The following is a 56,312-nucleotide window of genomic DNA, read 5'->3' on the forward strand; positions in this document are numbered from 1 at the left end:
TTTTGAAAAACATGAAAACTGACGACTTTTTTGGAAGGTATGAATAATTCAGGCTTTAAATCATTAACTAAAGCCGATTCCATATTAAAAATATTCAAATCCGTTTGTTGCAAGTATGACTGCAGTTTTTCAAATGTATAGTTATATCCTTGCGTAGCCAGGGGATCCCACCGATTTCTTTTCTGCCGGCGCGCCGTGTAAAATTCTCCCGGGTAAACATCCCCGATGATTGCGATGGTTGGTTCCTTAGCCCTCACCGCAAGTTGGGGTGTTGCATAGTCCGAGTCGCCATTTTGTAAAACCGTGGTCTTTTGATGCACCAGCTGCGACAAGACGACCTCCCGATCATAACTACTCGTCGCTCCCAAAACCACATACAGATAACGCCGATCAAACGCAATCGCGGAGTCACCATTTTGGCCCCAAAAATAGCCTCCCAGTAATTGTCCCTTTTTTACTAACATCGTTGAGGCATAGAAATATTTTTCATGCTGGACAACGTCCGTCTGATGTAGCAAATCCAAATCCTCTGACGGTAAGTTACTCAACAAAATTCCTAGGGTGATTAAGTCTTGCCCACTGTAAGTTTGTTTAACCGTTTGGCGAACCCGTCCCGTTTGGTTGGCGAGGGCTCCCTTTAAGCTTTCGTAGCCAGGTAACGAGCGGTACCAACTGCTCATCTTCCTAGCGGTCTGTTCTCGAACCATTTGACAAATGGCTAGCGCGACGATGGGTTCCGAAGTGGCTAACATTAAATTGAGTAATTGTCGCGCATTGACCTTTTCATTAACTGAAAATAGGGAAGTTCGCTTGTCGTGTTTCAATAATTCATCCGTTACAATCAGCGTTGTCGTCGGTAAAATTTTTTGATCGCTCATTAGCCTCAAAAAAATTAGGAGTGTGGCAACGTTGCCTAATCCAGCATCCATGACCGTCTGTTCATCACCGATACTCTGACAAATTCTATGCTGCTCTAAATCATACTTTTGCGCTAAAGACACGACCGCTTCACCTACTTTCCTAATAAATCATGTTGAATGGCATAATTATAGATTTTAAAATTAACCTTCTCATCTTCCCTCAATAACGGCTGTAATTGTTGCCAATATCGATTGAGTTGAGTCGTTTCTAACGCCAGTTCAATAACTCGCCGTCTTCGGACATGCCGATTTAAACTCTGCAATCGTTGAATTTCTTCATCGAAATAATTCTCTAATAAAGTTAGCGACTTACTGCAGGTATAAAATTCTTGCTTTTTTTGTGGTAAATATCGATCCAACACTGCATCTACTTGTTGACTTAATTCACGTGATATTTGAAGGCCATTACTCTGACGATAAAAATAACGACTTAAAATGTAGCAACTAACTTTGACGTTGATTGTGTGGTGTAACCGATGCATCTTAGCATTAAAATCATTTATCCTTTCAACTTCTAATCGCGTTGGTGTTGGCAATTTTCCCCGTCTGAGCAATCTTGTTAAAGTTAAAATGCTATATTGATTTCCCGCCTTGGCACTGCTTAATAAATAAACGGCCGTATTTTCCGGTTCTACATCAGCTTCCAACCAGAAGTCCAACAATAATTTGGAAACATTATCGGCTTGCAAACATTGAGACCATAATGCTGATTGCTTGTCTTTAGAGATTCCCGGAAATACAGGCTGCATGGACTTTTGTTGCTTCTGTTCAGCAGAAATTATCACAGCTTGGTGTGATCGTAACCACTTATTTTTTGAGAAATCAGGATTATGACTATAGCGAACCAGCTCTTCGATTTCTGTGCTATTCGCCCGTTCAAGACTTGCGAACATAAACGGCTGTAAGAACTGTCTCACGTGCTGGCTAACTAAATCTAATCGACTAACTGGCTGGCGTAAGAAATATTCAATAACCGCACTAGACTCAATAACGACCCCCAATGCATCATGCTTTAATCTTCCGTCATGACTACTATGAAAAAAGTCACTAAATTCAATCTGATCATTAAATTGTTCACTTCGTTCATTCATTCCAACAATTTGGAAATGCGTTGCCAAAATGGCGAAATATACGGCGTATACGCGCTGGAAAAATACCGGAAAGTCTTTACCACCAGATATGGTGTACTGTTTTAGATCCTCTAATAACGGTCGAAAATTAATTAGTTGAAAGTAGTCTTTAATTATCGGGTAATCCCGTAAAAACGGATAAATAAAGAATTGTGTATTGGCCACTAAATCTCGGGTAAGGTACAGCTCAGAAACATCGAAATTGATCAGTTTACGAATATCTGCGTGTTCACCTAAAAATGCATAATCCGTAAATTGCATAATTCTACCGGTTCGACCCTTTAAGACTATTATCTGGCGCTTAAATTCTACTGGTAGGTCAGTGTAGCCGTATTGTTGACAACTCTCATGAACATCGGGAAGTGAGTGATGACTCTGCCAATACTTAACCAGCTGTTTTGTACTCGGTAATGCCCGATCCGTTCGTGTTTTTAAAATGATAGCATCTGTAGGCGTTACATTTAATGCTGCTTGTAATTGAGTTGCCTGTCGCCAATAATTAATTGAATTTGTCTGAACATTTTGAATCCGTTGGTCTATTGGTTGCGAATAAACAATGGACACCTGATTTTCCCTCAGTAACTCTTCTAGAGCTTTAAATGGCTTTAATTCATCCGTCCACGTAGACAAGACAATACCTTGAACAATCTGATTATCCCGCCATTGTAACAACTGATCCATCATTAATCTAAATTCAATTTCATCTCGAATAGTGCCACAAACAATGGCCCATACCTCTTTTCCCACCATCAACATGCTCCTTAGTTTTGACCTATTCCTCAGGAACCTCATCTCGAAAGACCGCCAACTCCTCGGGCGTTCCTAAGACGTGCACGGCGTCGGTCGGAATCGTCTTGACCGTGATGGTCCCACGATGTTCTTGAATGAAGTAACGGTAAAACGGGGCCACGTAGGTCTCCCCGTAATCCCGGCGGACGTCCGCGGCGTGGTGGTGATACACCCCCGCAAAATCCACGAACCGGTCGAAATAGTAAAACCCGACCGACGCCAAATCCGAGATTCGTTGTTTCTCAACCACGTCGACCACGTGGTCCTGGTCATCGAGTTTAACGAACGACCAATGCTCGCCGGGCGCCTTGAACGTGGTCAAATGACCGTCACATGCTGCCAAATCCGCGCGTAAGATGTGGCCCGGTTCCACGTAGGTGTCGATGTTATAGATGGCCACCCCTTCGTGGGGATTTAAGACCGGCATGGCCGCCATCACGGTAGCCGCCTGTCCCGACGTCACGGCATCGATTGGGACGATTTCGTAGTTCTCAATTTCTGCCGCGGCAATCAACCGTTTCAATTGATCGCGGTCGTAGGCGCCTTGCCGGACCACGAACACAAACTTTTCATTTTTAAAATCGCGTAACGAGTTCATGGCCCACTCAAAGAGCGTGCGTCCCCGCACCACGATCTCGTGCTTGGGTTGGGTGTAGCCCACCTGCCGAAACCGCGACCCGCGGCCCGCCATTGTAATCACAACTTGCATGGTTATCCCTCCGTTATCTTCGCCATAAACGGCGCAAACTTGGTGACACCGACCGCCAACATGGCCTTTTGCCGTTGTGGCTTATCCTGATGCAACGGAATCATACTCAAGAAAAGCAGTGATTCGATCAATTGCACCTGACGGTAGGTCGCCGCGTCGCCTAAGTGCTCGCGTAACCGCTGCTCGAACAACTCGCCGACCTGCCGTTCATTTCCCGTCACGTCGAGTTCGTAATCGATATGCCCCGCCGTATCCGCACTGACCTTGAACATGTCGGAAATGATGCAATCGTACTTCCCCGAGAAACTGTGCATCATCTTGGCGTAATCGTACTTGGCGTCCCCGTAAATGTCGAAGCGCCCGAATTTCCCTCGGGGATCGATCAGCCGCATCACGTGTTGGGCGTTGTCGTACAACACGTTACTCATGCAAAAGTCCCCGTGGATCACGCTAAAGTGGTCGCCCGTCAGGACCCCGGATTGAGCCAACACGGCTGGTAGCGCTGTCAAAATTTCCGTGATGCTGGGGTAAATTTGCCCGTTGATCACTAGGGGCTGCTCGGCGATTTGGGCAAAGAATTCTTGTTCGTTGACTAGCCGGTTCAAACGATCGACCGTTTTATTCAGGTACATTTCCGCGACGGTCTCCTGATATTCGTCCGGGGCCACTTGTACCTGGTACTGTCCCATTTCGGACCGCAAGAAGAACAATTCATCGACGATTTCGCGCCAGAATCCCAGTTCCAGGTTCCCGTAGAGAAACAAATTATGCAGACTTTCATAGGAGAAATATTCCATCTCCACGAACGGTGCGTTGTAGTTTAGCGAATAATCAAAGATTCGGGGCGCTAAGTACGCCAAATTTTTGGGTAACTTCAGGTACCACTGGATCTCTCCCAAGAACTTATCAACGTCGGTACTTTCTTTCCGTAAGATTCCCCGTTGCGAGTCGATGGTGGTGTGGTTAAAGAAACGCGCTTCCACGGCTTGTTTGGCTTCCACGTACTTATCACTATGCCCGAAGTCTAACCAGTGCTGCGCGGTCAGGGGCGTTAGCGGATAGACCTGGTTATACCGACACAGGTTGGTGTAAAAGTCCTGGTCGGCTTGCCAATGAGCGCTTAACCAGTCCCCCGCTTGGAGGGTGAAAACACCGACCGCGGCCTGCAAATCAGAGGTGGGTTGGGTCGGCACCACCTTATCGTTAAAAGTCAGTTGTTGCTGGTCATCGACCGCCACGGTGGTCCACCGGCCAGCATCTCCCACGGGATGGGTCCAAATCACGTCGGGCTGGGTAATATCGTCGACGGTGACCACGGTGTCCCCAAAGACCAGCGTTATCGTTCCCAGGGGTCCCTGATCCTGCAGCTGCGTCAAGACTTGGGCTACCGATTCGCTCAACGTCAACCCGTCGGCGACCACTAAGGGCTGAATCGCCAGTTCCCGGTATTGCACGTAGTCGGTAATCGTGGTATCGGTCGCGTTGACCGCGATGAACAGCCGGTCGTAGGCGTCGAGGTATTGGGCCACGGTACGATCGAGGATGCGTTCCCCGTCGGTCACAGGAATCATCGCCGGGTAGATGGCCCCGAAGTTTTGCTGCATGTCTTCGGCAACTTTGGCGGCCGAGAGCATTACTAAGGTTTTCAATGCACGTCACGCTCCTTATCTACCAGGGCTTCGAGTTCTGCCGGGGTGTGGTTGAGAAATTCACTGGGGCGAAACGCCCGGTCATCGATGTAGTAGCCGCCCCGGCCAGCCCAGGGCTTGCCAAACATGATTTCGTCGTACGGCACATCGTAGCGGTCCAACCATTTGGCCGTGACGGGGGCCGTGTACTTGTTGATCTGGCCCAAGTTACCGTTGTAGGTCCGCATCTGGCGCGAGGTGAATAAGACGATCCGAAACCCAGCCGTTTGGTAGGTTCGTAATTGCTCAATGACGCTGGGTTTCGGGGCCACGTCAAGGTAACTTTGTTCGGGTGTCTTGAGGTCACATAAGGTGCCGTCAATGTCGACAATTAAACTGGTCGTTTGATCCATAATGGCATTCCCCCCATTGGTCTGCGTGGCTCACTTAGTCGAGTGCGGTCGCGATTGGTTGCGCCGTACGAGCCGTTTGCTGGTCGAAATAATCTAGCAGTTCCTGCCACTTCGCAAACACGGCATCTTCGGAATAGCGCTGCGCGTTGGCATAAGCGGCTTGCCGGTACTCATCAAGCTGTTTCGGGTCGGCAAGCAATTGCCGCATGGCTGTCGCCAGTTGATCGACCTGTCCGTCTTGGGTCAGTACCCCGCTGACGCCGTCTTGAATGATGTCGCTAGGCCCATATTTGACGTCGTTGGCAATCATCGGTACCCCGTGGGCCTGAGCTTCTAGTAGGGTCAAGGAGAAGCCTTCCGCCCGACTCGGCAGGACACCCAAGACGGCCCGGTTATAAACGGCATTAATGTCGTCGGTGTAGCCCTTGAACAAGACGCTGTCTTCAAGGTGTAAGTCCGCGACCTGTTGATGCAACGCCTTAGCCGCGTCCCCGTTAGCGTACCCCCACAGTTCGAGCTTCGCCGCCGGAAAATCTTGGTGGATCCGGGCAAAGGCTTCGATCGAATGGTTCTGCTGCTTTTCGGGTGCCAACCGGGCCACGTGCACGATCAGGTCCTTTTGACGTTGAGCTTCCGTGACCTGCGGCGCCGCTAACGTCTGGTCACTGACGTAGCCCACCGGAATCGTGAAGGCCGGGATGTTGGTTCCAAACCGTGCCGCCACATCGCGTGATTGTTCCGGCGTGGCCGAGATCACCGCGTCCCATTGCCGCCAGTTATCCAACGCATTTTGGTAGTTGTTGTTCAACGGCGAGTGCAACATGTCGTTGGCGTCACTCACGTGATTGTTATGCAGGTGCAAGACCCGGTAGACCGGCGTGTGCATGTGGAACAGGCCCCAGTCACACTCCACGGTCCGGTCACAAATCATCACGTTAGTTTCCCCGTTGGCGTTAAGCTCGTCATAGAAGAACCGCGTCAATTCGTTCATCCCCCGGAAGGTCCAACTGCCCTGCTTGTAGTTCAGGACCCGCCAGCTGATGCTTTCCTGACCGGCACGGTTCAAGAGGTGGCTCTTCTCCACGTGGACCTGCCCGTCGGGACCGAAGTACTGTTCGAGGGCAATTTTACCGTCCCAGTCGAAGTTTTGTTCTAGGCATTTAAAGCCTCGGACGTCCCACCAGGTCATCTTTAAGGTGCGGCCGTTGACGTCGAAATATTGGATGTTACTGATTTCGTCCGACTGTGCGTCGCGTAAGTAGATGATCATCAGGAGTTTGCCTTGCACGAAGACCTGACACTGCTTATCTTTGCGCGTTTGCGTACTGTTCAGGGGCAACGCCAAGGACTGTAAGGTCACCTTGCGGGTGGGCACCTCGGCACTCCCGCAGAAGAATTCAAACAAGTTCACGAAGTTTTGCCGGTCGATTTGGGCCTGGGCCAACACGTCGGTCAGGTTCATGGCAAACATCCGGGTGACGATTTTGGCGGGGACGCCGTGCTTTTGGAACAACCGCAACCGCATGATTTCGGCGTGTTCGATCCCCGACTTAGAAAATTGTAGATTATCGTTTAAGAAATAGTACATCGCAGTTCCTCCTTTACGCCAGCACGCGTTGCCAGCGGTTCCAAACTTTCCGGTGCGTCCAGGTCGTGTGGGCCTCTTGATAGGCGGCCACACTCAACTTCGTCAGTTTTTCCGAATCCTGGAACAGCCCCGCAATCTTCTCGGCCATCGCTAACGGGTTACCCGGAGCAATCAGGTAACCGTTTTGATCGGAAGTCACCAGTTCCTTGACCCCGTAGTTGAACGGATAACTGACCACCGGAATCCCGTGAGCCAGGGCCTCCAGCATCGCCAGCGGTTCGGCGTCAGCTAGTGACATGTTGGCCATCACCTGATACTGGTCATACTTTTGGGCGAGTTGGGGGTCGTAGTCTTTAAAGGTCACTTGGCCGGTCAATTGCAACTCGGCAACCAGGTCCGTCATCTGTTGCACGTATTCTGGCTGGCCGTACCCGTACAGGTCAAACGTGGCGTCAGGGACCCGGTCTTTAACCAACGCGAACATCCGTAACAGTTGATCGATCTGCTTGTCCGGTGCGATCCGCCCGACGTAAAGTAAGCTGTGGGGCTGCCGGAGCGGCTGGGCGACCGGTTGGGCCTCGGCCCCCGTTTTGGCCAGCGGCGTCGTGGTCACCGGTGGAATCGCCGTGACCTTGATACCCGGAAACCGCGCCGTGAGGTGTTCGGCCTGTTTGGCACTAGCCGTCACGAAGCCATCAAATTGTTGGTAGTGGTCAAAGGCGGGCTGTAAGAACCCGTCTAGTTCCGCGTGTAACGGGTCATCCGGATTGCGGACGTGGTTAATGGGTAGATAGAGAATCTTCCGCGCCGCATTGGTTAAGCCTAGCAACGGTTTGACCGCCGTCCCCGGACGATCCCCGATAAAGGTGGTCTGGCCTTGATCCTGCCGGGCTAACTCCTCCAAGAAGAAGGCAAACAAATCGTCGGCGTTCTGGAAGAACCGGTCGCCCTTGCCCTGATAGTCCTTCAAGATGATCCGTGACGTGAGCGGATTGCCTGCCGTATCGGGCACCAGGTACTCGTCCATCACGATGCGACCCTGCGGCGTGTAGTAACGTTGCATCATCAATTTTCCATTTTGGCCGAAGTACTGGGTCGCCGATTTAAAGCCCCGCCAATCCCATAAATCCGTTTCGATAGCGTTCCCCTGGACATCGAGAAATTCCTGGTAGAAGACCCGGCCAATGGTTCCCGGAATGAATCCCACGTGACTGGTCAACACGTCGCCGTCAGTCACCTTGCTGACGTTGGCGCCCACCGTGATTTCGGATTCTACGGGCAGATGCAGGTCGGTCGTGTGAATGACCCGGGGCGTCACCGTCGTGGCTTCCTGGAAGAAGTCATACATGTTGACCACCGCCGAATCGGTCAACTCGAAATCGGTGAGCGTGCGGTGCAGGAGCCGGTCATAGATTTTGGTCACGATTTGGGCCGGTTGGTGGTAATGATTGAAGAGTTTCACCCGGTTCATGGCCGTATGTTCCACACTCGAATTTTTTTGTAAGATGTATTCGTTAATAAAATAGTACACAGCACTCACTCCATTTCTCGTTTAGTTTTCCCACGGGTATTTCCCGTTCTTGTCACGCTTGGTGTGCTTCATCATATAGGCGGTCCGTTCGTCCATGCGCTTACGGGTCTTTTTTTTGTTCCGGGCTCGCATCACTAAGACCAGCACGCCCAGGATCACGAACAGCAGCATCCGAATGAAGAATTGGATGCGTTTATAGGCAATGGCGGCGGCTAAAATCGTCATCTAATCCCCCCTTGATTGGCGTAGTCGTAGTAGTTGATCAACCCGGATAAAAAGTGTTCGCAGTCGTCGATTCTGGTCCGGAAGTTATCGTGGCGGGCAAAGAACCCCCCGATAAATTTTTCGGGATAGTAGAAGTACATCGCCAACTCCGGTTGGAAGCTACCGGTCAACAGTTCGTAACCGGCCCGGTAGCGCCAAGCCTGCCGTAACCGACCGAGGTCGTACGATTCCAACAAATCCTCATTACCGGTACGCTTAATCACGTCGGTCATCTTGACCGCCGCGTTCAGCAATTCAAGTAACGTCGGGTACGCCGTGTCCCGCTGCTCGATGAAGGTCAGGTGGTCGTAAACGTTTTGCAGGCCCATCTGCATGTAGTCCCGGTTAGCCGGAAAGATCTGTAAGGCTTCATTAATGGCGTAGGACAACCAGTGATCGTGATACTTGCCGTAGTTGTGGGCCACCATGAAATCAAGCGTTTGTTGGATCAAGTGGGCCACGGCCTCGTCTTGGGTGATTTGGTACAACCGGGCTAACGCAAAGGTAATCTCGCCTTCATAGTAAATGATGCGGAAGGCTTCCTTGACGGTCAGGTCGGGATTCAAGACGTGATTGAAGCGCCCCGACGGTTGTAAGAACCGGGTCACGCCGTGGTAGGCTTCCAAAAGAACGGGAAGAAATTCCTCATCGTGGGCAACCTCCTGGTACTTACAGAGTGCGAGGATCAGCATGGCTTGCGCGCCCAGCTTTAATTCCGGCGTCTTATTCTTACGTTGTTCGACTACGAAGCGGGCCCCGTCCGTGGTCGTGGTCAACTGGTCGATGCCCCACTGAATCGCCTGCTTGACTGCCGGCAAGTCCGCCGTTTGCCCCGTAAACGCGATGGCTTCCAACAGGGCGTAAACGGACGAAAAGTGCCGCACGGTGTTATAGCTGCTAAGAATGCGCTGCTGGGCGGGATAGTAGCCATAAATGAACTTACCATCGGCTTTGATCTGGCGCTGAAGGAACCGTTCTCCCGCATCAATGGTAGTTCGCAGCGTTCCGTTGAGATCGGTGAGCTGGCGAATTCCCCGACTCGGCGCCGCTTGGTCTAATTCGCAAATTCGGTCCCCATCAAAGAATATTCCCGCCGTTAAAAAGGTCCAGACATAGGGCACCTGCGTCAACTCCGGCGCCGTTTGCCCGTTCCGCCGAGTCAGATACCGTTGAACGGCCGTGAAGTCGATCCAACTAGCCGACGCATTTTTTCCAATCTTATGCTGTGGGTCGGGCTTAAAGAAGGCGTGGCCGTTAATTTCCATTTCCAGGAGCGCCGTGTGGAAGTCAGCATCAAAACTGACCCCCTGCCGCCAATAATTCATGCGCGGCATCGCTTTCAATTTCTCCTGTAACTGCGCTAACGTGATTCGTTGAATCGACTGGACAACGTCAATTCGTACCCAACTCGTCAACGGGGTGGCCGCCAATGCGTCAGCAATCTGGGCCCAGGCCTGATTAAAGCTGGACCCCTGAACGAATTGCACGGTTGCCCGGTGACGTTTATCAGAAACAGATAAGGCTAACCGTACCGTTCCCGTTGCCACGTCCTGAACGTCTCCGAGATTTACCACGTGCGTTTTCAATTCTTTGATTGCTGACTTTTTCATTGGATCACCCTCCTGAATGGTTTTTAAAGATCTTATGTATGATACGTCATAGTTCGACCTATGACGTATCCGTTGTTAATTTGATTGTACTAACCTAACTTGAATATCGAAACTAATTAGCCTCAGTTTTATTCGTCATCTTGCTTACGCCGTTTACCGAAGAACCACCAGGAACCACCCCCAGCGGCAATCAGAGCCGCCAGTGCGCCCCAAAGCGTTTTCGCATGATTCGTTTCCTTAGCTGGGTCCGTCTGGTTGGTGTTACCCGTGGCATCATCCGCCGTCCCACTCGTCGTTGCACCAGCCGCAGCTTGTTTGTCTGCTGGCGTTTTCGAACTATCGGCCGAATCACTCACGGCTTGATCCGCTGCCGCAGTCGTCGTGAGGTCAACCACCGGTGCTGTCGTCGTTGCCGCGTCAGTTGTCCCTGCCGGTGCAGCTAATGCAGTTGGCGTTGCTGACGCTGTGGTCGTTTGACCAGCAGATGCTGTTGTTCCGTAGCTAACCGGGGCAACGGTGGCATTAGCACCGCCCGTAGACGCGCTAGTCGTGTTACCACCATTGTTAGTGCCCCCACTGGTGTTGGAGCCGGAATCGGTGTTAGTGCCAGAGCCAGTATTAGTGCCAGAGCCAGTTCCATTTCCGGAATCGACTCCCAGATCACCACCGCCGCCAGAGTCAATATCAGAATCACTGTCGGAATCCAGATCACTGTCAGAATCTCCGCCAGAACCGCCAGAACCAGAGTCGCTGTCCGAATCCGAGTCACTATCGGCATCAGAGTCGCTGTCCGAATCACTGTCGGAGTCCGAGTCACTGTCCGAATCGGAATCACTATCCGCATCAGAGTCGCTATCAGAGTCTGAATCGCTATCTGCATCCGAATCGCTGTCGGAGTCCGAATCACTATCCGAGTCGGAGTCGCTGTCTGCGTCAGAATCACTATCAGAGTCCGAATCACTATCCGAATCGGAGTCGCTATCAGAATCTGAGTCGCTATCTGTATCGGAATCACTGTCAGAGTCTGAGTCACTGTCCGAATCGGAATCACTATCGGAGTCTGAATCGCTATCGGAGTCAGAATCACTGTCGGAATCCGAGTCGCTATCGGCGTCAGAGTCACTGTCCGAATCGGAATCACTATCGGAGTCTGAATCGCTATCTGCATCCGAATCGCTGTCGGAATCTGAATCACTATCGGAGTCCGAATCGCTATCGGAGTCCGAATCACTGTCCGAGTCTGAATCACTATCTGCATCGGAATCGCTGTCAGAATCTGAGTCACTGTCCGCGTCAGAATCGCTGTCGGAGTCCGAATCGCTATCCGCGTCAGAATCACTATCCGAGTCGGAGTCACTGTCGGAATCCGAATCGCTGTCCGCGTCAGAATCACTATCCGAATCGGAGTCACTGTCGGAATCGGCATCACTATCGGAGTCAGAGTCGCTATCTGCATCAGAATCGCTATCCGCATCGGAATCGCTGTCAGAATCAGAATCGCTGTCAGAATCAGAATCGCTGTCAGAATCCGAGTCGCTATCGGAATCAGAATCACTGTCGGAATCGGCATCACTATCCGAATCGCTGTCGGCATCTGAGTCGCTGTCCGAATCGCTATCCGCATCGGAATCACTATCCGAATCAGAATCGCTATCTGCATCAGAATCACTGTCCGAATCAGAATCGCTGTCTGAATCTGAGTCACTATCTGCATCCGAGTCGCTGTCCGAATCAGAATCACTATCGGAGTCTGAATCGCTATCAGCGTCAGAGTCACTATCCGAATCCGAGTCACTATCCGAATCGGAGTCGCTATCTGCATCCGAGTCACTGTCAGAGTCCGAATCGCTGTCCGAATCAGAATCACTATCCGAATCAGAATCACTATCCGAATCGGAATCGCTATCCGAGTCCGAATCACTGTCCGAATCGGAGTCACTATCGGAATCCGAGTCGCTGTCCGCATCCGAGTCACTGTCTGAATCAGAGTCGCTATCCGCGTCTGAATCGCTGTCTGCGTCTGAATCACTATCCGAGTCTGAATCGCTATCCGAATCAGAATCGCTATCTGAATCGGAATCACTGTCCGCATCCGAGTCACTATCCGAGTCGGAGTCACTATCGGAATCCGAATCGCTGTCCGCATCCGAATCACTGTCGGAATCTGAGTCACTATCGGAATCCGAGTCGCTGTCCGCATCCGAATCACTGTCGGAATCTGAGTCACTATCGGAATCCGAGTCACTGTCCGAATCGGAGTCACTATCGGAATCCGAGTCACTGTCGGAGTCGCTGTCTGCGTCAGAGTCACTATCCGCGTCTGAATCGCTGTCTGCGTCTGAATCACTATCAGAATCAGAGTCGCTATCTGAATCAGAATCGCTATCGGAGTCTGAATCACTGTCCACATCCGAGTCACTATCGGAATCCGAGTCGCTGTCCGCATCCGAATCACTGTCTGAGTCGGAATCGCTGTCGGAGTCCGAATCACTATCTGAGTCGGAGTCACTGTCCGCATCTGAATCGCTGTCGGAATCCGAGTCACTGTCCGAATCGGCATCACTATCGGAGTCTGAATCACTATCTGAGTCGGAATCACTATCAGAATCTGAGTCACTATCAGAATCTGAGTCACTGTCTGAGTCGGAGTCGCTGTCCGCGTCCGAATCGCTATCTGCATCGGAATCGCTATCTGCATCGGAATCACTGTCGGAATCTGAGTCGCTATCCGAATCAGAATCGCTGTCGGAGTCCGAATCACTATCAGAATCTGAGTCACTATCCGCATCAGAATCACTGTCAGAGTCCGAATCACTGTCAGAGTCCGAATCACTGTCTGAATCGGTATCACTGTCTGCATCAGAATCGCTGTCGGAATCGGCATCACTATCGGAGTCTGAATCACTATCTGCATCGGAATCGCTATCCGAGTCCGAATCACTATCCGAATCAGAGTCGCTATCTGCATCAGAGTCGCTATCTGCATCAGAGTCACTGTCGGAGTCCGAGTCACTATCGGAATCTGAGTCGCCGTCGGAATCAGAATCGCTGTCAGAGTCCGAATCACTATCGGAGTCTGAATCGCTATCGGCGTCAGAGTCACTATCCGCATCAGAATCACTGTCAGAGTCGGAGTCGCTATCCGAATCGGCATCGCTGTCGGAGTCTGAGTCGCTGTCGGAATCGGCATCACTGTCGGAGTCTGAGTCGCTGTCGGAGTCCGAGTCACCATCGGAATCAGAATCACTGTCAGAGTCGGAGTCACTATCGGAATCAGAATCACTGTCGGAATCTGAATCGCTATCCGCATCGGAGTCACTATCCGAGTCCGAGTCACTGTCCGAATCGGCATCACTATCGGAGTCCGAATCGCTGTCGGAATCAGAATCACTATCCGAATCAGAATCGCTGTCAGAATCAGAATCACTATCCGAGTCTGAGTCACTGTCAGAATCAGAATCACTATCGGAGTCTGAATCACTATCTGCATCGGAATCGCTATCCGAGTCCGAGTCGCTATCTGCATCGGAATCGCTATCCGAATCTGAGTCACTGTCAGAATCAGAGTCGCTATCTGCATCAGAATCGCTGTCGGAGTCCGAATCACTATCCGAATCAGAGTCGCTATCCGAATCAGAATCACTGTCGGAATCTGAATCGCTGTCAGAGTCCGAATCACTGTCGGAATCAGAGTCGCTATCTGCATCAGAGTCACTGTCCGAATCAGAGTCGCTATCTGCATCAGAATCACTGTCGGAATCTGAATCGCTATCCGAATCTGAGTCACTGTCAGAATCAGAGTCGCTGTCGGAGTCCGAGTCACTATCCGAGTCAGAATCACTATCAGAGTCGGAGTCGCTATCTGAATCGGAATCGCTGTCGGAATCTGAGTCGCTATCGGAGTCAGAGTCACTATCGGAATCAGAATCACTGTCGGAGTCTGAGTCGCTATCCGAATCAGAATCGCTGTCTGAGTCGGAATCACTGTCAGAATCCGAGTCGCTATCTGCATCAGAATCACTGTCGGCATCAGAGTCGCTATCCGCGTCAGAGTCGCTGTCGGAGTCCGAATCACTATCCGCATCAGAATCGCTGTCCGAATCGGCATCACTATCGGAGTCTGAATCACTGTCTGCATCGGAATCGCTATCCGAGTCCGAATCACTGTCCGAATCGGCATCACTATCAGAGTCCGAGTCGCTGTCTGAATCAGAGTCGCTATCTGCGTCGGAATCACTGTCAGAATCTGAGTCACTGTCGGAGTCCGAATCGCTGTCTGCGTCTGAATCACTATCCGAGTCTGAATCGCTATCAGAATCACTGTCGGAGTCGGAGTCGCTGTCTGCGTCAGAGTCACTATCCGAGTCGGAGTCGCTATCCGAATCAGAATCACTGTCGGAGTCTGAATCACTATCTGCGTCTGAATCGCTGTCTGCGTCTGAATCACTATCGGAGTCGGAGTCACTGTCCGAATCTGAATCGCTGTCGGAATCCGAGTCACTGTCCGAATCTGAATCACTATCGGAGTCTGAATCACTATCTGAGTCGGCATCACTATCCGAATCACTGTCGGAATCGGAGTCACTATCTGCATCTGAGTCGCTGTCCGCATCAGAATCACTGTCGGAGTCTGAGTCGCTATCTGCGTCTGAATCGCTATCCGAATCAGAATCACTATCCGCGTCAGAGTCACTGTCTGAGTCGGAGTCGCTGTCCGCGTCCGAATCGCTATCTGAATCGGAATCTGAATCGCTATCCGAATCAGAATCGCTGTCGGAGTCCGAATCACTATCCGAATCTGAGTCACTATCCGCATCCGAGTCACTGTCTGAGTCGGAATCGCTGTCGGAATCGGCATCACTATCCGAATCTGAGTCACTATCTGCATCCGAGTCACTATCGGAATCAGAATCGCTGTCAGAATCCGAATCACTATCAGAGTCTGAATCACTGTCCGTGTCGGAGTCACTATCCGAATCTGAATCACTGTCAGAGTCGCTGTCCGCGTCCGAATCACTATCGGAGTCTGAATAGCTATCTGCATCTGAGTCGCTATCCGAGTCGGAGTCGCTGTCGGAGTCCGAATCACTATCCGAATCAGAATCACTATCCGCGTCGGAGTCGCTGTCGGAATCGGAGTCGCTATCCGCGTCTGAATCGCTGTCCGAATCACTATCGGAATCGGCATCACTATCTGAATCGGCATCACTATCCGAATCAGAGGCGCTATCCGCGTCAGAATCACTGTCGGAGTCGGAGTCGCTGTCGGAATCTGAATCACTGTCTGCGTCAGAATCACTATCCGAGTCGGAGTCGCTGTCGGAATCGGCGTCACTGTCGGAGTCCGAATCGCTATCTGAGTCCGAGTCGCTATCTGCATCGGAATCCGAGTCGCTATCTGCATCTGAGTCGCTGTCAGAATCCGAATCACTATCGGAGTCTGAATCGCTGTCTGAATCTGAGTCGCTATCAGAGTCAGAATCACTATCCGAATCCGAGTCGCTATCCGAATCTGAATCGCTATCTGCATCCGAGTCGCTATCGGAGTCCGAATCGCTATCCGAATCAGCATCACTATCAGATTCGGATAGATCTTCCGCAGCTACCGCTAAGTCTGCATATGAATGAGCATCGTTGGCGGCACTTGAGGCTTTGTCTTTAGCCTCAGCTGCCGAGGACGCAGCCTGTGAAGCCTCTTTAGCATAACTAGATGCCGCGGAGTTATCACCAGCAGCTTCAGCGGAACTAGCCGTTTCATAAGCCGTCGAAGCAGCTGCCGCAGCTGAGGAAGCTGCATCCGCCGCCGAACTGGCCACCGCGGCAGCCGAGACTGCCTGATCCGCGTAGGAACTCGCCGTTGAGTTCTTGTCAGCGTATTGGTTCGCCACGTTTCCGTAAGAACTAGCCACGCTAGCATAAACCCCGGCCTCATTGGCTGCCGAAGCGGCTAACGAAGCGGAAGATGAGGCCGCTTCACCCGCAGAAGAGTTCACGGTCAGTTGTCCGGCCCCTAATGTGATACTGGAAGTCCCGGATTTAACCACTAAATAGTAGTATCCGCTATCACTGGTTTTAGCACTATCCAACGTTAACGTTGAGCTCGTCGCACCCGCAATCGCCGTCCCACCGGAAGTGGCATTAGTCTTGGAATAATACCATTGGTAGGTGAAGTCTGACGTATCGTTGATGCCCCCAACCGGCTCCATCGTCACCGTCTCACCCGCATTAACGGTCTGATCTTGTAACCCAGTGCCGACCATCACGTCCTTAGTGGCCGAGAAGGTTGACCCATCCGCGTTGGTGATTGTTGCTGTCAACGTGACCTTACCAAATGCAGTGTCGGAGGTCGGCATCAGCAACCCATCTTCGTTCACCGTTGCGATGGATTCGTCACTCACGGACCAAGTCACCGTTCCCGTAGCGTTACCAGGGTTAGTGGTGGCCGTGTAAACGCCCAATGAGGAATTTAACAGGTAATCTGCCCCGGAAATTTCGATCCCCGTTGCAGCGATGTCCTTGTCATAGACGTTAACCTGAGCCAAATTACTGTAGAAGTTTGTCGTCCATACGGGCAGTGGCTGAGGAGACAAACTGTAAGCGCCCCGGAATTGGGAGACTAAGCTTCCCGTGAAGTCGCTCTTGGTGGTTACCGTCAGCGTGTTAGAAAGATCCGCCAGGTTCAAGACGCTCGTGTTGCTCTTCTTGGAATAAGACTCGATAATCCCTTTTTCCTGAGCCGTATCCATGTCGTACCAAACGCCTTCATACTGCACATACCAGAACGATTTAGTTGTTGCACTCACTGTCATTAAACCGGTTCTGGAACCAGCCGTTAACGTAAACGTGCTCCCCGAAGTAGTCGAGGTAACCGGCGTTGGCTGTTGCGTCATTCCCCCGGTAATCACCCAGCCGAACAAGGTACCGGCATCCCCATTAGGGATGAATTTACCACCATCCAGATTGTTTGAGTAAGCCTGGGCTTCGATGGCCGCCGAACTTGCTAATTCGGCAGCGGCCGTCGCTTCTACCGCATAGGAACTCGCATCTGCGACCGACTCATTGGCCGCCGAAACGTAGGAACTCGCTTCATTGAAGTTACCCGCCGCCACGGCTGAAGACGCCATGGTCATATAGTTATTGGCTGCCGCAGCCGCTTCCGTTCCTAACATCGCCGCAGATTGCGCGTCTTCCGCGTAGGCACTGGTTAAGGCCGTGTAGGAGGCCCCTAAGGCGGTATTCACCGTATTCGTGGCCGCTAAAGAGTTAGCCACTTGTGCGGCCGAGTACCCCATCGAGTTGGCAAGCGAATTTGCGACACTCGCGGCACTGGCCATGGACGCGGCATAGGAGAACTGCGTATCGACCACCGTTTGGGTCGTCATCGCCGCTGCACTAGACGCTGCGCTTAGATTATCTTTAGTCAAAATCAGGTAAGTGTTCGCATCATCCGCCGCGCTGGATGCCGAGGCAAAATCTTTCCCCGTAAACGTCGCAGCTAGCGATGCAGCTGAGCTGGCCGCATCCGCCAAGGAACTAGCGGTGCTGGCCGCTGAGTTGGCCTGATTCAGATACTCCAGGGCCGCCGAATTCATGCCCGGTGCCGAAGAGTAGGCGTTATTGGCATTGTTGGCGTGTGATCCCGCCGCCACGGCCGCACTAGCCGCCGCGCTGGCTGAAGCCGACGCGGCCGCCGCATAACTGGAGGCCAGATAGTCCGCCGTGCCCTCTTGGCCCTCACCTTGGGCCGCCTTTTCCAGGGCGGTATCCACTAAGCCCAACGTTTTAGTTGCCGCCGTACTGGTCAGAACATTGTAGGAACTAGCTGCCGTTGCCGAACTCGCCGCCATAGCCGCGTAAGAGCTAGCCGCTTCATAGTTGCGGCTCGCTTCATTTTCGGCCGCTAAGCTTTGGGCCTGACTGGCCGCCGTCGCTGCTGATTCGGCTAACGTGGCGTAGGAGTTAGTTTCCTGGGCACTGCTGACGGCCTGATTGGCCACGGAACTCGCTGTGATTCCGCTCATGTCCGCGATTTCATACATGTTATCGACCGCGGAACTGGCCGCTGCCGCCGCTGCTGCCGCTGCCGAGGCGTATTCACCGGCTAAGTTCGCCGAACTGGTCGACTGGGTCGTGTAATCCCCCTTGGCATCCGTGACCACTACCGTCACTACGTTAGACGCCGAGGAGAAGGACGAACCTAGAATCAAGGTCTTGGTTCCATTGGCGACCGTTTGATAATAGTAGGTTCCGGCGGTGTTCATCGTGGCCGTATAAGTGCTCCCCGTCCCGTCAACTGCGGTCCAGTTCTGACCATCCGAAGACACGTACCAGGTGTAGGTCACTTTGGACGTTGAGTACCCCCCGCTGGTTTTCAAGCTAGTGGTCAACCCAATCGTTTCCCCCACGTTCAGCGTATCGTTTGCGATGGCCAACGTCGTGGTCACGTTTTTATCCGTATCCGTCTGCTGGTTGGTTACGTTGGTTTCAAACGACTGGGCAAATGCCGCCGCACTGGAGGCCTGTTGCATGGCTTCTTGAGCCGTGTTGGCCGCCGAAGACGCTACCCGGTAAAGGGAGTTGGCTTCCTTAGTGGTGGTCGCTACCGCCGCAGCGGCGGCCGCACTACTAGCCATCGTAGACGCCGTCTGGGCATCGACCGCGTAACTGGCCGCCGTAGACGCGTACAGAACGGATTGATCCCCGCTGTACTGGGTGGCATCGTTAGCGTAACTAGCAGCTAACGTTGCGCTACTGGAAGCTAACTGGGCACTACTGCTGGCCAAATTCGCGGCGTTGACGACCGCCATTCCAATGGCAGCGTTTGCAGCGGATTGTGCGGTACTATCCGCGTCGCTAGCAACTTGGTAGTTGGTCGTAGCTTGGCTCGCTAAATCACGGGCCGTGACCAGCGCCTCACTAGCGGCTAAATAGTCACCGCTAGTTGCCGCACTATTGGCCGCGTTGTAAGCGGATTGCGCCGCACTGGCGAGACTGTTCGCCGTAATAGCCACACTGGACGCCACCATTGCGGCGCTGTTAGCTTGCGAATACGCCGATAAGGCCGCCGAATTGGTCTTGTCGTACTGCGTGGCTTCGTACGCAGCACTGGCCGCGGCCGAGGCCGTGCTAGCGGCTTCGTTAGCTGCACTGGCGGCCGAGAACGTGGCACTGTTGGTGCTACTGATTAAGTCCTTGATATTTTGCGCAGCCGCTAATTCGGCCGCACTAGCCGCACTGGACGCATCGCTAGCATAACTTACGGCGACTAAGGCGTAAGATTCCGCGGCCAACGAAGCGGTCGCATATTTCGTCGCCATATCTGCGGCGCTAGACGATACCGAAGTCGCATTAAGATACATGGACGCTAAACTATTGTAATGCAACGCCAAATCGGCGGCCGTCGAAGTGGCCGCATAGGCACTCTGAGCCGCACTATTGGCCGTCTGCGTGGCCGTCACATTTACCAGTTCGGCGTAACTACTAGCCGCCGTCGCGGACGACGAAGCCCCCGACGCGGCACTGGACACCGTATTAGCGATCGAATCGAAATTCGATTCATCGGTAGCAGCTGAACTAGTCGAATCAGTGATTGCTGGCGTTGCGACTTTCGTGGTGACACTCTTCTTGGTGGTTACCGTGCGACTAACGGCCGAGGTCACGTTCGTGGTCAACGTCACGTCCGTCACCGTTTGCGCCGCTAAACTAGCGGCCGCCGATTGAATAGCCGCCGTGTTATCGGTGGTCTGATTAGCCGCCGTCGCTGCCGCACTGGCCGCGGTCGTTACGGCTGCCGTGGTAGTCGCACTCGTGGCGTTGGCCGTTGATTCAGTCGCCGCGGCACTGGTCGTCGTCACCGAACTGGCCGCGGTGCTTTCGGCCGTTTGATTCTCGGTGGTATTAGTCGTCGTTTCTTCATTAGTAGTCGTTTCACTAGTGGTCGTAGCTTGTGAATCGGTCGCCGAGGCGGCTGACGAATCAGTGGTCGTGGTCTCACTAGTTAGGGTCGTTTGCGACCCGGAGGTATGTTTCATACTCTCCGAATCAACGTTTGCTGAGTCATCTGCCGAGCTGGTCGTATCCGCATGCCCGGTCAACTGTGGGGCGCTTAAAAGTGAGAATGACGTGATGGCGGTGAAAACCCAAACCTTCCCTGCCTTAAACATCTTATATCTCAACTTAGGATCGCCGTTCACAGCTTTATTCCGCATGGATTTCACTTAGGACGTCCTCCTTTAGCCTGTGTCTGCACTGGGGTATAAGTCTGAATAATTATTTTCAGTAAGTAGATAAGCGATTCACCAACAACACAACCTGCCGTTAGTCCGGATTAATCAATCGATAATCGCTTATTTATTGAGTTATACTAGCACACATGTACTATGTATACCATTAAATGAAGAACACTATTTGACCATAATTGTACAAATTAAATCTTTAGTTTGTCAGGTTTACGCCGAATAATTCCGGAAAATTAAATTTTTAATTGAAGTCTTAATTTTCAAAAATATCGTCTAAAAGTCTACCTAACTAACCAGTTGTAAGCTTTTAAAACGTTGCAGGTAAGCACTTGCAATCTGTCTTTTCATTCTTTATTTTCAAAATTAACGTTTTGAAAGCAGTCCGGTACACGCGTCTTAGGATTAAAATTTCAATCATTTCGTTTCTATCCACATTGGTGTTTTTGTGCAAATAGGGCTTTTTTATCTGTAAAATTCATTTTTATTTTTAAAATTCTCTGTGCAAAAAATAAAATAATTGATTCAAAAATTGCGTCAAGCGGTTGAACCCCCCCGGTTACCCCAGCGACGGCACCGTTCCCGCGTCAACTTTTCCGCTCAAAAAAACACCCATTCTAACAGGTCGCTAGAATGGGTGTTAAGGGATTCATTTTAAATTAAATTAACTTCTCTTGGCGGATGACCCGGGCCATATCCGGAGGTAACGGCGCGTAGCAGGTGATCCACCGTTCCAAAAACGGCTGGTAGAAGCGCACCCGCGCACAATGTAGGGCCTGGCGGTGAATCCACGGATTCGTGGGTTCACCGTACAACCAATCTCCCAGTAACGGGTGGCCAATCGCCTGGCAGTGCACCCGGATCTGATGTGTCCGCCCCGTGTGCAACTTCAGGGCCAACAACGTGGCCGTTTGAGACCGGGAACGTACCCACAATTCCGTGGTGGCGGCGCGACCGTCTGGACGGACCTGCCGCTTGATAAACGATTCACCAGCCCGACCGATGGGCAAATCGATCATCCGGTGATCCACTGGTACTCGTCCCTGGGCGACCGCGATGTAGCGTTTATCCAGCTGACCCAACTTCAACTGCTTATCCAAGATGGAGTGCGCAAAATGGTGCTTGGCAAATAAGACGGCGCCACTGGTCTCCCGGTCCAACCGCGTCACGATGTGCGTCACGTAACTGGGCGCGTGAATGGCCATCAGGTGCCCCTTGACCCGGTTGGCTAACGTGTCATCCGGATAAAGGTGTGACGGGACCGACGCCATCTCGGCGGGTTTGTTGACCACCAAGAAATGCTCATCTTCGTAAAGAATCTCCAATGGTCCGTGAGACACCGCCACGTGGTCGTTGGGTGCTTCCGGGGGCAATTGTAGCCCGACCCGTTGACCGGGCCGCGCCATGGCGATCACGCGGACCTCTTGACCGTCCAGCGTTACGATGCCGCCGTGAAATTTCACCCGTTTCAGGTAGGTCCGGGTAACCCCGTGGGCCATCAAGACGGTCCGGACGTGCACGGGACTGGTTCCGCCCACCGTCCACGCGAACGCCGTCATGGGCGCTCCCGGCCGATAAACGACGTCTCGACCCGTTGCCAGAAGTGCGTGTGCCGGTATTCCGCAAAGGAAATCCGCTGCTGGGCAATTCGGTAGGTGATGGCCTTAACCGGCCGCCCCTCGATGCTGAGTTGGTCACACATCAAGACGTTGCCCGCCGATTCCGTGGGTTCGATGCGAATCCATTCGTCGTCGGGGATAATCAAGGGCGAGCCTAACGTTCGAAAGACTAAATTGTTAATCGACGCAATTTCCGCCATTTGAATCGCGTTGAACCGCGGGTTGATGACCGCACCACCCACGGACTTGTTATAGGCCGTTGACCCGGTTGGCGTGGAGATACACAGGCCATCCCCCCGAAAACTTTCGAAGAATTCACCCTTGATGTAGACGTCCGCCACCATGGTCCCCGACACCTTTTTGATGGTCGATTCGTTCAACGCGAGTGCCTGGTCGGACTGGGTCCCGTCCGCGTAGTCGACCTGAATGGTCAGTAACGGATAGCTGACACTCTGCCCGTTGTCCTGTACCAAGCTTTGAATCAAGTCGTTGACCTCGTAGTCGCGCCAATCCGTGTAAAACCCCAGGTGTCCGGTGTGAATTCCCACGAACCGAATCTTGTCTAACCGGTCGGTGTAGTGGTGAAACGCCGATAATAGCGTACCATCCCCGCCGACCGTAACCACAATGTCGGGATTTAAACTGTCGATTTCGACGCCCCCCGCGGTCAATCCGCGATGTAACGCCGCGGCCACCTTACGCGAAGACTGGCCGTTATTACTATAGATAGAAACCTTCATTATTAGTCGTCCTTATCGTGAGTTGGTGTCGCGGGGTCCGAATTGCCCTGCGGTGTATAATGTTGCGCCTCTTGAATTTCTTCGCGAATCTCGGACATTTCCGTGTCGAGCTTAAAGGCCGCCTCGGCCGCGCGTTGCAGGCGCTGACTGAGATCCTCCGGAAACGCGCCCTGGTACTTATAGTTTAATGAATGCTCGATGGTCGCCCAAAAGTTCATGGCCAGCGTGCGGACCTGAATCTCCGCTAAAATCTTTTTTTCACCCGTGACCAATTGTACCGGGTACTCCACCACGATATGGTAGGACCGGTAGCCACTAGGTTTTTCGTTATGGATGTAGTCGCGCTCTTCCAAAATCGTTAAGTCCGTTCGTTGACGTAACAAATCCACGACTTGGTAGATATCTTCGACAAATTGGCACATGATACGTAGTCCCGCAATGTCTTGCATATCCTGCTCGAGTCGTTCTTCGGTCACGTGGCGCCGCGTCATTTTTTCCTTGATGCTGGCAACCGGCTTCACCCGACCGGTCACAAATTCGATGGGTGAGCGCTGATTCTGGTTTTCAAATTGCTTACGCATCCCGCGTAGCTTCACCTTCAACTCACTAACCGCTTGTTGATAAGGTAATAAAAATTGATCCCAATTCTCGATCATCGCAACTTCCCCCAACCTTAATTCCACATTTCACTTCTCGATTTTACCATATTTCGGCCCCAACCGACTCTAATTACCCACTTTCCCCGGAAAACTTGTGAATTATTTTTCAAATTCCAGAATTGACTTTTATAAGGCGTTTAGCTTTACCTCGATTCAAAAATGTTGCATGATTAGGTTGCGCCAAAACGTAACGGCCCTTAACGACCGCAAACAAACGTTCTGATTGCGTTTTTTTCATTTTTTGCTAATGTAGTGATATTGTGACTTTTAAATTTGGTGCCTCAACGCGCCAATTGAGGACAGATTATAGGAGGAAGCAATGTGTTAGAAGTCTATTTGTTCGTCAACCCATTTGGCGCGCGGTGTATGCGATCCGAGCGTAACATTATGAAGTTGGCCGACCACCTCGATAGCAAGGTTTCGTTTCAATTTGTGCCGTTACTCAATCAACAAATTGTCGAACAGGCCCTCGCTTCAGTTCACCCCACGTTAGCCCAACGAAATACCTGTTTTAAAACTTATTATCAAGCCATTTTAGCCTATAAGGCAGCACTGTTTCAGGGAAAACGTAAGGGGCGGAACTTCTTACTGGATATGCAAACCGCCATCGTGAATCAGCACCACACTTTTTCAACCGCGTTAACCCTCGATCTCGCGAAAGCATCGCACCTCGATTTGGACATGTTCCAAGAAGACTGGGCGTCCGACCTCGCGAAACAAGCGTTCCAGACTGATCAGAAGTTAGCCGCGGAGATGAAGATTCAACAAGCCTCATCCGCCGTGATCTTCAACTGCGACGTTTCGCAATACGGCCTGTTACTCAACGACGTGACTTACGAAGCTCTGTGTGACGTTTGCGAGAATCAGGGTGTGGCCACCAAGGCCTCCCTCATGCAAGAACTCAACTACACCGAACCAGCCGCTGCCGCGGGTGCCGCCCACCGGCCCCACCTGCACGTTCTTTAACGGTAGCTGACTCGGTTTACCCCCAAGACCTCCCCCAAGGACGGTCTTTTTTTCTGCCCAGCTGACCCTACCGGTGAGCCCCCACAATATGGTATGATGAACCCACTAATTACTGAAGGGGCGACACTATGTCTATTGCCATCGTTACCGACTCCGCGGCCTACCTGACCCCGGCGCAGCTCAAGCGTTACGCCATCACGGCGCTTCCAATCACGGTCATCTTGGGAGCGCACCAGTACCCCGAATCCGACCTGAGCGCCACGACCTTTTACGACTACCTTAAAAGCGACCAGCCGTTACCTACCACCGCTCAGGTTTCCTTAGGCCAGATTGAAACGGCCTACGATGACCTAGTCTCTCAGGGAGTCACGCAGATCATCTCGATTCACCTGTCCAGTGGTATCACCTCGTTCATGGATAACCTGCGGGCCTTTTGTCAGACCTACACCAAGGCCGAGGTCTACCCCATCGACTCGCTACTGGCCAGTGCCGGCGAGGCCAACCTGTGCCTGCTAGCGGGCCGCTTGATTGAGGCCGGTTACGACGCGCCGGCCATCGCCCACGCCCTGCTTACGTTGCGGGACACCCAACAGGTCTACTTCGCCGTCGATAGTTTACGACATCTCGCACGTACAGGACGGTTGAGCAACCGGTCGGCCATGGTCGGGAGTCTGTTAAACATTAAACCCCTGCTGACCTTTGACGATGCCGGCAAAATCGTCGCCATTGGTAAGGAACGGACCATGCGCCGCGCCTTTCAATACATGGAAAACCACCTGGCCGCCGATCTCAAACAGGTCGACTATCCCTTATTGGCGACGATCATCGACGCCAACAACCCGGAACTGGCCCAGCAGTGGGAGACCCATTTGGCGGCTCAGTTCCCTCAGGTCCGCTTCAATCGTAGTCAACTGGGTCCGGCCATCAGCGTCCACACCGGTGAGAAGACCATGGGCCTCTTCTGGCAACAGGACTGGCAAGAATTTTAACTTAGCGCTAACAAAAACGCGACTCCTGCGGGAATCGCGTTTTTTTAATGGTTTCAATTAGTTTTATTTAAGCTGCCGGGCTAAGTCGCCGAATTCCTTTAACCGGTCGGCAAAGGTTTGAAAGGCCGTTTCCAGGTAATCTGGTTGGGTCATATCCACACCAGCGTGCCGCATCACGTCCAACGGTAAGGACGAACTGCCGGCCTTCAGGTAACCCAGGTAGGCGTCGCGCTTGGCCGGGTCCCCACTCAAGATCCGTTGGGATAACGTGGTGGCCGCCGCAAAGCCGGTGGCGTACTGGTAAACGTAATAGTCGTAATAGAAGTGCGGAATCCGGGCCCATTCGTCGGCAATCTGGGGATCCGAGATCACCGCGTCGCCATAGTAGCGCTGATTGAGCTTGCCGTAAAAGTCGCTCATGAAGTCGGCAGTCAACGACTTTCCCGCCGCGGCTTGTTGGTGGATGTAGTCTTCAAATTCGGCAAATTGGGTCTGCCGGTAGACCGTCCCCTTGAACCCGTCCAGGTAATGGTTCAGAACGTAGGCGCGAACCTTGGGATCCGTTTGGGTCTTCAACAGGTAATCGGTCAACAGATTTTCGTTGGTCGTCGACGCAATTTCGGCCACGAAGATCGAGTAGTCCCCGTACTGATAGGGCTGATTGTGCCGCGTGTAGTGGCTATGAATACTGTGCCCCATTTCGTGGACTAGCGTGAACAACCCTTCCAGGCTATCTTGCCAGTTCAATAAAATGTACGGCTTAGTATCGTACATCCCACCGGAATAGGCCCCGGAACGCTTGCCCCGGTTTTCCACCACATCGATGGCGCGGCCATCAAACATCCGTTGCACGTTAGCCACGTAATCGGGCCCCAATACGGCCAGGGCCTTTAATGCCTCCGCCTTGGCCTGGTCGTAAGTGTACTTCAGACTCGGCTCCCCGGTGATCGGCGTGTACAGATCGTACATGTGTAACTCGGGCAGTCCCAATAAGTCCTTGCGCAACGCCACGTATTGGTGTAGAAGGTCCAAGTGATCATTGACGGTACTGACCAGCGTCTCATAGACCACGGCCGGAATCTGGTTGGCACTCATCGCGGCTTCTCTGGCGCTCCCGTAATGCCGCACCTGAGCCGTGAAATTATGCGTTTTGACCTCACTAGCTAACGTGGAGGCAAAGGTGTGCCGGAATTGCTGATAAACGCTGTAGAGGGCCTTAAACGCCTGCTCACGAACTTTTGGCGTCGTCGACTCTAGTAAGACGCCGTACAGGCCCTGCGAAAGCTTCACGTCGTTGCCGTCTTCATCTTGCACCACGGGGAATTGCAGATCGGCGTTGTCGAGCACGCCGTAGGTCTTCTCCGACGCCTCGAAGATGTCGCTGGCTCCGGCCAACAACCGTTCTTCGGGGACCGACAAGGTGTGGGCGCGCTGTTGGCCCAACACGTCAAAGAAGTGTTGGAATTCGGCTAATTTCGGTTCGGCCGCGATCAGCGCCTGCAGTTGGTCGGCGGAAAGGGCCAGGACCTCGGGCTCAAACCACGCGGTCGCCGTGGCCACCGTAGCCACCAAGGCACTGGTTTGGTCGGCAAAGTCTTGATACTGGGCATTCCCGGTATCCTGATCATTCTTGAGGGACGCATACACGTAGGCCCGTTCGAGTTGCCGGTTCAGCGCAAAAACGGCCGTAGTGACCCGGTATAACTCGGCCCCACTGGTCGCTAAATGCCCTTTCAACTGGGCGACCGTTTGCGCCTGCTGTTTGATCTTGGCAATGGCTTGAGTAAACGCCGTGTCATCGGCATAGATGGGCGTCAGGTCCCACGTCAAGGCCTCGGGCACCGCTGAGCGTTCTGGAATTTGTCGCATAAATGATTGCCTCCTTAAAAGTTCTCTAGGCCTAGTTTAGCACTTTCACTGCCAAACCCTGACGGCAAGCTCTCGGGGGCTCACGCTAAAAGTTGGGCCGATCGCCAGCGGGGCCGGTGCACGATACGCCAGCCTCCCGGCACGACGCTTAGATACCCCTGTTGCACCAGTTCGGCCACTAATTGGGCTTGAAGGTGTTCGATCAGGTGCGGAAAACTTACCCGTACGGTCCGTTGGTGGCCGTTTACCAGGTCAAAGCAGTCCTGCGCTAAGGGGGCCAGGCGCGCCGGGGTCACCGGACCCGTTAATCCAAAGAGCGCTGTACCGAAAACGATGCGCCAGAGTAACAGTCCTCGCCCCAGCACCGGTGGCGTACTACCGGTCGTGCCAAACGCCGTGGGAAAGCCCAGCAAATGATGGCCCCGCAGGTACAAGAACTCCTGAATGCGCCGTAAATTGGGGGTCGCGCGGGCAAGTTCTTGCGCCCAATGATAGCGCACTCGGTTCAGCGAGATTCGAGGATACGGATCCACTTGCGCCGGTCCCGCCATTAGCGTCGCCAGATTCGCCACCACGGTCATCTGACCCCCAAAATGCCCCGCCGCGTCCTGGTAGAGGTGGTGGGTCACCCGTAACCGGTGCCGGCGCACGTCCCAAAACAATAGGCAGAGTTCCCAGTGGGGCAGCCATCCCATGAACCGTTCGATCAACGCCCAATTCAGCCGTTGCCGCGCGTAGCGGTTCCCCAGCAGCCAAAACGGGTAGCACCCCACTTGGTGATAACCGGCCGTCCGCTCGCTGACCCCGTCCAGGGCCAAGGGACTGCACTGAAATTCCACGGCCACCGGTTGGGACGTTCGGGCCACCCAGACATCGGCACGTTGCTGAATCGTGGGTAAAACGTGTTCGAGTTCGGTGGGCCCCCAATCCGCAAAAAAATCTGCTAATTGGCGTTTTCCCGTAAGGTGTTCGGTCGTTTCACCCTCCCCCTGGATCACGCACGGATTCCGGGGTAAGTGGGCGAAGTACGGGATGACCTGCCGGCCCCGGTGCAAGCGAACCGGTTCGTGACAGGCCGGACACCGGTAATCCTGGCGCCGCGTTGCATTCTGGGCGTCGACTAATTGATCTGCGAGTTCTGCAAGTAACATTCAGCTCACCTCCTTACCGGTAGGGTCCGTAACCAATCGCCATTTGGACGAAAAAAAGACCTCATTCCAACAGAATAAGGTCCCAGTAGGTAATTTAATCAATTAAGCTTGTTGGGGAAAGTGGGCGATCACCTGGTAGATGGGCCCCTTCGCCGAGAATTTTTGTTCGTATTCGGTCTGGATATCTTCTACACCATCGGTCGCCTGGTGCAGGTCCAACCAAACGCCGTCAAAGACCATCGGGAAGTTGTTCAAACTCTGCAAGGAGTATTCGAACAAGCCCCGGTTATCGGTCTTGAATTGGAGTTGGCCTTCGGGCGCCAAAACGTCTTGGTAGTGGGCCAGAAAAACGGGCGAGGTCAACCGCCGCTTAGCGTGCCGCGACTTCGGCCACGGGTCGGAAAAGTTGAGGTACAGTCCCGCGACTTCCCCGGCGGCAAACAGTGTGTTCACGGCCTCGCCATCCGTATGGACCATCTGAATGTTGGTCAGTTCGCTAGCCACGACCTTCTTGAGGGCCACGGCGATCACGGACATCTGGATTTCGATCCCGATGAAGTTGCGTTCCGGATGTTGCCGGGCCATTTCAACGATGAATTGGCCCTTCCCCGTTCCGATTTCCACGTACAGGGGTTGGTCCGTTGGGAACCGACTTTCCCAGTTGCCCTTCAAGGCTTCGGGCGCCGTGACCATCAAGTCGTCATGTTCGGCCAGGTAATCCTTGGCCCAGGGTTTATTACGCACACGCATGTAAAACGTCCTCCTTAAGACGAACGGCGGGTATGGAAGTTGGCTCCCACCCCGCCGTCAAAGTTAATCATGTACTGACTCACGTGTCAGTTTCTCTAATAAGATCAAGTGTTGGTTCATCAATTGGAAACGCTGTTGCCGGTAACTTTCGGCAATCACAATGATGCAATGCATCCGCGCGTACCAATTAACGCGGGCCGTCAGAGTATCCGTGACCTTCTCGCCGTAATCGCGCAACCACCGTTGCCATTCTTCCAATGGCACGTACTCACACAATAACGATCCTAAATCGAAGGCCGGATCCGCAAACGTCGCGGCGTCCCAATCCACCAGGTATAACCGTTGGCGATCGGACAACAACCAATTTTTATGGTTTAAATCACCGTGGCAAACTTCATACGCAGTCGTGGGCAATTGCGGCTGTTCCGCGTTCAACGCCTGTAACGCGCGTTGAATCAACGGGTGTTGGCTTAACTCCGGCGCAATGGTCGGGGTCAACCGTTCCAGCAATTGGGCGGGCGTCGTAGAACGGCCGCCGACTTTGGTCAACATGTTATGAAGTAATTCGGAATGGTGCACCTTGTGCAACAAGCGGGCGACGCGTTGTTGGCGCATCTCGATGCGGTGAAGGGTGCGGCCGTTGAGCCACTCTTGAGCGGTCATCACGTCGCCGGTGGCTAACCGTTGGGTCCAGACCAGCCGGGGCGTGATGCCTTCCATGGAAAGCGCGGCTAAAAACGGTGACGCGTTTTGTTTTAGGAAAACCTTCTGGGAGGCCTTAGTCCCCATAAACGCCGTTCCGGTATTGCCACCCAATGGGGATAATTGCCAGCCATCGCGTATATTCGGTGTCATCGTGCCACCCCTTCCTCAATTTGTCAGCTATTGTCCATTTTAAGGGGCAACGGTGACAGCGTCAACCTTTATTTTTGGCCGCGCGCTTCAAGCGTTGCGGCGTGTAGAGTCGCGCCAAGTACCCGACCTCTAATGCGGCGACCACTAGCGTCACACCAGCCGTCATGAGGTCGCGGTTAGCGATCACGACCACCAGCCACAACAGAATGGCCGTGGTGGTCAGAATCCCGGTCACCAGGGTCACGAAACTTCCGAGTCGCTGGGCCCAGGTCAGCGGATAGACGTGGGTGAACACGACGTCATCGTATTGCTGGAAGAACGGTAAGAGTTGAAACCCAATCAGGTAGATAAACAGGGCCGTCAAGATGACCGGTAGCCACCGCCCCTGAATGAAGGCGAGCAGGAGCATGCCAATCACGGTCAACCGCACCACGAGACCACTAAATTCGGTGCCCCGTAGCATCCCGCGACTATAGAGGTAGAGATACGTCTTGTCGCGTTGGACCGGAATCCGGCGCAAGAGGCCATCCAGATAACGCCGCCGGTGAATCGTTCCCTTGACCATCGGCACGTCGGTGAATAGGTTAAAGAACCGGTAAATCCCAAGCATCCGGTTATCTTCGCTGGCGATTTGTTCCCGCCAACGAATCTGTTGGTGTGCCCAGTGTTGGTGGAACCACCCGGCCACCGCGATATCGGCGACCAGGCTCAAAGCGCCGGCAACGTACGGCGTCACCCACAAAGCCACGGCCAAGATGATCAGGCTCATGCCCCATTTGACCGTCCAATGATTCATGCGCCGTTGGCCGGTCACCTGGTAGGCGCTCGCCAAGTCCAGCCGCAGTAAGGTATCCTTCAGCAGTACTTGGGCCACTACTAAACCGGCGACTTGAGCCAACGACCAGTCCAAGGTGACCCGCAGAAACGGCGTCAAAATGAACAATAAAATCAACTGAGTCGCCTGGGCCAACCATTGGCTGTACCGGCGCGCGACCACGAAGTAATCGTGCATCGCTCGTTCCTTAGGCAGCAGGAAGACCCGGTCGGCATCTTCGATCAGTGTGGCGAACCGGCCCACCTGCGCGGTGATGGCCAGTACCGCCAAGGCCACAAAGGGTGCCCACCAGAGGCCGGTCGTTAGTTGTTTGAGCACGTTGGAGTAGCCTAGTCCCAGGCCCCCCAAGAAGAACAGTAACGCAAAGACAAAGAAATCGTTAAAAACCAGCCGCAGATACTTCGCCATTTCCCGGAGATGGCGCTGCCGGCGTTGTTGAAAGAGGCCGATCATGCGCGGTCGACCTTGGTCATCGACAGGTAAATATCGTTCAGTGATTCCCCCGCTTCCGGAAGAGCGGCTTGTAATTCACTCAGCGTGCCTTCAGTCTCGACCTGCCCCGCATGCAGCAACACGAAGCGGTCACAGTACCGTTGGGCCGTGTCTAAGACGTGGGTCGACATCAAAATGCTGGCCCCCTGCTGTTTACGTTGTTCGATTAGATTCAATAAGTCGTTGACCGCCAACGGATCGAGGCCCAAGAAGGGTTCGTCGATAATGAACAGCTTGGCTTGGGTCAAAAAGGCGCAAACGATCATCACCTTTTGCTTCATCCCCTTAGAAAAGTTCGCGGGGAACCAGTCCAGCTTATTATCCAGCCGAAAGGTCTTCAATAACTCGTGGGCCGTGACCCAGGCCGCCTTTTGATCTAAATCGTAGGCCATCATGGTCATTTCGAGGTGCTCACGTAACGTCAATTCCTGGTACAACACCGGCGTTTCGGGAATGTAGGCGATCTGCTGCTTGTAGGCCTGACTATCCTGGGCGATGGTAACGCCGTTGATGGTGATCTCCCCCTTATGGGGTGTTAAGAGACCAATAATGTGGTTGATGGTGGTCGACTTTCCGGCCCCGTTTAGGCCGATCAACCCCACTAATTCACCGTCCCGCACGTCAAAACTAATATCCTTTAAAACGGGAATTTGGGAGTACCCCCCCACGACATGGCTAACCGTTAATGCCATCGAATCATCCCTTCATTTTTAAAATAGTGAACACGTTCTTTTGATTTTAGCGTCACCGTTTTTCCCGGTGGCGTCGCTCATCTGCTCTTAGTTGAACCGCCTTATTATACCATAGCTCCCCCGGCAAACGAGTAATGCGGCTGAACCCAACCCCGTTGGTGGTGTATAATGAATGAAATCACAACGAAAGAAGGAGTTTCCATGGAACCAATGACCCTTGACCCCCACTATGACGATGATTGCATCTTCTGCAAGATCCTCAAGGGGGACATCCCGAGTTATACCGTGTACGAAGACAACATCGTGAAGGCCTTTTTGGACATCTCACAGGGCACTCCCGGCCACACGCTGGTCATCCCCAAGACCCACGTTCAAGACATTTTCGCCTACGACACCGATTTGGCTGCGGCCGTCTTCGCGCGTATTCCGAAGATTGCGCGGGCCGTCAAAGCCGCTGATCCAACCATCGTGGGGATGAACATCGTCAACAATAACGGGAAGGTGGCCTACCAATCCGTCTTTCACTCCCACTTCCACTTAGTGCCGCGCTACAGCGACGATGACGACTTTAAGATGATCTTTAAGGACAATTCCGGGAACTACACCCCGGCCAAATACGCGGCCATTCAAGCTCAAATCAAGGCCCAACTGGAGGCTTAACTTATGGGATTAGGACGTTTCGTAGCTGGTGTCGGGTTAGCCGCCGGTGTTGGGTTAGCGACCTATCTAACCTTAACGCAACAGGACCCCGTGACCTGGGGCAAAAAAGTACAGCGTTCCGTTCAGCAAACGACCCAGCAACTTGACGACATTCGTCAGGCCAAGGACCGGGTCGCCGCTAACGCGCAGGCGCTTTCCACCGCGCTGGAGGACGGCACGCAAACTTTGAACGCCATTCAGACGCAAATTGACAAGTTCCAATTCAAAGTGGCCCCCCGGGTTACCGCGATTGAAGAGACTTTGGCCCGCCTGGAAGCTCACGAATCTTGAAGGTTTTGTAAAAGTTCCGGGACCTTTTTAGGTTTGCCAATTTTTGTGTTATGATGTCTGAGTATGGTGTTTACACCAATTTTGATGAATGGATGTGTTGAGGAATATGAAGAAATGGTTTATCGCCCTGGCCGGCGTGCTCTTATCTGTCACGCTTGCCGGTTGTGGGAGCCAGACCGTTGCCACGACCAATGGTGGCAAAATCACCGAAAGTGCCTACTACAGCAGCTTGAAGGGGACTTCTTCCGGTAAGCAAGTCTTGCAACAAATGATCTTAAACAAGGTCTTAGAAAAGCAATACGGTAGCAAGGTCAGCAAGTCGGCCGTTACCAAGCAATTCAACAAGTACAAGTCTCAATACGGGTCTTCCTTTAACAGCGTACTGTCTCAAAGTGGCATGACGCAATCCGGTTTAAAGACCGAAATCCGGTCGAACTTATTACTGAAGGAAGCCGTTAAGGACAACGTCAAGGTGACCGACGCGCAATTGAAGAAGCAATTCAAGAGCTACGAACCTAAGGTCACGGTGGCCCACATCTTAGTGGCTAAGAAGTCGACTGCTAACAAGATCATCAGCGACTTAAAGGACACCAAGAAGAGCAACTTGACGACTGAATTCACGAAGTTAGCCAAGAAGTACTCGACGGATACGGCCACTAAGAACAAGGGTGGCGCCTTATCTGCCTTTGACAGTACCGACACGTCTTTGGACTCGACCTTCAAGAAGGCCGCCTTCAAGTTACAGACTGACGAATACACCACGACGCCGGTTAAGACGCAATACGGTTACCACGTCATCTTAATGAAGAACAACCCTGGTAAGGGGACGTTGAAGCAACACAAGGCTGAATTAACGCAACAGATTATCGACAACGATATGAATGACAGCACTGTCTTGCACAACGTTGTTTCCAAGGTCTTGAAGAAGGGTAACGTTTCCATCAAGGATAACGATTTGAAGAACATCTTGTCCGACTACCTGTCCTCAAGCAGCGCTTCATCTTCTTCTAAGTAAGCTGAACGCAACTTTTAAAGAGCACGCTTCGTCAATTGACGAGCGTGTTTTTTATTTTGTGCCCACAACGTCAAAAATCCCGTACCGGTCTAACCTGATCGGTACGGGATTTTTTTTAGGATTCAGCATCCGGCGCTTGGGGTTGCGTTGGTCGGTAGAACCGCCGACCGTCTAAAGCAAAGACGCGTTCGGAAAACTCGCCGGGCGCCGTGTGGTCGACCACCGTGTCGAGCATCATGATCGACGCATCGAGTTCGTCGAGTTGGTGTAAGACCTCGGCTTCGCGTAACGCGGGGCGCACCGGTGAACCGTATTCTAATAACCCGTGGTGACTCAACACCATGTGCCGCAGTAACAAGACGTCTTCGGCCTGCGGGTCTAACTTCAGCGGGTCGCACGCCCGGACTAATTCGCCGTCCAACAAGACGATGTGTCCCACCAGATTCCCCGCCAGCGTGTAGGTCGTGGCTTTGGGCCCGGACAATTCGATGGTCTTCCCCAGATCATGCAGGATGGCCCCCGCGTAAAGCAACGACCGGTTGAGGTCCGGGTACTGGTCCACCACGTGATGCGCGAGCTTCAGGATGGAAATCGTGTGAAACGCCAAGCCCCCCTGAAAGGCGTGATGGTTACTCTTGGCCGCCGGATACGTAAAGAATTGGTCGCGATACTGCGTTAACAACTTGCGAACCAACCGTTGCCAAGTGGGTTGTTCAATTTCAAAGATGGTCTGATTGATGTAGTCTTCCATTGCTTCACGGGTCATCGGGGCCCGTTCGATGAAGTCCCCGGCCGTCAAGCCGGTCTCACTCGGTGCCACCTGGAGGTGAAAGATCTTAATCTGCGGGTGGGTCTGGTACTTTTCTCGCCGCCCCTGCAGGTGGACCACCCGTCCCGCCACAAAGTTTTCGATATCACTAGGCGAAGCGTCCCAGTATTTACCGGAGATCTCACCGGAACGGTCCTCAAACACCATGGCGATGTAGGGTTTACCGTTCTTCGCCGTCCGAACATCGGCAGACTTCAATAATACGTAAAGGTCCACCGCATCGTCCACGGCATAGTCTAACAACTGTTTCTTGGTCGTCATTCGAAAATCCCTCCTACTCTGAGGTTAAGTTCACTACCCGATTCGTCGGGCCCTGCGCCACGGTTGGCGCCGCGGAATCGGCCGTCAATAAAATGATCTGCAGGTGGTGGCCCAACTTCGCTAACAAACGATAGGCCGCTTGGCGACGGTCCGCATCGAAGTTGACCAATCCGTCGTCGATCACGATCGGCATGGCGGCCTGGGGCTGCATGATCACGGCAAACGCCAGCTTTACGGCGAGGTCGAGTTGTTCGGCCGTCCCCCGGGACAATTGTCCCACGGTCCGCCAAGCCCCATCGGCCCGTTGCACGCGCAGCGTCTCCGCGGTCAATTCAATTTTAGTATACCGGTTTTCGGTGAGCTGCGCATAGAATTCTCCCGCCTGAGCCACAATTTTCGGTAAGCGGTCCCCGGAAGCGGCCGCCAACGTAGCGGCGATCCACTGACTGGTCAGCCGGTCGAGGAGCCATTCTCGCGCCGTGGCTTGCATCGTGGTCTCCAGGTTCGCTAACTTCTGCCGCAAGGTCGCCTGGGTCCCACTACTGGTCAGATGGGTCAGTTGCCCGGCCAGCGTGGCCAGGTGCGTGGTCACCGTGTCCAGCTGATGTTGCTGGTCGGCCGCGGTGGCCTGGGCCGTTTGCGTAGCCTGCGTTAAGGTCGCCTGATCCGTCCGCTGTAGCTGGGCCAACCGAGCAGCGCCTAACTGCGTGGCCAGGGCCTGGCATTGAGCCGCACGGTTGCCCTGCTCCCGAATCGTCTGGTACTGGTGATAAAATTCGGCCTCGTCGGCAACGTTGCGGGTCTGCAGGAAGGTCGCCTGAGCGGCCTGGGCCGTGGTCAGGGCCGTCTGGTCGCGCTTGAGTTGGGCCGTTAACCCGGCCAGCTCGCCATCCTGTGTCGCCAGCTGTTGCTGGGTGGTCTGCAGTTGGTTGAGCTGGTGCAACACCTCGCGGAAGTCTTGATGCGCCAACGACGGTAACAGCGCCGTCACCGCCGTTTGAAAGTCCTGTTGGGTAGCGGCCGTGGCCGTCAAACGCTGATGCACGCTATCGAGCTGCTGGGTCAACCGCTCCCACTCCCCAATGGCGGCCTGCGCGGCCAACCATTGTTCGGCGGGCAACCGGCCCAAATCGTGGGCGGTGCCGATGGCGTCAATCTGGTCGGTCAACTCATCGATTCGCTGGCCGCCCTCTCGCAGTTGGGCCTGCAGATCTTTGATGTCGTCGGCCAGTGCTTGAAGCTGCCGGCTAGCCGGCGTTTGGCTTTCCACGACGAAGACCCCGTAGTAGCCGATCACGATACCTAGGGCCGCCCCCACCAATTTAAAAACGGTACCGGGCAAAAACATGGCCCCAATCAAGGCGACCAGCCCCGCGGCCAACCAGCCGACCTGCTTATCGGCTAAGGGATTCCGCCGTTGCCGGGTCGGCTGCAAGCGTCGGTAGTCTTCGTTGGCCTGATTCAGGTCCTGCTGTAAGCGCCGCCGCTTCTGATTGGCTAACGCTAAGTTATCCTGTAATTGTTTGAGCTGTTGAGTAGTCGCTAGCGAAAACGGTCGCGGCATCTGCCCGCTAGCCGTGGCGTACTGCCGCTCGATCCCCGTAGTTCGTTGTTCCAGGTCCCGTTGCTGCGCCAATAACCGGGCGCGTTCCTGTTCGGTCTCCGTCATCGTAGGTAGTTGGGCCAATAGCGGCGTCAATTGTGGGGTGACCTTCAAGGCCTCCTGAAAAATCTTGGGTAGCTGGGTGTGTGACTGTAGGTTTTGCAAACGGTGTTGGTCGGCCTTCAGCGCACTTTGCGCCGCGGTCACCTGACTGGTTACCCGTTCAAAAGCCGTCACGTCGTCTTCCGTAAAGCCCGTGGTAGCGGTGGTCGTTGTCTGACCCAGTTCCTGCCACTGTTGATAGGTGGGCCAGGCCTGTAATTGTTGGGCCAGGTCGTTCGCGTGTTGCCGGCTAGCCGCCAGGTCGTGTTGCAGTGTCGTTTGGCGTTTCCGGGCAGTTTCTTGGTCCTGAAGCAAGCGCCAATACTCCTGGTAAGCGCCGTTAGCCTTTTCGAGTTTCGCGGTCAGGTCGCGGTGTTGTTGGAGTTGCTGGTTCAACTGCGGATTGCGGCCCTGCGGTTTGTACCGTTCGTCGGCCGCCTTATCCAGTTGTTGGGCCTGCGCCAGCCAAAAGTCGCTTCCCACCGCCCCCACGTGGCGTAAGCGATCCATCACCACCTGTTTTGACGCTTGAAACACGGTTCCTAACCGCAGTTCGTTGAGCGCATAGACGTTTTCGAACAACGCCAAATCGACCGGCGCCAGTAACTTTGGCAGTTGCGTGGCGGGTAACGTCAGATCCGTGGTGAGGTTCTGCAGGGTGACCTTGCCACCCCGCGCGCCGGCGACCCGGGTGACCCGGTAAACGTTGGCGTCCTTGACCAGCTCCAAGCTTCCGCCGAACTGGCTACCATCAAGTGGTTCATACCGTAACTCGGGGTGCTTCTTGGTGGGAAACCCGAATAAAATGGCCGTAATAAATTGTGTGATGGTCGACTTGCCCGCTTCATTCGGCCCCAATAAAACGTTGAGCCCCGGCGTCAGGTCGAAGGTCCGGTCGTGAAATTGGCCAAAACCAAATAACGTCAGTGTTTTAAGATACATCGGGATTCTCCCCCCTTACCCGTTGATTGAGCCGCCGACTAGCCGCTTGCTGCAAGTCTCTCGGCGTGACCTGGTCCAGCCAGGCCGCCAAGCTGGGTTCCTGCGCGAGCTTGCCGAAAACACTCTGGACGTTGGCCGGCGTAAAGACCTGCGCGGCCCCCTGCTCCCAGTAGGACTGGTCCAGTTCCGGTGCCGTCAGCGTGGCGGTCGGCGGGACCACCGTAAGCCGCACAAAATAGCGGTTAGCGGCTCGTAACGCCGTACGTTGGGTCCGTTGAAACAGGGCAGGCCACTCCGCCAAGCGGGCCTGTTCTTCCGCTGCCAACGACCGAGTCGTGGTGATCGTCAGGGCCGTTAACGTCGGCAGTGACGCGGGATGCGCCGTGAGCCAGTCGGTCAGTTCCTGACCCAACGCCACCAGCGTCGTGGCGGCGGTCGTCAACGTGGCCGTGTCCCAGGCCAGGACCGCCGTCTCAAAGAATTCCGGGACCAACTCGTGGCCCTGACTGGTCACCAAGTAAGCCCCCTTGGCGCCAGTCTCGTTAATCGCGCGTCCCTGGGGATTACCCGCATACACAATGGGCGGATTCTCCGCCAAGAGACGATGGTGGTGAATGTGGCCCAACGCCCAGTAGTCGTAATGCTTTTGGCGCAGGTCGTCAAGGGTAAACGGTGCGTAGTGGTCGTTAGTTCCCCCCGTCGCCACGGCGCCATGCAGCATCCCCAAATGCCAGTCCGTGGCGGCGTGGGGCGGATAAGCGGCCACCACGTCGTCACTGACCCAGCGTTGCGGGTAGCTGAAACCACTAATGGCCACGGTCTCTCCCGACTTTAACGTTAGGGTCGTGGTCGTGACGTCGGGACCAAACACCGTCACGTTTGCCGGATAGGCCACCAGCTGATGTTGGTCGGTCGCATAATCGTGATTACCGAAGCTAATCACCACGGGGATCTGCGCGGCCGCTAACCGCCGGAATTGGTCGAACAGGTACGCCTGAGCGGCCACACTTTGCTCCGCGCGATCGAAGAGGTCGCCCGCCAGTAACACGAAGTCCACGTGTTCGGCTAAGGCCCGGTCGAAGATCTTGGTGGCGGCCGCAAAGGTCGATTGGCGGACCTGCGCCGCGAGCTGGGTGGGCAAGCCGGTCAGTCCTAGAAACGGACTATCCAAATGTAAGTCGGCGGCATGAATGAATTTCACGGTTGATCACTATCCCTTCAAAAAAATCGCCGGTGCGCCCCTTCGCGTGGAAGGAAAACACCGACGATTGATTTTTAGCCCTGGTAAATATTCTGAATCGGCTTGGTAATCGTACTGTTTAAGTCGTTTAAGATCTGGTTGACGTCTTTTTCCTTCGCCATCAGGTCCTTAATGGCCGGCTTAGCGCCCACTTGGGTGGCTAATTCCTGAGCCTGTTTGAGTTCGTCATCGCTCAGTTGTTGGCCGGACATTTGTTTTTGTTGCAAACTCATTTGTAAGTTTTGGAAATCTTGGAACAACTTGTAGGTGTCCGCATCCGCCTTCATGGTGGTGAAAGCAGTTTGGAGTGCCTGGTATTCCGGCGTTGCTTGTAATGCTTGGGCCACACTGGCGCCCAAGTCTTTTAGGTTTTCAGCCATAATGGGAGTTCCTCCTCGAATTTAAAACGTTCACCTAACATTGTACCATGCTTTGCAACCGCTCCCTAGGGAAGATTTACAATTCGCGCGGTAATTTAGGGGGACCACCCCGCCAACCACCTTAGTCGATCGCCGACTTGGCCTTTTCCCACCAGGACTTGACCTTGTCGGCCACGTTGTTGAACGACTTGCCGGCGTTGTCGATGCCCTTCTGGACGGAATCCCAGATGTCACTCGACGAACTGGACGAGCCATTACTCTGAGCGTTCGCCAGCGTCGACGCATCCTTGGTGTCAAACGCGGTGCCCTTGGTGTTCGGTAAGATGCCCTGCATTTCGGCCTGGAAGAGCGGCCCTTCACCGGTACCACTGACGTTTTCCAAGTGATGCTTACTGCTGGTGCTGTCAAACCCTTCCCAGGTGGTCACGACCACGTCGGGGGTGTATCCCACGATCCACTTGTCCCGGGTCGCATCGGTATCGCCGTCGGCCTCAGTACTCCCGGTCTTGCCGGCAATCGTGTAGCCGTACGGTTTAGCCGTCGCCCCGGTCCCGTAGTTGAAGACGCCCATCATCATACTGGTCATCTGCTTAGCGGTCTTGCTGGACATGACCTTGGTCGACTTGGCCGCCGTCTCGTTGGTGTCAACCACCACGTTGCCCGACGCGTCAACGATCTTGCGGATGTAGTGGGCCGAGTGCATGGTCCCGTTGTTGGCGAACGCCGTGTAGGCCTGAGCCAACTGTTGCGGTGAGACCCCGGTCTTCAAGCCCCCCAGCGCCAAGGCCAGGTTCTTATCCGACTTGCTGACGGGCAAACCGAATTTCTTGACCGACTCGTAGCCCTTATCCACGCCAATCTTGTTGAGTAACCAGACGGCCGGCGCGTTGGTACTTTGAGCCAGCGCCTGATACATCGGGATTTTCCCGCTGTACACCCCGCCATAGTTATGCGGCGAGTAGTGATTGCTACCGTAAGACTTCTTCTTATCGGTCAGCTGCGAATCATAGTAGTAGCCGTTCTCCAGCGCCGGCGTATAAACCGCTAACGGCTTAATGGTTGAGCCCGGTTGGCGCCGCATCTGGGTGGCCCGGTTATAGCCCCGGAAGACGTGTTTGCCCCGACCGCCGACCACGGCCTCGACGCCCCCGGTGTTCGGGTCGATGGCGATGCTGGCCGCTTGGACCTTGGTACCGTCACTGGCGTTAGCCGGGAAGTAGGCACTGTTTTTAAACAGCGTCTGCATCTGCGTCTGGTTTCCTTGATCCAGGGTGGTATAAATCTTGTAGCCCTTGTTCATGATTTCGGATTCCGTGAGCCCGTACTTGCTGATGGCTTCATTGATCACGGCATCGAAGAAGTACGGGTACTTATAACTGTTCTTGTACGTGTAATTATCGGTCGTGACGATGGCCGTGCTTTGGTACTGTTTAGCCTGAGCCGCCGTGATGGCCCCGGTCTGCGCCATTAATCCCAAGACCACGTTTCGCCGCTGCCGTGACGCCTGCGGGTGATCGATGGGATTATACCCGTTCGGATTGGTCAACATCCCCGCTAACACAGCGGCTTGCGGCACCGTCAAGTTAGCTGCGGAAGTGCCAAAGTAACGCTCGGACGCATCTTGTACACCCCAGACCCCGTTACCGAAGTAAGCGTTGGTCAGGTACATGGCCAAGATGTCCTTCTTGCTATAGACGTTTTCCACTTCGATCGACAAGAAGAGTTCCTTAAACTTCCGCGTAAAGGTCTGTTCCTGCGTCAAGTAGGCGTTTTTGACCAGTTGCTGGGTCAGGGTACTCCCCCCGCCACTGATGTAATCGCGACCTAACAATTTATTCTTCCCGTATAAATAGAAGGCCCGGGCAATCCCTTTAACGGAAAAGCCGTGTTCCTTGTAAAAATTCCGGTCTTCCGTCGAGATGACGGCCTGTTGAACATTGGTCGAAATTTGGGACAACGGCACGGACGTCCCCTTTTGGGAGTACAACGTCCCGGCCTTTTTGTTGTGCCGATCATAAATTTGCGTGGGGTTATCCAAAGCGGCCTTTAAATCACCGACGTTGGCGGTCTTGGCCATGAAGGTCAAATAGCCACTCATCAGTAAAAAGCCGGTCATTAGCACCACGATCAGCCACCGCGTCAACTGAAACCGATGCCAGAAGCGCTTGAAACGCGCTTTGAATCCCCGTTCGGTCGTTGGGTTTGGTTGTTGGTTATCCATGAAATAGCCTCTTCTAATAGAAAATAGACGCTAGGATTGGCTTGCCCGTCACGCTGATCACGTACGACCACGTGGGGGCCCGGAAACAAAGCAGCCAGTCCGCACGTCGGCGAACCGCGGCGAAAATCTCCCGTTACCGAGAGCTTCGCCTAACAATATGGTCTATTTTAGCATAGACCGGCCCCCGTGCTAGGCTTTCACGGAAACTTTATGAAGCTTTAATCCAGCTTAAAAACCAACGCAAAACGACCCCACCCATTGACGGGCAGGGTCGTGAGGACCTTAGCGGCTGGCTTAAACGCTAAATTTGATTCAAATCGACCAGCCCACCCCTAGTGCCACTCTTTTAAAGCCAATCTAGTGGGCAATTTCCGGGTTCATTTCGGCCGCAATCTGATCATGGAGCTTTTCGGCGACGTCCGCACTGGGACTGATAATGAAGATGGTATCGTGTCCCGCCAACGTTCCCGCAATCTCGGGCATGTTCAGGTCGTCAAAAATCGCCGCTAATAGGTTCCCGTTACTCGGCAGCGTTTTCAAAATATTGACAAATTCGACGCGGGTCAGGCCGGTGACCACTTCGTTAATGGTCTCGCGAAGGTGCTCTTCTTCACTCCGATTACCCGCCTTAAAAATGGTGTAGCGCAAATGACCGTGACCATCCTGGGCCTTCACGATCTGCATCTCACGAATGTCCCGTGAAATGGTGGCCTGAGTGGCCTGGATGCCCACGGCTTGAAGCCGTTCCATCAGTTCCTCTTGGGTGCCGATGGGATATTGGTTAATCAATTGCTCAATTCGTGCTTGGCGAATGCTCTTCTTCATGACTAATTGCCCCCTCCGCATAAAATTGCATCACGTAAAATCCAAGAATGGGGTTTTCGCCACCAATCGTTGAATATTTATGAATTCAGTGTACCAAATATTCGTTTTCAACGCAAAAAAAGGCGCCATTGCTCATCAGCAATGGCGCCCACGGCCCGTTAAAGCCTTGGTTTACATTTCGTCTGGTGCTTGGACCCCTAAGAGCCGCAAAGCTTCTTTCAAGACCGTGGAAACGGCCTTGACCAAGGCTAACCGGGCGGATAATTCCGCATCGTCGGTCAGAATCTTGGCGTGTGCGTAGTATTTGTTAAAGGTCTTGGCTAACCGAATCGCGTACTTGGCAATCACGGATGGTTCCAATTCGTCGCAGGCCATCTTCACGATTTGAGGGAAGTCGGCTAACGCCTTAATGGTGTCCCAAGCCAACGGATCGGTCAATTGATTGGCGTCGGCCGTAACGTCGACGTGGGCGGCCTTCCGCAGGATACTTTCGGCCCGGGCGTGCGCGTATTGCACGTAAGGCCCGGTTTCCCCTTCGAACTTCAACTGGTCGGCTAAGACGAAGTCGATGTTGTTGGTCCGTTCGTTCTTCAGGTCACCGAAGACGATGGCGCCGACCCCGACCTGCTTGGCCACTTCATCCTTGTTAGCTAAGGTTGGGTTCTTTTCGGCGATTTCTTCTTGAGCCAACTTGACGGATTCTTCCAGCACCTTGGCCAACAAGATGATCCGACCGGAACGGGTCGACAGCTTCTTGCCGTCCACGGTGATCAGGCCGAACGGCACGTGTTGCAAGTTTGGCGCGGACTTCACGCCCATTTCTTCCAGCACGGCCTTCAATTGCTTGAAGTAGTAGGTCTGTTCGGACCCAACCACGTACAAGTTCTTGACGGGACTGTAGGTCCGATCCCGGTACAATGCCGTCGCGATGTCGCGCGTAATGTACAGCGACGCCCCGTCACTCTTCAGAATCAACGCCGGGTTCAGGTCGTACTTACTCAAGTCGACCACTTGGGCCCCCTCCGATTCAACTAACAAGTGCTTGTCCTTCAGGAGTTGCACGACTTCGGCCAGCTTGTCGTTGTAGAAGGCTTCCCCGTTATAGGTATCGAACTTCACGCCCAATTCCTTGTAAACGTCGTTGAATTCTTGTAAGGAGACTTCCCGGAACCATTCCCAAAGCTTGTGGGCTTCGGGGTCGCCGGCTTCGAGCTTGCGGAACCATTCCCGGGCGATGTCGTCGAGTTCGGGCTTGTCCACGTCTTCCTTATGGAACCGCACGTAGTATTCCACCAACTTGTTGATGGGGTCCTTCTTGACGTCGGCTTCGTTCCCCCACAGCTTGTAGGCGGTGATCAGCTTCCCGAATTGCGTTCCCCAGTCACCCAAGTGGTTGTCCTTGATTGGGTGGTAACCGTTCTTGGTCAGGATGTTGGCAATTGAGTTTCCAATGACCGTGGACCGTAAATGCCCCATGGACATCGGCTTAGCGATGTTGGGTGACGACATATCGATTGGCACGTTACCGTTGTTGCCATCCTGGTTTTGACCGTAGTCGGCACCAGCCGTCAAGACCGTTTTTAACGTGTCGGCACTGTAGCCCGCCTTATCGAAGAAGAAGTTCAGGTAAGGCCCCACGACTTCCACCTTTTCAAAGTCGGTGGTGTCGAGCTTATCAGCTAAGTTCTGGGCGATTTGTTGCGGCGCTTGGTGCAGTAACTTGGCTAAGGTAAACGTGGGGAAGGCTAAATCCCCCTTGTCCGACGTCTTCGGCCGTTCCAACTTGGCCTGTACTTCTTCGGCCGTCAACTGGCCATCTAAGGCTTGCACCAACGCAGCGGTCACTTTTTGTTTGTAATCCATCCGAATTCCTCCTTGATCAAGCGGGCCCACGAGACAAAAAAACGCCCCTTACACTTTACTGTAAGAGACGAGATTTTCCCGCGGTACCACTCTAATTGACTTTAACAGTCCACTTAAATGATTAATTCATCTTTGACCGGCTAGTCCGTTTCGGTTCGGCGATTAGTCCGGCTATCACCCACCCGGACTCGCTGTGTAATCGACATAAACCTACTCATCTAACCGCTAAAACTAAACCTTCGAATAAAATAAGAAAGACGGCCCTAATTGGCCGCCTCATTCGAAAGCGGGTGACGGGAATCGGACCCGCGACACAAGCTTGGGAAGCTTGGATTTTACCACTAAACTACACCCGCACAACACAAATGAGTATAGCATATCATTTGTGAGTTGTCATTACTTTTTGCAAAAAAATTCAAATTTTCTATTTTTATCCTGTTTAAGCCTTGGGAGCACTGGTCAATTTGGCCGTCGACTTCCGAACCACGGCGCGGTTATTCATGTCCCCCACCGCCGTTTTATCGGCCGGATTATAGTCCCTGATTTCTACTAGAACTGAATTATCATACACCTTGGTGATCTCACCGGTAAAGCTGTGTTCCAACGGACCAAACTTCTTGGCCTTGATGTAATCGCCAACCTTGAGTGCGTCCTTTTCGGGTGCTTCCGTCTTTTCTGTCTTATCAGCCATCACTGGTCGCCCCTTTCATCATGCAATATCCCATTATAGCCAAGTTCATCAAGGACCGCAAGCACCTTGACTGGGGTTTGCAACTGAATTGTAAGGTGTTTGCAACAATTTGAAAAAGCCGAACTTTGTATCCGGTTTCGTTAAATAAACCCGTAAAACCCGATATTTCCCGTTTTTCAAGTCTCGTTGTTCCCCCAACCTAGTTTGATTCCCGAACGACAAATTTATTAATACCGAGGCGTGCCACATACCCAATCGTGAAAAGATACGTTATAATCGAACCATTGTCACCTGGAAAAAATTGAGGATGAGCCACTTACCATAAGAGGAGAAATTAATATGATGAAGACTTGGCAGCACTGGGTGGTTCGCGGAACCGCCCTGGTTGCTGGCTGTTTTGGGCTGTGGTTAGGGACCACAACCGTTGCCAGCGCCAACACAATCAACGACTACATCGCGAGTCAAAATTACGGGACCCCGACCATCACGAAAAATATCTGGTCCGGTTTTCCGAAACTGAAGTACCGGAACAACCATCCCGAGGGCGTGGTCGTCCACGAAACGGCCAACCCCAACTCGACGATCTATAACGAAATTACCTATATGAAGAACAATTACCAAAACGCGTTCGTCCACACGTTCGTTGATGCGAGCCACATCATCAACATCGCCAATACGAATTACTTGTCTTGGGGCTCGGGTCCCATGGGGAACGCGCGTTACGTACAGTTTGAACAGGTCGAAGTCCATTCCAAAGCGGCCTTCGCGAGCGAACTGAACAACGCCGCGTACTACACGGCCTACATCCTGAAGCAATACGGTTTGACGCCAAAGTACAAGTCGACGGTCCTGTCACACCACAACGTTTCCACCTTGTTGGGCGGGACGAACCATACCGATCCGGACGGGTACTGGTCCACTAACGCCCGCAATTACTTTGGCACCACCTACACCATGAGTGATTTCATGACGCTGGTCAACGCAAAATACGCTAACCTAGGTGGAACCACTACGACGAATACGGATTCGTCGAGCACTACGAGTACCACGGATTCGTCGAGCACCACGACCAGTTCCTCATCGTCCAGCGCTGCGGTGACGGCCCCAAGTACAAGCACCTCGCACGTTACGGCCGCTAAGAAGACCGTGAGCTACAACCACGGGGGCAACAACGAAACGGCCACATTGGCCAACAATTACACCAACTGGACGGTCTACAACCACGTTAAGGGCACTAAGGGCGCCTACAAGATCGGTTGGGGCCGCTTGAGTAGCGACCACCGGGGCACTAAAGTTTACGTCGATAGCCGCGGCGTCAAGCGTGGTGGTTGGGGTGGCACCTGGTACCGGATTCGGTTCGCTAAGAACTCCGGGTACAAGTACTGGGTCTACAGCAAGGTCTTAAACTTCCCGAAGGTCACCTACAGTGACGCCAGTGGGAGTGCCACGTTGAAGACCACGACTCGCCTGCCGTTATACAACCACGTCTTAAACTCGACTTACCTGTCCAAGACCACGGCCCACACCACCGACTTCGGTGCGGGAACCACCGTCAAGGTCAATAAGAAGGGCTACAAGGCCACGGACGGCTCGACCTGGTACCGGTTGACCCTCAACGGGAAAGCCTACTGGGCGAACGAAAATAGCCTAAATTTCTAATGTGTTCCTGATTTTGAGCCTGACGCCTAGCGTCGGGCTCTTTTTTGATTTACCCCGACCCACTTTTCTCGAAGTGTCTTCGGCCACCTAACCTACTGAGCAAGGCCCCAGCAGATGGTTACCAGCCACAATTATCAGCAGTTAATTAATTTTTAGTTATCAGCGGCTAAATTAATGCCGCGTTGGCGTCAAGGTATGGTAGGCTAAAGTTAAACGTTTGGGGGAAGGAAGCGATTGTATGTGGTTAACCTTGCACTTTTGGACTTGGATTGTGCTGACTTTGTCCGTCCTCATCGGGCTCACACGCCACGCCGAAAAACGGGTCACCCAGTTCCTGCTACTCGCGCGTTGTGCTTACTTGGTGATGATCATTAGTGGGGTCGTGCTCAGTATTCGAACTTTCGGGCATAACCCTCTTCTGGTCAGCCTCAAGTTCGCGTTGGGGATTGGCACCATCGCCTTAATTGAAATCAGTTTTGGCCGCAAAATGGAACGGGACCAGACCCACCTGGTGTACTTCATCATGGGCATCGTGGGCTTGATTACGGCCGGGCTAGGCTTAATGCTGGCCTTTAAGTAACGCTTAACCGGATTCACCCCCGTTTCTCTGAATCACAAAAGCGCCGCGAGAGAGTTAAACCTCCCTCGCGACGCTTTTTGAGTTTTACTTTTTCTGGAGAGCCAGCGCCTTTTCCAACGTCCGGTCCACTAAAATGGACTGCCCGTCGGCCACCGGATACGTGGTTTCGGGCTCCCGTTCGTTGGCTAAGGACAACTCCGTGCAGCCTAAGATGACCACGTCGGCGTGTTGGTCCTCGACCATCTGACGGACGATTCCGTGGAACAGTTGCGCGTCCACCGTGTTGTTTTCCTTGATGTCATCGTAAATCAGTTCCATAGTCTGGTTTTCGATGGCTGCCGTTGGCAAGACTGGCGTTAAGCCCGCACGGTTCAATTCGTCTTCGTAGATCTTATCGGCGATGGTCCCCCGCGTCCCGGTGATTCCGATTCGCTTAGCTGTCGGGTACTTGCGCTGGATTTCCTTGACCGTTTCGCGCGGCATGTGCAGGATGGGCACGTCCGTTGCCGCCTGTAACTCGTCAAAGAAATAGTGTGCCGTGTTGCAAGGTAAGGTGAAGAATTCCGGTTTCAATAAGCTCTGTTGCCGGATATCCTCTAACAGACTGGGCAACGGGCTTTCCTGGGTATGGTCCAGGATATAGGTCGTCCGGTCCGGCACCGTGGCGTGGTTCACCAAGATGTAATTCAAATACTCCTGATCAGCGTGCGCCGGTGTCCGTAAGTTCAACTGGTGCAGGTAACTTTCGGTGGCCATGGTGCCCATGCCGCCAATAATCGTAAAGAATTTTTGCATAAGTCTTACCCCTTATTTTCCGCAAAGTACTTCTTGAAGTTGACCGTGTAATTGTGTTCCATCCACTTGATCAAGGCCCAGCGTTTCAGGTTCATGTCCTGGTCGTAACGGTAAGTCGTACCGTATTGGCCCGCCGCAATCAACTTCAAGGCGCGCTCTTTATCCGCGTTTTCTCGAGTATACTGCTTAAAGACCTTGACGGGAACCCCCAGCCATAAGGCGTGGTGGTCGGCGTCCTGGTTGCCGTAAACGGTCGGGGCGTCGGTCAAACTGTGGGTCACGTAGTCCTTGACCACCCAGTCGGCCAGGTTATAGCCGTTGAGCGTCACGAAGAAGCTACTCCGGCCCTGCCGTAAGTTGATTTCAAACAATTTGAAGGACTGGTCGCGCGAATCGTACTTCATGTCGAAGTTGGCGTAACCGGTAAAGTTGATGGCCTCCAAGAACTTTTGGATGTCCTGGTAAATCGTTTCGTTGTATTCCGGAATGATCGCCACGTAGTTTCCGATGGCCGACGGGGCGCAATCTTCCAGTAAGGGGTGCCCCAGACACATCATCTTGACGTGGTGGTCTTGGTCCACGTAGGCGTTGAGCACCCGCATGTTACTGTCGTCACCGGGGATGAAGTCCTGCAAGATCAGGTCCGACGTGTAGCCGTTGGTGTAGATCTTACCCACGATGTCCTTGAACTCGGCTGCCGACTGAATCCGGAAGGCCTTCTTGCGCCCTTCAAAGTGCACGTCGAGCCATTCAACACTGTTGGCGGGCTTAAGGGCTACCGGGTAGCCAAACGGCTGGTCGATGGGCTCACCGCTGGTCGCTTCGGCCTTGGTGATGATCTTGGTGTGCGGGTACGGTAAACCGTACTGGTCACAGACCTTGTAGAAGTTTTCCTTGTTGTTCAATTGCCGTAATTGGTCGTAATCGACGTACGGGCAGATGAAGACGTCTTCGAGTTCGGCCTTATGCTTACTGATCAGCTCAGCGTACCCGTCCCCACACCCAATCAGGATCACGGGTTCGGGATGGTTAGCATAGCGTTCCTTTAATTTACGCATGGTTTCGATCCAGACGGGATCTTCGTCAAACCCGGGAATCAGTTCCAGGTTGACCACCTTGGTGTAGCGGGTCGGTGCCAATTGAATGCTGGCAAAGGCCTGAACGGGTTGGTGGTAGAGGTCATAAAACGACCGGGCCATCCCGTAAACGTTAAAGTCACTCCCCAATAAGACTGGGGTAAATTTGACGCCGTTTTTGGTTTCCATAACTAAACAAAGTCCCTTCACAACTACTTACGCAACGTTTGCGGTTGCTGATTTTTTTATACTATTATTGATGCGTGGTCCCTCTTGAGATAATCCCGGTAGCGCTGAGTCCCGGATGAAGCCGATTAGCCCGCCGTTTACTGTGAACCACGCAGGGGGGCAATTCGTCAGCGGTTTTGCCGCCGCAAACGCCCTCCTTCGAACCTACCACAACTCTTTAACAGAATCGATAGTTATGCTCAAAAAATACTTTTTCCTAATAAACAAAGTGCACCTCACCGGTTAACCCGGTGCGGGATCATTCAAAAAAATCAAGGTTGTTAGCGGACGAGTCCAATAACAACCTTGATCGTTAGTGGCGCAACTCTACGTCGTCGCCGATTATTTAGATTTGGGTCCGGTGCACCAGATCCACCGTCTTGGCCGTGGTGTCTTCTGGGAAGTACACTTCGTACCAGAGGATAAACGTGTAGATGGTGAAGATCTTTTGCATGCTGGACTTACCGTTGATGTGTTCGTGTAAGATGTCCATCAAGGCATCGGTGTTGAAGAACTTGTGGGCCACGTCGGAATTGAAGGCTTCAATGATCCGGGACTTGTAAGGTTCTTCCTTGATCCAGGTCGCGATTGGGGATGGAAAGCCCATCTTTTCCTTCTTGGCAACCCGTTCTGGCAGTTCGGCTTCGGCTGCGGTCCGCAGGGAAATCTTGGTTTCGTCCGCGTGAATCCGCGTCTTGACCGGCATGGTGGCCGCAAATTTCGCGACTTCCTTGTCCACCAGTGGCGTCCGCACTTCTAGTGAGTTCGCCATACTCATCCGGTCGGCCTTGTGTAAGATATCGTAAGGTAACCAGGTGTTAATGTCGAAGTATTGCATCTGCGTCATTTCGTCTAAGCCCTTCACGTCATCGAAGAGGTGTTGGGTGTAGGCCCCGGCGTCTTGGTTCAACTTCGGGTTCTTCAGGATCTTGTTTCGATCGTGATAGTCGAAGACGTAGTTGACCCGGTAGTACCGTTCGCTTAACGGCTCAGCCCCCCGGACTAAGAACCGGCGACCGTGGAACCGTGGCAAGCGTTCGGCAATCGCGCCTAAGCCCTTCCGAATCGGCTTAGGGACCCACTTTTGGTAACGTTCGAACGGAATGGCTTCCAAGTAGGTGTTGTAGCCCCCGAAGAATTCGTCGGCCCCTTCACCGGACAAGGCCACCTTCACGCTCTTGCGCGTCCCCTTAGACAGGTAGTACAGCTGCATAGCCGATGGGTTGGATAACGGTTCGTCCATGTAGTACATGATGGTTGGTAGGATATCGAAGTAGTCGTCACCGGTCATGTACAGTGGCGTGTTCTTCTGCTTGATTTCCTTGGCAAATTCCGTGGACCAACTCAATTCACTGTACTTGGAGTTCTTGAACCCTAAGGAGAAGGATTGGATTGGCTTTAGCTTGGACGCTTCGTTCAGCACGTAGGATGAATCGATCCCGCTGGATAAGAAACTCCCCACTTCCACGTCGGCGATCATGTGGGCCTTCACGGATTCGTCGACGATGCCGCGAATCTTCTTGGCGTCGCCTTCGACCGTTTGGCTGTTGTCGATGTGGTCGTAACTGAACTTGAAGTACCGGTGCGTTTCCGTCTTGCCCGCCTTGTGTAAGAAGTATTGGCCTGGTAGCACCTTGTAGACGTGCTTGAACATGGTGTCACGCGACGGGATAAATTCAAAACTCAGGTGAATCGGTAAGAGTTCTTCGTTAAATTCCTTCTTGAAGTTCGGGTGTTCCAAGAACGCCTTGATTTCGGAGCCCCACAAGAAGGTGTCGCCATCGTCGTAGTAGTATAGCGGCTTAATCCCAAAATGGTCGCGGGCGCCGAACACTTCGTTTTTAGTCTTGTCGTAGATCACGAAGGCGAACATCCCCCGTAACCGGTCGAGCAACTTGGGCCCCCAAGCGTCGTAACCGTGAATCAAGACTTCGGAATCCACATCCGTTTTGAATTCGTAACCTAATTTTTGCAGGTCAGCCCGAATTTCCTGGTAGTTATAGATTTCACCATTAAAGGTCAAAACCTTGGTTTGGTCCCGGTTGTACATCGGTTGCTTCCCGTGAGCTAAGTCAATGATTGACAACCGCCGGAACCCCATAACAGCTTGATCATCGCTGAAGTAGGCCTCGTCATCGGGCCCCCGGTGTTTGATGCGATCCGCCATATCGTTGATGGTATTAGCGGGAACATCCTTTTGGTTCACATAACCAACGAATCCACACATGTGCGTATCCCCTTTTGAATTTAATCTGTCTGTTGTTACTCTAAGCCTCTATTGAAACACAACACTCATCATTTTAGCAAATTTAATTTGCGAATACCATCATCTCATGGATTCTTTACCAGACCGTTAATATCTTGTGCCGCCCCGTCCACCGGGCTTACTGTGGGGCGAGCGCTTGGAGCTTAGCCGCGTCTACCACGCGAATCTCCCGGCGGCCACTGGTGACAATGGCCCCCGCCATCACCAGTTGTTTAAGCTTACGACTCAGCGATTCCGGGGTCATCCCCAGATACGCCGCCAAATCCTGCTTGCTCATGGGTAACGTCAGCGCCGTGGCCTTCCCCTGGCTCAGGTCCATCAAATACCCGGCCAATCGGGGTAACGCATCGGGAATTGCCAGTAAGGTGGCTTGGTGTTCGGCACTCTTCAGCCGGACCGCCAACGCGCTCAATAGCGACAACGCCAGCGGGGGCATCCGCTGGATTAGCGTGGTCAGTGCGTCTCGCGAAATCGTGCAAAGCTCCGTGGTCTGGGTGGCTTCGGCGTAGTTGCTGTGAATTTCATCGGTGAACAGGGCGATCTCGCCGATGAAGTCGCCAGGATTCAACACCCGTAAGACCCGTTCCTTACCATCGTCGGCCAGGTGATACAGCCGGACCTGCCCGGCGTTAACGATGTACAGCGTCTGGGAAACCTCGTCGGGCCGAAAGACGGTCTGCCCCTTCTTGGCGTGAATCGGCCGGGTCACTTCGGCGACCGAGGTCAGTTGGGGTTGCGCGAGTTGCTGGAAAATCGGCACCCCCGAGACGCATTCCAACTCACGGGCCAATGAATGATGATGTTCCGCTACGTGTTCTACCATTATCTTGCCGTCCTTTCTGTCAATCCAACCCCTATTTTAGCAAACTTAGTGCGAAAGCTGCGCAAATATGTTCCGGTTTAAAAGTGTGCTATATTAGGGTTAACTTTGGGAAGCGTGGGCTTTCGCGCTTCCCCCTCAGGAGGAATTCTTGTGACTCGTCAAACGCATCAAGCCTGCACGTCCTTTCTAGCCGGCAAACTCGCCACCCTCGATGGTAGTACCCTTATCGCCCGCAACGAAGACAATTCGGTCGCCATCTGGCCCAAGCGTACCCTGGTCCATCCGGAAAACGAAGCCCGCGACCTGCACTTCGTCTCAAAAAATAACGGGTTTACCACCACGCTACCGGCCACGGCCGCCCAGTACACCGCCGTCCCCGACAGCGATCCGCGCGAGGGCGACTACGGCGAAAGTGGCATCAACGGCCACCAGGTCGCCATGAGTGCCACCGAGAGCGCCTACACCAACAGCCGCGTCTTAGGGGTCGATCCCCTGATTGCCGACGGGATTGCCGAAGACGCCATGCTGACGGTGGTCCTGCCGTACGTGGACTCCGCGCGAGCCGGCATCCAACGCCTCGGCCACCTAGTCAGCACGCTGGGGGCCGCCGAAACCAACGGCGTTTTGTTTAGTGACCTCAACGACGTCTGGTACATGGAGATCCTCAGTGGTCACCACTGGGTCGCTCAGCGGATTCCCGACGACGCCTACGCGGTGGTCGCTAACCAACTAGCCATCGAGGACGTCGACTTCGACAGCCCCGACTTTTTGACCTCGCCCAACCTCCGTCAATTCGTCCAAGGCCACCGGTTAAACCCGGACGGCGGGCGCTTCAACTCCCGTCACATCTTCGGCACCCATAGCGACCAGGACGCCCACTACAACACCCCGCGGGTCTGGTTCGGCCATCACCTGTTGACGCCCAGCGCCTTCGAGGAACCCACCAGTATGGATCTGCCCTTCATCCAACACGCCGAACGTAAAATCGGCCTGGACGACGTGGCCGCCATTCTGGGCTCACACTACGCCGAAACGCCTTACGATCCGTTGGGCACCGGCAGTCCGGCCGACAAAACCAAGTTTCGGGCGATCGGTCTGGCCCGAACCGAAAACAGCCATCTCCTGCAACTGCGACGCGACGTCACGCCGCAGCGGGCCGGCATCATCTGGCAAGCCTTCGGCAATCCCGCCTTCAATCCCTACGTCCCGTTCTTCGCGGCCGGCGATCAACTGGCTCCGGCCTACGCGGCGACGAACCCGACTTACAGCGCCACCAACCCCTACTGGCAGGCCAAGTTATTAGAAGTGCTGAGCGAAGCGCACTATCATCAAAACCGGGCGTTATTGGCCGATTTTCTGAAAACCAGTCAAAGCCAAGGCTTCCAACGGGTCGCCGCGGGTGATCAGCTCGCCGCCCCGTCCGCCCACGACCTGGGCACCTTTAACGCCGCGACCGCCGAAGCCTTTGCGACCGCCCTTCAGGCCCAAATCGGGCGCCTGGTCCAGGCCAACGCCGAACAATCCGCATTATCGTTTACCATGGACGAGAATTTGTAAATTGATATCGTTTTCATGACGGATGCGGTATAATAAAGCTAGAACCTGATCCTGAAAGGAATGATTGTGATGGATGAAGTGGTACTTTTCAATCCCGGCGACTCTATTGGTAACTTCCACGATTACAACGAGGCCATTCAAACGGCGCAGATCTATCGGGACCGGCACCTGGACTCGGGGCACGTTCTGGTGGTGAAGAGCCAAAAGGGCGAACCGTCCTTCGATATTTTCTTGGCGGAACAAAAGCTCAACGACACCAACGTCAAGGCCTCGAAGAAGTATACCGTGTCAAAGGAAATTAACTAGTGAATACGCAAAGCGCCGTGGTCATTGCCGCGGCGCTTTTTTGTGGCTCACGCTGAACACGCTGAAATCGTGAAATGATTAACGGCAGTCTCTTTCCTAAAACTAAAAATGGAAGTATAGTTCCTGAAATATAAAAATATATGAAAAATGGAAGTATAGTTCCTGAAATCCTAATATAGGTTCATTTTGGAATCATACTTTTAAAATTACGAAAATGTTGTTAAAATGGAAGTATACTTTTATTTTTGAATAAGCCTTGCCTACTTATGGTTGAAAGGGGTTGCCCAATGATTCAACGTGATTATTACCTGGCTCAATTAATCAAATTCAAAGATATCGACGCAATTAAAGTAATCACCGGTGTTCGCCGTTCCGGAAAATCAGTTTTGTTAATGCTTTATCGTGACTATTTAGTTAATCAAGGAATCCCCACCGAGCAAATCATCTATCTAAACTTTGAAGACATTGACCTTTTCGATGTTAGAAACGATCATCAATTACTGGAAATCCTAAAACCCAAGTTAACTAAAACCGCTCACTTCTACCTGATGTTTGACGAAATTCAGATGGTTTCCGGCTGGCAACGCGTCATCAACGGATTACGCGTGAGCTATGATTGCGATATCGTGGTCACCGGTTCCAACGCTAAAATGTTATCGGGCGAGCTAGCCACTTTACTCAGCGGTCGCTATGTCGAAATTCCAATTTATCCGTTCTCTTTTCAGGAGTTCCTGACAGCTAAAGATTTAAAGCCTAACCGCAATAACCTAGATACCGCTTTTCGCGAATTTGAACAATTCGGTGGTTTTCCAGCCGTGGTCTTAGCCGACCCAGCTATTAAAGACTCAATTCTATCCGGGATTTATGACACCATCGTTTTAAATGACGTGATGACCCGAGCTAACATTCGTGATGGTGAATCGTTACGCGGACTGGTCCGATTTTTGGCTGACAATACGGGGCAACTGACCCGACCAGCAAAAGTCGCGGGCACCTTAACCAGCGAAGGACTGAAGGTCTCAAACCATACGATTGAAAAATATCTTCAGCTCCTTCAGGACGCCTTTTTATTTTACCGCGCCCGCCAATACGATTTACGGGGACGTAACTATCTTAGGACTTCTGGTAAATATTACGTCGTTGACCCCGGACTACGTCGAAACGCGGTCGGCCGCCGTCCTGGTAACTATGCTGGGCAATTAGAAAATATTGTTTATTTAGAACTCGTTCGCCGCGGCTATTCCGTAGATGTTGGTAAGTTAGATGCTAAAGAGGTCGATTTTGTAGCCCGTAAAGTCGATGAGCTAAAATACTTTCAAGTCACTTACGAACTCCCCCAAAATAGTCACGAGACTGACAATCTCTTACAGATTCCCGATAATTATGAAAAAATTCTGTTAACACAACGTCATTACCCGGATGTTCAAAATATCGATGGTATTCCTGTGATTAACGTGATTGATTGGCTCTTAGAATCCCCCACCAACTAATGAGCACAAGAAATATTGCCACTTGGTTTAGTTTAATAATGGTCGAAAACAGCCCTGCCAAATCAGAAATTGGCAGGGCTGTTTTTCTACGTCTTGTCAATGGAAATGTTGTTAAATCAACGATTCATGATAAGAA

At 53.1% G+C, this 56,312-nt stretch carries 41 protein-coding genes and 1 tRNA gene; 10 read left to right on the forward strand and 32 right to left on the reverse strand.

What is annotated here, in order from left to right:
- The 13 genes from FD38_RS00280 to yjbM form a co-directional block, all read right to left on the reverse strand.
- The coding region (locus FD38_RS00280) for a hypothetical protein (RefSeq protein WP_202813204.1) at window positions 1-1,001 on the reverse strand (1,001 nt) is incomplete at its 3' end.
- An 11-nt stretch (window positions 1,002-1,012) separates the two neighbouring features.
- Complete coding sequence (locus FD38_RS00285; RefSeq protein WP_147007852.1) at window positions 1,013-2,797, reverse strand: hypothetical protein; 1,785 nt, start codon at window positions 2,795-2,797, stop codon at window positions 1,013-1,015.
- 25 nt (window positions 2,798-2,822) lie between these two features.
- Window positions 2,823-3,548, reverse strand: a complete 726-nt coding sequence (locus tag FD38_RS00290) for an NTP transferase domain-containing protein (protein WP_057730113.1) — start codon at window positions 3,546-3,548, stop codon at window positions 2,823-2,825.
- Between the two features lie 2 nt (window positions 3,549-3,550).
- Window positions 3,551-5,197 carry a phosphotransferase gene (locus tag FD38_RS00295; RefSeq protein ID WP_057730115.1) on the reverse strand — a complete coding sequence of 549 codons (1,647 nt, stop codon included), beginning with the start codon at window positions 5,195-5,197 and terminating at the stop codon, window positions 3,551-3,553.
- Window positions 5,194-5,589, reverse strand: coding sequence for an HAD family hydrolase (locus tag FD38_RS00300; protein ID WP_057730116.1), 396 nt, complete (start codon window positions 5,587-5,589; stop codon window positions 5,194-5,196). Before FD38_RS00300 ends, FD38_RS00295 begins: the two co-directional genes overlap by 4 nt.
- Window positions 5,590-5,623: 34 nt before the next feature.
- Window positions 5,624-7,177: a glycosyltransferase family 4 protein gene (locus FD38_RS00305; RefSeq protein ID WP_057730117.1), complete on the reverse strand. Its 1,554-nt coding sequence runs from the start codon at window positions 7,175-7,177 to the stop codon at window positions 5,624-5,626.
- 13 nt (window positions 7,178-7,190) lie between these two features.
- The gene (asp1, locus tag FD38_RS00310) at window positions 7,191-8,708 is read right to left on the reverse strand and encodes an accessory Sec system glycosyltransferase Asp1 (protein WP_057730119.1); all 1,518 of its coding nucleotides are present in this window, start codon (window positions 8,706-8,708) and stop codon (window positions 7,191-7,193) included.
- A 21-nt stretch (window positions 8,709-8,729) separates the two neighbouring features.
- Window positions 8,730-8,933, reverse strand: coding sequence for a hypothetical protein (locus FD38_RS00315; protein WP_057730121.1), 204 nt, complete (start codon window positions 8,931-8,933; stop codon window positions 8,730-8,732).
- Window positions 8,930-10,582, reverse strand: coding sequence for a hypothetical protein (locus tag FD38_RS00320; RefSeq protein WP_057730123.1), 1,653 nt, complete (start codon window positions 10,580-10,582; stop codon window positions 8,930-8,932). The genes FD38_RS00315 and FD38_RS00320 overlap by 4 nt, the downstream gene beginning before the upstream one ends.
- A 128-nt stretch (window positions 10,583-10,710) precedes the next feature.
- Window positions 10,711-20,790 (reverse strand): KxYKxGKxW signal peptide domain-containing protein, encoded by a 10,080-nt coding sequence (locus FD38_RS12500; protein ID WP_272953057.1) that lies wholly within the window; start codon window positions 20,788-20,790, stop codon window positions 10,711-10,713.
- A 686-nt stretch (window positions 20,791-21,476) separates the two neighbouring features.
- Window positions 21,477-22,376, reverse strand: a complete 900-nt coding sequence (locus tag FD38_RS00330; protein ID WP_057730125.1) for an RluA family pseudouridine synthase — start codon at window positions 22,374-22,376, stop codon at window positions 21,477-21,479.
- Entirely contained in the window at window positions 22,373-23,176 is an 804-nt protein-coding gene (locus FD38_RS00335) for an NAD kinase (RefSeq protein WP_057730127.1), read from the reverse strand. Before FD38_RS00335 ends, FD38_RS00330 begins: the two co-directional genes overlap by 4 nt.
- A 2-nt stretch (window positions 23,177-23,178) precedes the next feature.
- Window positions 23,179-23,832, reverse strand: a complete 654-nt coding sequence (yjbM, locus tag FD38_RS00340; RefSeq protein ID WP_057730129.1) for a GTP diphosphokinase — start codon at window positions 23,830-23,832, stop codon at window positions 23,179-23,181.
- A 324-nt stretch (window positions 23,833-24,156) separates the two neighbouring features.
- Here yjbM and FD38_RS00345 point away from each other — a divergent pair, with 324 nt between their 5' ends.
- Together FD38_RS00345 and FD38_RS00350 are read left to right on the forward strand one after the other, a co-directional pair.
- A complete protein-coding gene (locus tag FD38_RS00345) occupies window positions 24,157-24,801 on the forward strand; it encodes a DsbA family protein (RefSeq protein WP_057730131.1) in 645 nt (214 codons plus the stop codon).
- A 128-nt stretch (window positions 24,802-24,929) separates the two neighbouring features.
- Window positions 24,930-25,790 (forward strand): DegV family protein, encoded by an 861-nt coding sequence (locus FD38_RS00350; protein WP_057730133.1) that lies wholly within the window; start codon window positions 24,930-24,932, stop codon window positions 25,788-25,790.
- Between the two features lie 63 nt (window positions 25,791-25,853).
- Here the strand turns inward: FD38_RS00350 and pepF are convergent, their stop codons facing one another.
- The 6 genes from pepF to FD38_RS00380 all read right to left on the reverse strand — a co-directional run bounded on the left by pepF (window position 25,854) and on the right by FD38_RS00380 (window position 32,434).
- Window positions 25,854-27,659, reverse strand: coding sequence for an oligoendopeptidase F (gene pepF, locus FD38_RS00355; protein ID WP_057730135.1), 1,806 nt, complete (start codon window positions 27,657-27,659; stop codon window positions 25,854-25,856).
- An 80-nt stretch (window positions 27,660-27,739) separates the two neighbouring features.
- Window positions 27,740-28,810 (reverse strand): competence protein CoiA, encoded by a 1,071-nt coding sequence (locus FD38_RS00360; RefSeq protein WP_057730137.1) that lies wholly within the window; start codon window positions 28,808-28,810, stop codon window positions 27,740-27,742.
- Between the two features lie 102 nt (window positions 28,811-28,912).
- Entirely contained in the window at window positions 28,913-29,560 is a 648-nt protein-coding gene (gene trmB / locus FD38_RS00365) for a tRNA (guanosine(46)-N7)-methyltransferase TrmB (protein WP_057730139.1), read from the reverse strand.
- 63 nt (window positions 29,561-29,623) lie between these two features.
- Window positions 29,624-30,415: a phosphotransferase family protein gene (locus tag FD38_RS00370; protein WP_057730140.1), complete on the reverse strand. Its 792-nt coding sequence runs from the start codon at window positions 30,413-30,415 to the stop codon at window positions 29,624-29,626.
- Window positions 30,416-30,476: 61 nt separating this feature from the next.
- Window positions 30,477-31,703 (reverse strand): ABC transporter permease, encoded by a 1,227-nt coding sequence (locus FD38_RS00375; RefSeq protein WP_057730142.1) that lies wholly within the window; start codon window positions 31,701-31,703, stop codon window positions 30,477-30,479.
- Window positions 31,700-32,434, reverse strand: a complete 735-nt coding sequence (locus tag FD38_RS00380; RefSeq protein ID WP_057730144.1) for an ABC transporter ATP-binding protein — start codon at window positions 32,432-32,434, stop codon at window positions 31,700-31,702. Before FD38_RS00380 ends, FD38_RS00375 begins: the two co-directional genes overlap by 4 nt.
- A gap of 201 nt (window positions 32,435-32,635) precedes the next feature.
- On the opposite strand from FD38_RS00380, the gene FD38_RS00385 reads away from it, so the two are divergent.
- The 3 genes from FD38_RS00385 to FD38_RS00395 all read left to right on the forward strand — a co-directional run bounded on the left by FD38_RS00385 (window position 32,636) and on the right by FD38_RS00395 (window position 34,439).
- On the forward strand, window positions 32,636-33,094 hold the full coding sequence (locus FD38_RS00385) for an HIT family protein (RefSeq protein WP_371862776.1): 459 nt from the start codon (window positions 32,636-32,638) through the stop codon (window positions 33,092-33,094).
- A gap of 3 nt (window positions 33,095-33,097) precedes the next feature.
- Window positions 33,098-33,424: a hypothetical protein gene (locus FD38_RS00390; protein ID WP_057730146.1), complete on the forward strand. Its 327-nt coding sequence runs from the start codon at window positions 33,098-33,100 to the stop codon at window positions 33,422-33,424.
- A gap of 106 nt (window positions 33,425-33,530) precedes the next feature.
- Window positions 33,531-34,439 (forward strand): peptidylprolyl isomerase PrsA, encoded by a 909-nt coding sequence (locus tag FD38_RS00395; RefSeq protein WP_057730148.1) that lies wholly within the window; start codon window positions 33,531-33,533, stop codon window positions 34,437-34,439.
- Window positions 34,440-34,554: 115 nt separating this feature from the next.
- Here the strand turns inward: FD38_RS00395 and FD38_RS00400 are convergent, their stop codons facing one another.
- The 9 genes from FD38_RS00400 to FD38_RS00440 all read right to left on the reverse strand — a co-directional run bounded on the left by FD38_RS00400 (window position 34,555) and on the right by FD38_RS00440 (window position 45,396).
- Window positions 34,555-35,529: a 3'-5' exoribonuclease YhaM family protein gene (locus FD38_RS00400; protein ID WP_057730150.1), complete on the reverse strand. Its 975-nt coding sequence runs from the start codon at window positions 35,527-35,529 to the stop codon at window positions 34,555-34,557.
- A gap of 13 nt (window positions 35,530-35,542) precedes the next feature.
- Window positions 35,543-38,176 (reverse strand): ATP-binding protein, encoded by a 2,634-nt coding sequence (locus tag FD38_RS00405; protein WP_057730152.1) that lies wholly within the window; start codon window positions 38,174-38,176, stop codon window positions 35,543-35,545.
- Window positions 38,166-39,377, reverse strand: a complete 1,212-nt coding sequence (locus FD38_RS00410) for a metallophosphoesterase family protein (protein ID WP_057730154.1) — start codon at window positions 39,375-39,377, stop codon at window positions 38,166-38,168. Before FD38_RS00410 ends, FD38_RS00405 begins: the two co-directional genes overlap by 11 nt.
- Before the next feature lie 74 nt (window positions 39,378-39,451).
- On the reverse strand, window positions 39,452-39,796 hold the full coding sequence (locus tag FD38_RS00415) for a YlbF family regulator (RefSeq protein WP_057730156.1): 345 nt from the start codon (window positions 39,794-39,796) through the stop codon (window positions 39,452-39,454).
- Window positions 39,797-39,917: 121 nt separating this feature from the next.
- Window positions 39,918-42,017 (reverse strand): PBP1A family penicillin-binding protein, encoded by a 2,100-nt coding sequence (locus tag FD38_RS00420; protein ID WP_057730157.1) that lies wholly within the window; start codon window positions 42,015-42,017, stop codon window positions 39,918-39,920.
- A gap of 357 nt (window positions 42,018-42,374) precedes the next feature.
- The gene (locus tag FD38_RS00425; protein WP_057730159.1) at window positions 42,375-42,842 is read right to left on the reverse strand and encodes an arginine repressor; all 468 of its coding nucleotides are present in this window, start codon (window positions 42,840-42,842) and stop codon (window positions 42,375-42,377) included.
- 171 nt (window positions 42,843-43,013) lie between these two features.
- Window positions 43,014-44,705, reverse strand: coding sequence for an arginine--tRNA ligase (gene argS, locus FD38_RS00430; protein ID WP_057730161.1), 1,692 nt, complete (start codon window positions 44,703-44,705; stop codon window positions 43,014-43,016).
- A gap of 285 nt (window positions 44,706-44,990) precedes the next feature.
- Window positions 44,991-45,061: transfer RNA gene (locus FD38_RS00435), tRNA-Gly, on the reverse strand.
- Between the two features lie 83 nt (window positions 45,062-45,144).
- On the reverse strand, window positions 45,145-45,396 hold the full coding sequence (locus FD38_RS00440) for a hypothetical protein (RefSeq protein ID WP_057730162.1): 252 nt from the start codon (window positions 45,394-45,396) through the stop codon (window positions 45,145-45,147).
- Window positions 45,397-45,735: 339 nt separating this feature from the next.
- On the opposite strand from FD38_RS00440, the gene FD38_RS00445 reads away from it, so the two are divergent.
- Window positions 45,736-47,055, forward strand: a complete 1,320-nt coding sequence (locus tag FD38_RS00445) for a peptidoglycan recognition protein family protein (RefSeq protein WP_307724762.1) — start codon at window positions 45,736-45,738, stop codon at window positions 47,053-47,055.
- Between the two features lie 238 nt (window positions 47,056-47,293).
- A complete protein-coding gene (locus FD38_RS00450) occupies window positions 47,294-47,635 on the forward strand; it encodes a DUF1516 family protein (protein WP_057730164.1) in 342 nt (113 codons plus the stop codon).
- 84 nt (window positions 47,636-47,719) lie between these two features.
- Here the strand turns inward: FD38_RS00450 and FD38_RS00455 are convergent, their stop codons facing one another.
- From FD38_RS00455 to FD38_RS00470, 4 genes are all read right to left on the reverse strand, one after another.
- A complete protein-coding gene (locus FD38_RS00455) occupies window positions 47,720-48,430 on the reverse strand; it encodes an aspartate/glutamate racemase family protein (protein WP_057730166.1) in 711 nt (236 codons plus the stop codon).
- 5 nt (window positions 48,431-48,435) lie between these two features.
- Window positions 48,436-49,695: a carboxylate--amine ligase gene (locus FD38_RS00460; protein WP_057730167.1), complete on the reverse strand. Its 1,260-nt coding sequence runs from the start codon at window positions 49,693-49,695 to the stop codon at window positions 48,436-48,438.
- Window positions 49,696-50,080: 385 nt separating this feature from the next.
- Complete coding sequence (asnB, locus tag FD38_RS00465) at window positions 50,081-51,961, reverse strand: asparagine synthase (glutamine-hydrolyzing) (RefSeq protein WP_057730169.1); 1,881 nt, start codon at window positions 51,959-51,961, stop codon at window positions 50,081-50,083.
- 157 nt (window positions 51,962-52,118) lie between these two features.
- The gene (locus FD38_RS00470) at window positions 52,119-52,823 is read right to left on the reverse strand and encodes a Crp/Fnr family transcriptional regulator (RefSeq protein WP_057730170.1); all 705 of its coding nucleotides are present in this window, start codon (window positions 52,821-52,823) and stop codon (window positions 52,119-52,121) included.
- A 150-nt stretch (window positions 52,824-52,973) separates the two neighbouring features.
- Between FD38_RS00470 and FD38_RS00475 the strand changes: the two genes are divergently transcribed.
- From FD38_RS00475 to FD38_RS00485, 3 genes are all read left to right on the forward strand, one after another.
- Window positions 52,974-54,380, forward strand: coding sequence for a C69 family dipeptidase (locus FD38_RS00475; protein WP_057730172.1), 1,407 nt, complete (start codon window positions 52,974-52,976; stop codon window positions 54,378-54,380).
- A gap of 69 nt (window positions 54,381-54,449) precedes the next feature.
- Window positions 54,450-54,686 carry a hypothetical protein gene (locus tag FD38_RS00480; RefSeq protein ID WP_057730174.1) on the forward strand — a complete coding sequence of 79 codons (237 nt, stop codon included), beginning with the start codon at window positions 54,450-54,452 and terminating at the stop codon, window positions 54,684-54,686.
- Between the two features lie 287 nt (window positions 54,687-54,973).
- Window positions 54,974-56,176 carry an ATP-binding protein gene (locus FD38_RS00485; protein ID WP_057730176.1) on the forward strand — a complete coding sequence of 401 codons (1,203 nt, stop codon included), beginning with the start codon at window positions 54,974-54,976 and terminating at the stop codon, window positions 56,174-56,176.
- The last annotated feature ends 136 nt before the right edge of the window (window positions 56,177-56,312 follow it).

The sequence above is a fragment of the Levilactobacillus zymae DSM 19395 genome, assembly GCF_001434115.1.
GTDB classification, from domain to species: Bacteria; Bacillota; Bacilli; order Lactobacillales; family Lactobacillaceae; genus Levilactobacillus; species Levilactobacillus zymae.

Coding starts and splice junctions, on each gene's coding strand:
- FD38_RS00290 (WP_057730113.1), bottom strand. CDS start 3,548: ATGCAAGTTGTGATTACAATGGCGGGCCGCGGGTCGCGGTTTCGGCAG.
- FD38_RS00300 (WP_057730116.1), bottom strand. CDS start 5,589: ATGGATCAAACGACCAGTTTAATTGTCGACATTGACGGCACCTTATGT.
- FD38_RS00305 (WP_057730117.1), bottom strand. CDS start 7,177: ATGTACTATTTCTTAAACGATAATCTACAATTTTCTAAGTCGGGGATC.
- FD38_RS00315 (WP_057730121.1), bottom strand. CDS start 8,933: ATGACGATTTTAGCCGCCGCCATTGCCTATAAACGCATCCAATTCTTC.
- FD38_RS00320 (WP_057730123.1), bottom strand. CDS start 10,582: ATGAAAAAGTCAGCAATCAAAGAATTGAAAACGCACGTGGTAAATCTC.
- FD38_RS12500 (WP_272953057.1), bottom strand. CDS start 20,790: ATGCGGAATAAAGCTGTGAACGGCGATCCTAAGTTGAGATATAAGATG.
- FD38_RS00330 (WP_057730125.1), bottom strand. CDS start 22,376: ATGACGGCGTTCGCGTGGACGGTGGGCGGAACCAGTCCCGTGCACGTC.
- FD38_RS00335 (WP_057730127.1), bottom strand. CDS start 23,176: ATGAAGGTTTCTATCTATAGTAATAACGGCCAGTCTTCGCGTAAGGTG.
- yjbM (WP_057730129.1), bottom strand. CDS start 23,832: ATGATCGAGAATTGGGATCAATTTTTATTACCTTATCAACAAGCGGTT.
- FD38_RS00350 (WP_057730133.1), top strand. CDS start 24,930: ATGTCTATTGCCATCGTTACCGACTCCGCGGCCTACCTGACCCCGGCG.
- pepF (WP_057730135.1), bottom strand. CDS start 27,659: ATGCGACAAATTCCAGAACGCTCAGCGGTGCCCGAGGCCTTGACGTGG.
- FD38_RS00360 (WP_057730137.1), bottom strand. CDS start 28,810: ATGTTACTTGCAGAACTCGCAGATCAATTAGTCGACGCCCAGAATGCA.
- trmB (WP_057730139.1), bottom strand. CDS start 29,560: ATGCGTGTGCGTAATAAACCCTGGGCCAAGGATTACCTGGCCGAACAT.
- FD38_RS00370 (WP_057730140.1), bottom strand. CDS start 30,415: ATGACACCGAATATACGCGATGGCTGGCAATTATCCCCATTGGGTGGC.
- FD38_RS00375 (WP_057730142.1), bottom strand. CDS start 31,703: ATGATCGGCCTCTTTCAACAACGCCGGCAGCGCCATCTCCGGGAAATG.
- FD38_RS00380 (WP_057730144.1), bottom strand. CDS start 32,434: ATGGCATTAACGGTTAGCCATGTCGTGGGGGGGTACTCCCAAATTCCC.
- FD38_RS00385 (WP_371862776.1), top strand. CDS start 32,636: ATGGAACCAATGACCCTTGACCCCCACTATGACGATGATTGCATCTTC.
- FD38_RS00390 (WP_057730146.1), top strand. CDS start 33,098: ATGGGATTAGGACGTTTCGTAGCTGGTGTCGGGTTAGCCGCCGGTGTT.
- FD38_RS00395 (WP_057730148.1), top strand. CDS start 33,531: ATGAAGAAATGGTTTATCGCCCTGGCCGGCGTGCTCTTATCTGTCACG.
- FD38_RS00400 (WP_057730150.1), bottom strand. CDS start 35,529: ATGACGACCAAGAAACAGTTGTTAGACTATGCCGTGGACGATGCGGTG.
- FD38_RS00405 (WP_057730152.1), bottom strand. CDS start 38,176: ATGTATCTTAAAACACTGACGTTATTTGGTTTTGGCCAATTTCACGAC.
- FD38_RS00415 (WP_057730156.1), bottom strand. CDS start 39,796: ATGGCTGAAAACCTAAAAGACTTGGGCGCCAGTGTGGCCCAAGCATTA.
- FD38_RS00420 (WP_057730157.1), bottom strand. CDS start 42,017: ATGGATAACCAACAACCAAACCCAACGACCGAACGGGGATTCAAAGCG.
- FD38_RS00425 (WP_057730159.1), bottom strand. CDS start 42,842: ATGAAGAAGAGCATTCGCCAAGCACGAATTGAGCAATTGATTAACCAA.
- argS (WP_057730161.1), bottom strand. CDS start 44,705: ATGGATTACAAACAAAAAGTGACCGCTGCGTTGGTGCAAGCCTTAGAT.
- FD38_RS00440 (WP_057730162.1), bottom strand. CDS start 45,396: ATGGCTGATAAGACAGAAAAGACGGAAGCACCCGAAAAGGACGCACTC.
- FD38_RS00445 (WP_307724762.1), top strand. CDS start 45,736: ATGATGAAGACTTGGCAGCACTGGGTGGTTCGCGGAACCGCCCTGGTT.
- FD38_RS00450 (WP_057730164.1), top strand. CDS start 47,294: ATGTGGTTAACCTTGCACTTTTGGACTTGGATTGTGCTGACTTTGTCC.
- FD38_RS00455 (WP_057730166.1), bottom strand. CDS start 48,430: ATGCAAAAATTCTTTACGATTATTGGCGGCATGGGCACCATGGCCACC.
- FD38_RS00460 (WP_057730167.1), bottom strand. CDS start 49,695: ATGGAAACCAAAAACGGCGTCAAATTTACCCCAGTCTTATTGGGGAGT.
- asnB (WP_057730169.1), bottom strand. CDS start 51,961: ATGTGTGGATTCGTTGGTTATGTGAACCAAAAGGATGTTCCCGCTAAT.
- FD38_RS00470 (WP_057730170.1), bottom strand. CDS start 52,823: ATGGTAGAACACGTAGCGGAACATCATCATTCATTGGCCCGTGAGTTG.
- FD38_RS00480 (WP_057730174.1), top strand. CDS start 54,450: ATGGATGAAGTGGTACTTTTCAATCCCGGCGACTCTATTGGTAACTTC.
- FD38_RS00485 (WP_057730176.1), top strand. CDS start 54,974: ATGATTCAACGTGATTATTACCTGGCTCAATTAATCAAATTCAAAGAT.